The organism is Cellulomonas sp. URHE0023 (genome assembly GCF_000688475.1).
In the GTDB taxonomy this organism is placed as follows: domain Bacteria; phylum Actinomycetota; class Actinomycetes; order Actinomycetales; family Cellulomonadaceae; genus Cellulomonas.
Map to the genome: position 1 here is coordinate 1 of NZ_JIAN01000008.1, position 57,185 is coordinate 57,185.

53 protein-coding genes, 1 tRNA gene and 1 riboswitch (1 of these 55 running past the window's edge) are annotated in these 57,185 nt (G+C 70.0%); of the genes, 36 read left to right on the forward strand and 18 right to left on the reverse strand.

Going from position 1 to position 57,185, the window contains the following annotated elements; all coding sequences use genetic code 11:
* The 9 genes from N553_RS0115185 to N553_RS0115225 form a co-directional block, all read left to right on the forward strand.
* On the forward strand, positions 1-450 hold a 450-nt coding region (locus N553_RS0115185), incomplete at its 5' end, for a methyl-accepting chemotaxis protein (protein WP_028047241.1).
* Between the two features lie 141 nt (positions 451-591).
* Positions 592-1,764, forward strand: coding sequence for a methyl-accepting chemotaxis protein (locus N553_RS0115190; protein ID WP_156043861.1), 1,173 nt, complete (start codon positions 592-594; stop codon positions 1,762-1,764).
* A 109-nt stretch (positions 1,765-1,873) separates the two neighbouring features.
* The gene (locus tag N553_RS0115195) at positions 1,874-3,001 is read left to right on the forward strand and encodes a chemotaxis response regulator protein-glutamate methylesterase (RefSeq protein ID WP_028047243.1); all 1,128 of its coding nucleotides are present in this window, start codon (positions 1,874-1,876) and stop codon (positions 2,999-3,001) included.
* The gene (locus N553_RS22975) at positions 3,001-3,903 is read left to right on the forward strand and encodes a protein-glutamate O-methyltransferase CheR (protein ID WP_081844671.1); all 903 of its coding nucleotides are present in this window, start codon (positions 3,001-3,003) and stop codon (positions 3,901-3,903) included. Before N553_RS0115195 ends, N553_RS22975 begins: the two co-directional genes overlap by 1 nt.
* The gene (locus N553_RS0115205; protein WP_028047244.1) at positions 3,900-4,283 is read left to right on the forward strand and encodes a response regulator; all 384 of its coding nucleotides are present in this window, start codon (positions 3,900-3,902) and stop codon (positions 4,281-4,283) included. Before N553_RS22975 ends, N553_RS0115205 begins: the two co-directional genes overlap by 4 nt.
* Positions 4,280-4,759 carry a chemotaxis protein CheX gene (locus N553_RS0115210; protein ID WP_028047245.1) on the forward strand — a complete coding sequence of 160 codons (480 nt, stop codon included), beginning with the start codon at positions 4,280-4,282 and terminating at the stop codon, positions 4,757-4,759. The genes N553_RS0115205 and N553_RS0115210 overlap by 4 nt, the downstream gene beginning before the upstream one ends.
* Positions 4,756-5,118: a response regulator gene (locus tag N553_RS0115215; protein WP_197030102.1), complete on the forward strand. Its 363-nt coding sequence runs from the start codon at positions 4,756-4,758 to the stop codon at positions 5,116-5,118. Before N553_RS0115210 ends, N553_RS0115215 begins: the two co-directional genes overlap by 4 nt.
* Entirely contained in the window at positions 5,115-5,603 is a 489-nt protein-coding gene (locus tag N553_RS0115220) for a hypothetical protein (protein ID WP_028047247.1), read from the forward strand. Before N553_RS0115215 ends, N553_RS0115220 begins: the two co-directional genes overlap by 4 nt.
* A gap of 64 nt (positions 5,604-5,667) precedes the next feature.
* Positions 5,668-7,134 carry an NCS2 family permease gene (locus tag N553_RS0115225; RefSeq protein WP_028047248.1) on the forward strand — a complete coding sequence of 489 codons (1,467 nt, stop codon included), beginning with the start codon at positions 5,668-5,670 and terminating at the stop codon, positions 7,132-7,134.
* Between the two features lie 30 nt (positions 7,135-7,164).
* On the opposite strand, the gene N553_RS0115230 is transcribed toward N553_RS0115225, so the two are convergent.
* Together N553_RS0115230 and N553_RS0115235 are read right to left on the reverse strand one after the other, a co-directional pair.
* Positions 7,165-7,782: a protein-tyrosine-phosphatase gene (locus N553_RS0115230; RefSeq protein ID WP_028047249.1), complete on the reverse strand. Its 618-nt coding sequence runs from the start codon at positions 7,780-7,782 to the stop codon at positions 7,165-7,167.
* 62 nt (positions 7,783-7,844) lie between these two features.
* The gene (locus tag N553_RS0115235; protein WP_028047250.1) at positions 7,845-8,288 is read right to left on the reverse strand and encodes a VanZ family protein; all 444 of its coding nucleotides are present in this window, start codon (positions 8,286-8,288) and stop codon (positions 7,845-7,847) included.
* A gap of 116 nt (positions 8,289-8,404) precedes the next feature.
* On the opposite strand from N553_RS0115235, the gene N553_RS0115240 reads away from it, so the two are divergent.
* The 5 genes from N553_RS0115240 (at position 8,405) to N553_RS0115260 (ending at position 14,399) form a co-directional block, all read left to right on the forward strand.
* Positions 8,405-9,730 carry a UDP-glucose/GDP-mannose dehydrogenase family protein gene (locus N553_RS0115240; RefSeq protein WP_028047251.1) on the forward strand — a complete coding sequence of 442 codons (1,326 nt, stop codon included), beginning with the start codon at positions 8,405-8,407 and terminating at the stop codon, positions 9,728-9,730.
* A 141-nt stretch (positions 9,731-9,871) separates the two neighbouring features.
* On the forward strand, positions 9,872-10,294 hold the full coding sequence (locus tag N553_RS0115245; RefSeq protein WP_028047252.1) for a MarR family winged helix-turn-helix transcriptional regulator: 423 nt from the start codon (positions 9,872-9,874) through the stop codon (positions 10,292-10,294).
* Positions 10,291-11,616: an MFS transporter gene (locus tag N553_RS0115250; protein WP_028047253.1), complete on the forward strand. Its 1,326-nt coding sequence runs from the start codon at positions 10,291-10,293 to the stop codon at positions 11,614-11,616. The genes N553_RS0115245 and N553_RS0115250 overlap by 4 nt, the downstream gene beginning before the upstream one ends.
* Before the next feature lie 102 nt (positions 11,617-11,718).
* Positions 11,719-13,545 (forward strand): DUF4012 domain-containing protein, encoded by a 1,827-nt coding sequence (locus tag N553_RS22980; RefSeq protein WP_051640233.1) that lies wholly within the window; start codon positions 11,719-11,721, stop codon positions 13,543-13,545.
* Positions 13,546-13,748: 203 nt separating this feature from the next.
* Positions 13,749-14,399 carry a hypothetical protein gene (locus N553_RS0115260; protein ID WP_028047254.1) on the forward strand — a complete coding sequence of 217 codons (651 nt, stop codon included), beginning with the start codon at positions 13,749-13,751 and terminating at the stop codon, positions 14,397-14,399.
* Positions 14,400-14,468: 69 nt separating this feature from the next.
* Here the strand turns inward: N553_RS0115260 and serC are convergent, their stop codons facing one another.
* Entirely contained in the window at positions 14,469-15,617 is a 1,149-nt protein-coding gene (gene serC, locus N553_RS0115265) for a phosphoserine transaminase (RefSeq protein ID WP_231505297.1), read from the reverse strand.
* Between the two features lie 93 nt (positions 15,618-15,710).
* Between serC and N553_RS0115270 the strand changes: the two genes are divergently transcribed.
* The 4 genes from N553_RS0115270 to N553_RS0115285 all read left to right on the forward strand — a co-directional run bounded on the left by N553_RS0115270 (position 15,711) and on the right by N553_RS0115285 (position 19,491).
* Positions 15,711-16,415, forward strand: coding sequence for a metal-dependent transcriptional regulator (locus N553_RS0115270; protein WP_028047256.1), 705 nt, complete (start codon positions 15,711-15,713; stop codon positions 16,413-16,415).
* 320 nt (positions 16,416-16,735) lie between these two features.
* A riboswitch (cyclic di-AMP (ydaO/yuaA leader) is annotated at positions 16,736-16,901 on the forward strand.
* Between the two features lie 2 nt (positions 16,902-16,903).
* The gene (locus tag N553_RS0115275) at positions 16,904-17,674 is read left to right on the forward strand and encodes a C40 family peptidase (RefSeq protein ID WP_028047257.1); all 771 of its coding nucleotides are present in this window, start codon (positions 16,904-16,906) and stop codon (positions 17,672-17,674) included.
* Positions 17,675-17,991: 317 nt separating this feature from the next.
* Complete coding sequence (locus tag N553_RS0115280; protein WP_051640277.1) at positions 17,992-18,525, forward strand: HNH endonuclease; 534 nt, start codon at positions 17,992-17,994, stop codon at positions 18,523-18,525.
* 27 nt (positions 18,526-18,552) lie between these two features.
* Entirely contained in the window at positions 18,553-19,491 is a 939-nt protein-coding gene (locus N553_RS0115285) for a universal stress protein (protein WP_028047259.1), read from the forward strand.
* A gap of 16 nt (positions 19,492-19,507) precedes the next feature.
* Here the strand turns inward: N553_RS0115285 and N553_RS0115290 are convergent, their stop codons facing one another.
* Positions 19,508-19,981 carry an Lrp/AsnC family transcriptional regulator gene (locus N553_RS0115290; RefSeq protein ID WP_028047260.1) on the reverse strand — a complete coding sequence of 158 codons (474 nt, stop codon included), beginning with the start codon at positions 19,979-19,981 and terminating at the stop codon, positions 19,508-19,510.
* Between the two features lie 153 nt (positions 19,982-20,134).
* Between N553_RS0115290 and N553_RS0115295 the strand changes: the two genes are divergently transcribed.
* Positions 20,135-21,415, forward strand: coding sequence for a CAP domain-containing protein (locus N553_RS0115295; RefSeq protein ID WP_028047261.1), 1,281 nt, complete (start codon positions 20,135-20,137; stop codon positions 21,413-21,415).
* A 118-nt stretch (positions 21,416-21,533) separates the two neighbouring features.
* Here N553_RS0115295 and rocD read toward each other — a convergent pair whose 3' ends face one another.
* The 3 genes from rocD to N553_RS0115310 form a co-directional block, all read right to left on the reverse strand.
* Positions 21,534-22,817: an ornithine--oxo-acid transaminase gene (gene rocD, locus N553_RS0115300; RefSeq protein ID WP_028047262.1), complete on the reverse strand. Its 1,284-nt coding sequence runs from the start codon at positions 22,815-22,817 to the stop codon at positions 21,534-21,536.
* Positions 22,814-23,647 (reverse strand): dimethylargininase, encoded by an 834-nt coding sequence (gene ddaH / locus N553_RS0115305; protein ID WP_028047263.1) that lies wholly within the window; start codon positions 23,645-23,647, stop codon positions 22,814-22,816. Before ddaH ends, rocD begins: the two co-directional genes overlap by 4 nt.
* A gap of 110 nt (positions 23,648-23,757) precedes the next feature.
* Positions 23,758-24,231, reverse strand: coding sequence for an SRPBCC family protein (locus N553_RS0115310; RefSeq protein WP_028047264.1), 474 nt, complete (start codon positions 24,229-24,231; stop codon positions 23,758-23,760).
* 33 nt (positions 24,232-24,264) lie between these two features.
* Between N553_RS0115310 and N553_RS0115315 the strand changes: the two genes are divergently transcribed.
* Positions 24,265-25,251, forward strand: coding sequence for an aldo/keto reductase (locus N553_RS0115315; protein ID WP_028047265.1), 987 nt, complete (start codon positions 24,265-24,267; stop codon positions 25,249-25,251).
* A gap of 1 nt (position 25,252) precedes the next feature.
* Here the strand turns inward: N553_RS0115315 and N553_RS22985 are convergent, their stop codons facing one another.
* From N553_RS22985 to N553_RS24395, 3 genes are all read right to left on the reverse strand, one after another.
* Positions 25,253-26,035 (reverse strand): hypothetical protein, encoded by a 783-nt coding sequence (locus N553_RS22985; protein WP_034622839.1) that lies wholly within the window; start codon positions 26,033-26,035, stop codon positions 25,253-25,255.
* A 4-nt stretch (positions 26,036-26,039) separates the two neighbouring features.
* Positions 26,040-26,507 carry an OsmC family protein gene (locus N553_RS0115325; protein WP_028047266.1) on the reverse strand — a complete coding sequence of 156 codons (468 nt, stop codon included), beginning with the start codon at positions 26,505-26,507 and terminating at the stop codon, positions 26,040-26,042.
* 135 nt (positions 26,508-26,642) lie between these two features.
* Positions 26,643-27,173: a hypothetical protein gene (locus N553_RS24395; protein ID WP_028047267.1), complete on the reverse strand. Its 531-nt coding sequence runs from the start codon at positions 27,171-27,173 to the stop codon at positions 26,643-26,645.
* Positions 27,174-27,356: 183 nt separating this feature from the next.
* Between N553_RS24395 and N553_RS0115335 the strand changes: the two genes are divergently transcribed.
* Both N553_RS0115335 and N553_RS0115340 read left to right on the forward strand, forming a co-directional pair.
* On the forward strand, positions 27,357-27,713 hold the full coding sequence (locus N553_RS0115335) for a DUF2200 domain-containing protein (RefSeq protein WP_028047268.1): 357 nt from the start codon (positions 27,357-27,359) through the stop codon (positions 27,711-27,713).
* A gap of 67 nt (positions 27,714-27,780) precedes the next feature.
* Positions 27,781-27,853 (forward strand) — tRNA-Arg (locus N553_RS0115340).
* Between the two features lie 1,027 nt (positions 27,854-28,880).
* Here the strand turns inward: N553_RS0115340 and N553_RS0115350 are convergent.
* From N553_RS0115350 to mobF, 3 genes are read right to left on the reverse strand one after another with little or no spacing between them, the layout of a single operon-like run.
* Positions 28,881-30,005 carry a site-specific integrase gene (locus N553_RS0115350; protein WP_028047269.1) on the reverse strand — a complete coding sequence of 375 codons (1,125 nt, stop codon included), beginning with the start codon at positions 30,003-30,005 and terminating at the stop codon, positions 28,881-28,883.
* Complete coding sequence (locus N553_RS0115355; RefSeq protein ID WP_028047270.1) at positions 30,005-30,223, reverse strand: helix-turn-helix domain-containing protein; 219 nt, start codon at positions 30,221-30,223, stop codon at positions 30,005-30,007. Before N553_RS0115355 ends, N553_RS0115350 begins: the two co-directional genes overlap by 1 nt.
* Before the next feature lie 35 nt (positions 30,224-30,258).
* Positions 30,259-33,138, reverse strand: a complete 2,880-nt coding sequence (gene mobF / locus N553_RS0115360; protein ID WP_034622986.1) for a MobF family relaxase — start codon at positions 33,136-33,138, stop codon at positions 30,259-30,261.
* Positions 33,139-33,317: 179 nt separating this feature from the next.
* On the opposite strand from mobF, the gene N553_RS0115365 reads away from it, so the two are divergent.
* The 6 genes from N553_RS0115365 to N553_RS24400 all read left to right on the forward strand — a co-directional run bounded on the left by N553_RS0115365 (position 33,318) and on the right by N553_RS24400 (position 40,711).
* On the forward strand, positions 33,318-33,614 hold the full coding sequence (locus N553_RS0115365; RefSeq protein WP_156043862.1) for a hypothetical protein: 297 nt from the start codon (positions 33,318-33,320) through the stop codon (positions 33,612-33,614).
* 317 nt (positions 33,615-33,931) lie between these two features.
* Positions 33,932-34,327 carry a hypothetical protein gene (locus N553_RS0115375; protein ID WP_028047273.1) on the forward strand — a complete coding sequence of 132 codons (396 nt, stop codon included), beginning with the start codon at positions 33,932-33,934 and terminating at the stop codon, positions 34,325-34,327.
* Positions 34,328-34,607: 280 nt separating this feature from the next.
* Positions 34,608-35,984 (forward strand): AAA family ATPase, encoded by a 1,377-nt coding sequence (locus N553_RS0115380; RefSeq protein WP_156043863.1) that lies wholly within the window; start codon positions 34,608-34,610, stop codon positions 35,982-35,984.
* Positions 35,984-36,706: an HNH endonuclease gene (locus tag N553_RS25930; RefSeq protein WP_081844675.1), complete on the forward strand. Its 723-nt coding sequence runs from the start codon at positions 35,984-35,986 to the stop codon at positions 36,704-36,706. Before N553_RS0115380 ends, N553_RS25930 begins: the two co-directional genes overlap by 1 nt.
* 241 nt (positions 36,707-36,947) lie before the next feature.
* On the forward strand, positions 36,948-39,371 hold the full coding sequence (locus N553_RS25135; protein ID WP_156043864.1) for a serine/threonine-protein kinase: 2,424 nt from the start codon (positions 36,948-36,950) through the stop codon (positions 39,369-39,371).
* 497 nt (positions 39,372-39,868) lie between these two features.
* On the forward strand, positions 39,869-40,711 hold the full coding sequence (locus N553_RS24400) for a protein NO VEIN domain-containing protein (RefSeq protein WP_028047277.1): 843 nt from the start codon (positions 39,869-39,871) through the stop codon (positions 40,709-40,711).
* A 153-nt stretch (positions 40,712-40,864) separates the two neighbouring features.
* Here the strand turns inward: N553_RS24400 and N553_RS24405 are convergent, their stop codons facing one another.
* Positions 40,865-41,323 carry a matrixin family metalloprotease gene (locus N553_RS24405; RefSeq protein WP_051640235.1) on the reverse strand — a complete coding sequence of 153 codons (459 nt, stop codon included), beginning with the start codon at positions 41,321-41,323 and terminating at the stop codon, positions 40,865-40,867.
* A 20-nt stretch (positions 41,324-41,343) separates the two neighbouring features.
* Positions 41,344-41,574: a hypothetical protein gene (locus N553_RS24410; protein WP_156043865.1), complete on the reverse strand. Its 231-nt coding sequence runs from the start codon at positions 41,572-41,574 to the stop codon at positions 41,344-41,346.
* 875 nt (positions 41,575-42,449) lie between these two features.
* On the opposite strand from N553_RS24410, the gene N553_RS0115405 reads away from it, so the two are divergent.
* From N553_RS0115405 to N553_RS23010, 3 genes are all read left to right on the forward strand, one after another.
* Positions 42,450-43,625 carry a VOC family protein gene (locus tag N553_RS0115405; RefSeq protein ID WP_028047278.1) on the forward strand — a complete coding sequence of 392 codons (1,176 nt, stop codon included), beginning with the start codon at positions 42,450-42,452 and terminating at the stop codon, positions 43,623-43,625.
* Between the two features lie 366 nt (positions 43,626-43,991).
* Positions 43,992-46,139, forward strand: coding sequence for a DEAD/DEAH box helicase (locus N553_RS0115410; protein ID WP_028047279.1), 2,148 nt, complete (start codon positions 43,992-43,994; stop codon positions 46,137-46,139).
* A 124-nt stretch (positions 46,140-46,263) separates the two neighbouring features.
* Entirely contained in the window at positions 46,264-46,878 is a 615-nt protein-coding gene (locus tag N553_RS23010; RefSeq protein WP_034622844.1) for a YgjV family protein, read from the forward strand.
* A gap of 61 nt (positions 46,879-46,939) precedes the next feature.
* On the opposite strand, the gene N553_RS0115420 is transcribed toward N553_RS23010, so the two are convergent.
* From N553_RS0115420 to N553_RS23015, 3 genes are all read right to left on the reverse strand, one after another.
* Positions 46,940-48,040 (reverse strand): substrate-binding domain-containing protein, encoded by a 1,101-nt coding sequence (locus N553_RS0115420; RefSeq protein WP_051640237.1) that lies wholly within the window; start codon positions 48,038-48,040, stop codon positions 46,940-46,942.
* Positions 48,041-48,153: 113 nt separating this feature from the next.
* On the reverse strand, positions 48,154-49,275 hold the full coding sequence (locus N553_RS0115425; RefSeq protein WP_028047281.1) for a substrate-binding domain-containing protein: 1,122 nt from the start codon (positions 49,273-49,275) through the stop codon (positions 48,154-48,156).
* A complete protein-coding gene (locus tag N553_RS23015) occupies positions 49,272-51,176 on the reverse strand; it encodes a heparinase II/III family protein (protein ID WP_051640238.1) in 1,905 nt (634 codons plus the stop codon). Before N553_RS23015 ends, N553_RS0115425 begins: the two co-directional genes overlap by 4 nt.
* Before the next feature lie 184 nt (positions 51,177-51,360).
* Between N553_RS23015 and N553_RS0115435 the strand changes: the two genes are divergently transcribed.
* The 5 genes from N553_RS0115435 to N553_RS23020 all read left to right on the forward strand — a co-directional run.
* Complete coding sequence (locus tag N553_RS0115435; RefSeq protein ID WP_081844677.1) at positions 51,361-53,271, forward strand: DUF2264 domain-containing protein; 1,911 nt, start codon at positions 51,361-51,363, stop codon at positions 53,269-53,271.
* A gap of 48 nt (positions 53,272-53,319) precedes the next feature.
* On the forward strand, positions 53,320-54,654 hold the full coding sequence (locus N553_RS0115440; protein WP_028047283.1) for an ABC transporter substrate-binding protein: 1,335 nt from the start codon (positions 53,320-53,322) through the stop codon (positions 54,652-54,654).
* A 115-nt stretch (positions 54,655-54,769) separates the two neighbouring features.
* The gene (locus N553_RS0115445; RefSeq protein WP_028047284.1) at positions 54,770-55,693 is read left to right on the forward strand and encodes a carbohydrate ABC transporter permease; all 924 of its coding nucleotides are present in this window, start codon (positions 54,770-54,772) and stop codon (positions 55,691-55,693) included.
* Positions 55,693-56,589: a carbohydrate ABC transporter permease gene (locus tag N553_RS0115450; protein WP_081844678.1), complete on the forward strand. Its 897-nt coding sequence runs from the start codon at positions 55,693-55,695 to the stop codon at positions 56,587-56,589. Before N553_RS0115445 ends, N553_RS0115450 begins: the two co-directional genes overlap by 1 nt.
* Before the next feature lie 5 nt (positions 56,590-56,594).
* Positions 56,595-57,185, forward strand: the 5' portion of a protein-coding gene (locus tag N553_RS23020) for a hypothetical protein (RefSeq protein WP_051640239.1). It continues 81 nt past the right edge of the window; the window shows 591 of its 672 coding nt (coding positions 1-591); its start codon is at positions 56,595-56,597; the stop codon falls past the right edge of the window.

A 57,185-nucleotide genomic window follows, 5' to 3' on the forward strand; every position in this document is an offset into this window, starting at 1 on the left:
AACCTGCTGGCGCTGAACGCGACGATCGAGGCTGCGCGTGCCGGTGAGGCCGGCAAGGGCTTCGCGGTCGTGGCCGGTGAGGTCAAGGAGCTCGCGTCGGAGACCGCCCGTGCCACCGAGGACATCACGCGGCGGGTCGAGGCCATCCAGGCCGACACCACCGGTGCGGTCGCGGCGATCGGGCAGATCGCCACGATCATCGCCTCCGTCAGCGACTACCAGCTCACGATCGCCTCGGCGGTCGAGGAGCAGACCGCGACGACGAACGAGATGTCCCGTGGCGTGGCTGAGGCCGCGACCGGCTCCGGCGAGATCGCCGTGAACATCTCCGGGGTGGCCAACTCGGCCGCGTCCTCGTCGCAGACCCTGGGGCAGATGGGCGACGCGGTCAACGAGCTCGCGCGCATGTCGACCGACCTGCGCACGCGCGTGTCGGCCTTCACCTTCTAGGTCGGACCAGCAGTACGACGCGGACGCCCCACCGGGCCTGTTTCCGGTGGGGCGTCCGCGTGTCCGCATCCCTCATCTTCCGAGGGAAGCGGTCGATCAGTAGACCGAGCACGAACCACACACATCCCGGAGGACCGAGGCATGAGCGCGACGACGTCGAGCACCCAGTACGAGACCGAGCAGCGCGCGGCGGCATGGTTCAGGAACCTGTCCGTGCGGACCAAGATCCTCACCGCGATGATCCTTCTCGCCGTCGTCTCCGCCGCCTTCGGCGCCAGCGCTGCCGGAGGTGCCGCGTCGATCATCACGATCGCCCTCGTGCTCGTCCTGATCGCAGCCCTCGCCCTCGGGGTCGCGGTGGCCAAGAACGTCCGCTCCGCCGTCGAGCGCGTGCAGGAGGTGCTGGACGGCATGGCGGCCGGTAACCTCACCCGCCGTGCCCGCGTGGTCTCGGACGACGAGATCGGCCAGCTGGCACGTCGCCTGAACGAGGCGCAGGACGCCGTGGGCGCGACCCTGTCGGGTGTGCTCGAGACGTCGCAGACCGTGACCGCCGCCGCTGAGGGCCTCTCGGCTTCCTCGGCCCGGGTGACCGCGGGCTCGGACGAGACCAGCGCGCAGGCCGGTGTCATGGCTGTTGCCGCCGAGCAGGTCTCCCGCAACGTCCAGGCCGTTGCCGCGGGTGCCGAGCAGATGGGTGCCTCGATCCGCGAGATCGCGCAGAACGCCAACCTTGCCGCGAAGGTCGCCGACCAGGCGACCTCGGCGGCGGAGTCCGCGAACGACCAGGTCGCACGTCTGGGCGAGTCGTCCCAGCAGATCGGCAACGTGGTCAAGACGATCACGAGCATCGCCGAGCAGACCAACCTGCTGGCGCTGAACGCGACGATCGAGGCTGCGCGTGCCGGTGAGGCCGGCAAGGGCTTCGCGGTCGTGGCCGGTGAGGTCAAGGAGCTCGCCTCGGAGACCGCCCGTGCCACCGAGGACATCACCCGGCGGGTCGAGGCCATCCAGGCCGACACCACCGGTGCGGTCGCCGCGATCGGTCAGATCGCCACGATCATCGCCTCCATCAACGACTACCAGCTCACGATCGCCTCGGCGGTCGAGGAGCAGACCGCGACCACCAACGAGATGTCCCGTGGCGTGGCCGAGGCCGCGACCGGCTCCGGTGAGATCGCCGTGAACATCAGCGGCCTGGCCTCGTCGGCCGCGTCCTCCTCGCAGACCCTGGGGCAGATGGGCGACGCGGTCAGCGAGCTCGCGCGCCTGTCCTCGGAGCTGCGCACGCGCGTCGCGGCCTTCAGCTTCTGACGCTCTGCCGGACCGGACGGTCGGGGGCACCGCTGCCCCGACCGTTCGTCCGACCCCCAGCCCGCAGCCCGCAAGATCGGGATACCCCGGTGAATCAGAAGGAGGACCAGTGACACCGATCCGCGTGCTTGTCGTAGACGACTCCGTCGTCGTGCGACGACTCGTCACGGACGCGCTGTCCAGGGACCCTGCCATCGAGGTGGTCGGCTTCGCTGCGAACGGTCGGCTGGCGGTCGGCAAGGTCGCCCAGCTCGCGCCGGACGTGGTGACGATGGACATCGAGATGCCGGAGATGAACGGCATCGAGTCGGTGCGCGCCATCCGGCGCGCCGGCCACAAGATGCCGATCATCATGTTCTCGACGCTCACCGAGCGGGGTGCCGCGGCGACGCTGGACGCGCTCGTCGCGGGCGCCCAGGACTACGTCACCAAGCCGGCGAACGTGGGCAGCGTCCAGGAGTCGATGGCTCAGGTCGCCGACAACCTCGTGCCCAAGATCAAGGCGCTCGTGGGGCGCTCGGCACCGCACGCGGCACCGCACACGGCGGTCCGTACGACCTCGGCGGTGGCCCCGTCCGCACCGAGTGCGCCGCGGCCCGTCGTCAAGCGCCTCGAGCCCGCGCCGCACCCGATCCGCGCGCTCGTGCTCGGTTCGTCGACGGGTGGCCCCGAGGCACTGTCCAAGCTGGTCGCCTCGCTCACCCGCCCCCCGAGCATCCCGATCCTCGTGGTCCAGCACATGCCGCCGGTGTTCACGCGCCAGCTGGCCGCGCGCCTCGACCGGCTCGGTCCGGCCCGCGTGGTCGAGGCCGAGGCCGGCATGGAGCTGACGCCCGGCACCATCTACATCGCACCCGGCGACAAGCACCTCGAGCTCCACCGTCAGGGCGCCGGCGTGCGCACCGTCCTCACGGACGGTCCGCCGGTGAACTTCTGCCGCCCGTCGGTCGACGTGCTGTTCGGTTCTGCCGTGCGTGCGTTCGGCAACGAGCTGGTCGGCGTCGTGCTCACGGGCATGGGGTCCGACGGCCGTACCGGCTGTCAGCAGCTGGTCGAGGCCGGTGGGACCGTCGTGGTCCAGGACGAGCCGACGAGCGTCGTGTGGGGCATGCCCGGTGCAGTGGCGACCGCGGGCCTGGCGCACCGCATCGTCCCGCTCGGCGAGATCGCCCCGACGATCGAACGTCTGGTTGCTTCCGGGACCGGTCCGGTCCTCGTCCGAGGCGGGGTGGCCTGATGGCTGTCAGTGCGGAGTCGTTCGCGTTCGTCGCGGACCTCGTGCGCCGCCGAAGCGCGATCCAGCTGGCCCCCGGCAAGGAGTACCTGGTCGAGAGCCGACTGCTCTCGCTCGCTCGCGAGGACGGAGCAGCCGACGTCGACGCGTTCGTCCGGACGGTGCGCTCCAGTGCCAAGGAGTCGGACTTCGCTCGCATCGTCGAGGCGCTCACCACCAACGAGACGTCGTGGTTCCGTGACTCGGCGCCGTTCGCGGCGCTCCAGTCCTACGTGGTGCCCGAGCTCATCGCGGCACGCGGCACGTCGGCTCGTCTGAAGGTGTGGTCGGCTGCCTGCTCGACCGGCCAGGAGCCGTACTCGATCGCGATGACGCTCGCCGACTGCCTGCCGGCGTCCGCCTCCGCGGACATCCTGGCGACGGACCTGTCGGAGCAGGTGCTGGCCAAGGCGCGCGAGGGCCGGTACAGCCAGCTCGAGGTCAACCGTGGCCTGCCTGCGACCATGCTCGTCCGGCACCTGAGCAGGGTCGGCGCCGAGTGGCAGATCTCGCAGGCGCTGCGCAACCTCGTGACGTTCCGGCAGCACAACCTCCTGGACCTTCCGCCGATCGGCGGACCGTTCGACGTGGTGTACCTGCGCAACGTGCTCATCTACTTCGACATCGCGACCAAGCGCGCGATCCTCGAACGGCTGCGCCGCGTGATGAAGCCCGACGGCATCCTCATGCTCGGTGCCGCCGAGACCACCATCGGCGTCGACGACGCCTGGATCCGCGTCCCGGTCGGGACCGGATCGGTCTACCGGCCGAACAGGCCGCTGGCCGCGAGCGTTCCCATCTCCACCGTTCCACAACCCCGAACCGCACCCTATTCATCTGTTCTGACCCGAGGAGCACACTCATGAGAGCGCTCGTGATCGACGACTCACGCACAATGCGGCGCATCGTCGCGGGCACCCTGCAGGACCTGGGCTTCGAGACGGAGCAGGCCGAGCACGGGCGCGCGGCGCTCGACCTCCTCGAATCCGGGGTCGACGTCCAGCTGTGCTGCATCGACTGGAACATGCCCGTCATGGACGGCCTCACGTTCGTCAGTGAGGTCCGCGCCAACCCGGCGTGGCGACACATCACCCTGATGATGGTGACCACCGAGAGCGAGCAGGGACAGATCGTCCGCGCGCTGGCCGCCGGTGCCCACGAGTATCTGATCAAGCCGTTCACGCCTGACGCGATCCGCGGCAAGCTGGACCTGTTGGGGCTCGTCCCCGTCGAGGAGATGGCATGAGCCCCATCGTTGAGCACGCCCAGATCTTCATGATCGCGCAGGAGGTCTTCGCGGCCATGGTCGACGGGGACGCCGGTCTCCTTCAGCCGTGGGACGGCGACCTGCCCGCACTCGACCAGGCCGTCAGCTCCTGGGTCGACATCCACGGCGACTGGCTCGGTCGTGCTGTACTGACCACCGAGAAGTCCACCGCTGACGACCTCGCTCGCGCCCTGCTCGACATGGGTGCGGACGAGGAGGTCACGGAGCCTGACCTCGTCGACGCGTTCGGCGAGATCGCCAACGTCATCGGTGGCAACGTGAAGTCGTTGCTGCCGACCCAGGGCAGCCTGGGGCTGCCCACCGTCGCTTCCGTCGCCCCGCTCCTCGGCGGTGCGGTGGTCATCCAGGAGCTTCGACTGGCCTGGCGGGGCCGCCCGTTGCTCGTCGCCGTGTGGGAGATCGAGAACACCGTTCAGGAGGGGAACCATTCATGATCCGCGTACTCGTCACTGACGACAGCCGCGTGATGCGCCAGATCGTGATTCGCACGCTGCGCCAGGCCGGCTATGACTGGGACGTCCGTGAGGCGTCCGACGGCGCCGAGGCGCTCGAGGCCATCCGTGCCGACGAGCCCGACGTCGTCCTGTCGGACTGGAACATGCCGAACATGACGGGCATCGACCTGTTGCGCCGCCTGCGCGCGGAGGGCTTCCAGACGCCGTTCGGGTTCGTCACGTCGGAGGGCTCGCCCGAGATGCGTGCCGCCGCCGAGTCGGCCGGTGCGTTGTTCCTCATCGCGAAGCCGTTCACCGCGGACGCCTTCCGCGAGGTCATCGACCCGGTGCTCGCATGAGCAACGACACCCCGCTGCCGTCCGCGAAGGACGTCCGTGAGCTGATAGAGGGCCTCGTCGGCCGCGACATCGCGGTCACCACCGGTGGCCCGATGATCGACCACAGGGCCGAGGGTGGCGCCCTCATGGGCGTCTACGTCGACAACCGCCTCAAGCTGACCGCGCTGGTGCTCCTGGACCTGCCGCTCGCCGCGCACCTCGGCGCCTCGCTCGGGCTCGTGCCCGTACGCGTCGCGAACGAGGCCATCGAGGAGAGCATGCTGCCCCCAGCGCTGCTCGAGAACGCCGGCGAGATCCTGAACGTCCTGGCGTCCCTCTTCAACGCGGAGGGTGCCCCGCACGTCAAGCTCGACAGGCTCTACGAGCCTGGGTTCCCGGTTCCGGCCGATGTCGCGACGTGGGTGCTCGCCTACGTTCGACGTACCGACCTGGAGATGGACGTGGCCGGGTACGGCCCAGGGTGCTTCTCGCTGCTCGTGATCTGAGGCACGTCCGTCCGCGGGCGGCGCGCGTCCGTTCGCGGTGCTGACGCTCTGGCACACTGCGCGCATGACGACGACGACCGACCGGGCCTCGGGCAGCGCGATCGACCGGTTCTTCAAGATCTCGCAACGCGGCTCGACCCTCGGCACCGAGGTGCGCGGTGGCCTGGTCACGTTCTTCACGATGAGCTACATCATCGTGCTGAACCCGCTGATCATCGGCACCGTGAAGTCCGGCGACGGGCAGTTCCTCGGCGGCGGCGACACCCCGAACCTGGCCATGGTCGCGGCGACGACCGCCTTGGTCGCCGGCCTGATGTCCATCCTCATGGGGGTGGTGGCCAACTTCCCGCTCGCGCTGGCCACCGGACTGGGCCTCAACGCGGTCGTCGCCTACTCGATCGCCGCGCTGCCCGGCATGTCCTGGCAGGACGCGATGGGGATCGTGGTCCTCGAGGGGCTGATCATCCTGCTCCTCGTGACCACCGGCCTGCGTCAGGCGGTGTTCCGCGCGGTGCCGCGCGAGCTCAAGACCGCGATCAGCGTCGGCATCGGCCTGTTCATCGCGTTCATCGGCCTCGTGGACGCCGGCTTCGTGCGGATCCCGGCGAGCCTGGCCACGCCGGTCGAGCTCGGCATCGGCGGGTCGCTCGGCAGCTGGCCGCTGCTCGTCTTCGTGGTCGGACTGTTCGTGGCGGTGATCCTCATGGTCCGCAAGGTCCGCGGCGCGATCCTGATCGCGATCGTCTCCGCGACGGTCCTGGCGTTCCTGATCGAGCTCGTCGGCGACCTGGGCGCCAAGTCCGCCGAGAACCCCGCAGGCTGGTCGCTCGCGGTGCCGCACTGGCCGTCCGGCGGCATCGTCGCCGCGCCCGACTTCTCGCTCGTCGGGCAGTTCTCGCTGTTCGGCTCCGTGAAGTCCATCGGGGTCGTCGCGGTGATCCTGCTGGTCTTCTCGCTCCTGCTCGCCGACTTCTTCGACACGATGGGGACCATGGTCGCCGTGGGCGGCGAGGCCGGCCTGCTCGACAAGGACGGCAACCCGCCGAACACCACCCGCATCCTCGTCGTCGACTCGATCGCCGCGGCGGCCGGTGGCGCCGGCAGCGTCTCGTCGAACACGTCGTACATCGAGTCGGCGTCCGGCGTCGGCGACGGCGCGCGGACCGGCCTGGCCTCCGTGGTCACCGGTCTGGCGTTCCTGCTCGCCACGTTCCTCGCACCCCTGGTCCAGCTGGTGCCGTTCGAGGCGGCGACCCCTGCCCTGGTCGTCGTCGGCTTCCTGATGGTCACGCAGATCACCGGGATCGACTGGCGCAACTACGAGGTCGCCATCCCGGCGTTCCTCACCATCATCCTGATGCCGTTCACCTACTCGATCACCGTGGGCATCGGCGCCGGCATCATCATGTTCGTCGTCCTGAAGGTCGCCGTGGGCAAGGTCCGTGAGGTCCACCCGTTCATGTGGGTCACGTCGGCGCTCTTCGTCGTCTACTTCCTGATCGGTCCCATCAAGGCCTGGCTCGGCATCTAGCACCGGTCGGAGCCCTGACGGCCCACCCGCCTACCTGCGGACCAGGGCCGTCAGGGTCTCGACCGCCGGCAGCAGCTGGTGGAACGACCGCTCGTAGAGCGCGGTGTCGCCGCGGTAGGGGTCGACGACGTCGTCGTCGGTCGGGCGGTAGGACACCATCCCCCGACGAAGGCCGGCCACGGGGACCAGCGCGCGCAGGCGGTCGGCGGTGGTCGCGTTGGCGCCGGGGAGCGCGGCCGGGTCGACGTCCGCCGCGAGGCGGGCCAGCTCACGCAGCGTGAACGTACGCCGGACCGCCGCGGGCACGAGCTCGACGACTGCGGAGCGGTGCTTGCGGGTCAGGCCGATCACGAGGTCGGCGGACCGGATCATCGACTCGTCGAGCTGACGGCTGGTGAAGCCTGCCGGGTCGGCGCCGTGCGCCTGGACCAGCTGCGCCATCGCGCGGGTCATCGAGCGTCCGACCAGTGCGCCCGTACCGGCGGAGCCGATCTCGATCGCGGGCATCAGGGCACCGGCCGCGGGGCGACCCTGGACCGCTGCACCGAGCCGTGCGGAGAGCAGGCGCTCGACCGCCGGCGACCGGCAGATGTTGCCCGTGCACACGACGAGGACGCGCAGGGGCGCGGCCACGTCGGAGGGAGTCACAGCCCCATGATCCCTGGCCAGCGGCGCGCAGCCGGACAAACGCACCCGATTGCCGCACAAGTTCAGCCGGAGGTGGCGGGCCGCCTCGCGACTCGTCGACGGGCCTTCACCGACCTCACGGCCTGCAGGCCCAGCACGCCGAGCGCCGCTCCGAGGGTGTTCAGCACGACGTCCTGCACGGTGGGGACCCTCGTCGGGAGCAGGAGGAGCTGCGTCAGCTCGATCGCTGCGGACAGGCAGAGCCCGAGCACCACGACGAGCCAGCCGCGCCGCACCAGAAGGCCCACCAGAACCCCGAACGGCACGAACATGACGACGTTCGCGGCCGCCTCGAGGCCGGCGTACGTGATCGGGACGCCGACCCGGGCCAGCCAGGCGAGGACCTCGCGGACGAGGTCGAAGCTGCTGGAGGGTGCGGGAGCGGGCCACAGCGTCAGCCGTGCCACGAGCGCGAGGTACACCGTCAGGGCGACGACGACGCGGCGTCGGGCGGTGGGCTGGAGCACGTCACGGACGGTAACAGGGCCGTTCACCCGTCTGGCGGTGGCGGTGGAGGATCACCCGCCGGGCACCGCGAGCGTCCCGGTACTCTCGTCGGGAATCCACCACAAAGGGGCAATCCGTGCGACTTTCCGTCATCGGGTGCGGCTATCTCGGGGCCGTGCACGCCGCGAGCATGGCTCAGCTGGGCCACGACGTCATCGGCATCGATGTCGATCAGGCCAAGATCGACGCGCTGCGGGAGGGTCGCGCCCCGTTCTACGAGCCGGGTCTGCCCGAGCTGCTCACGCAGGCCGGCGCGACAGGTCGGCTGTCGTTCAGCACGGACATCTCCGAGGCTGCAGGCGCGGACGTGCACTTCATCTGCGTGGGGACACCTCAGGTGCACGGCGAGTTCCGTGCCGACCTCACGTACGTGAACTCGGCCGTCGAGGCGCTCCTGCCGCACCTGCGGGCCGGGGACGTCGTGGCGGGCAAGTCCACGGTGCCGGTCGGGACCGCGGAGGCGATCGCGGAGGTGCTCTCCGGGACGGGGGCCGTGCTCGTCTGGAACCCCGAGTTCCTGCGCGAGGGCTTCGCGGTGCAGGACACGCTGCACCCGGACCGGCTGGTCTACGGGTTGCCGACGGACGGCGACGGCGAGCCGACGCTCGAGGGCGCCAAGGCGCAGGCCGTGCTCGACGAGGTGTACGCGACGCCGCTCTCGGAGAACACCCCGCTCGTCGTGACGGACTACGCCACGGCGCAGCTGGTCAAGGTGGCGGCCAACTCGTTCCTGGCCACGAAGATCTCGTTCATCAACGCCATGGCAGAGCTGTGCGAGTCGACGGGCGCCGACGTCACGCGCCTGGCTGACGCCATCGGCTACGACGACCGGATCGGGCGGCGGTTCCTCAACGCGGGCCTGGGCTTCGGTGGTGGCTGCCTGCCCAAGGACATCCGTGCCTTCATGGCGCGGGCCGGTGAGCTGGGCGTCAGCGACGCGCTCGGGTTCCTGCGCGAGGTGGACTCGATCAACATGCGTCGGCGGGTCCGGGTGGTCGACCTGGCGCGCGAGGTCTGCCACGGGTCGATCGTCGGGCGTCGCGTCGCGGTGCTCGGTGCCGCGTTCAAGCCCGACTCCGACGACGTGCGCGACTCACCGGCGCTGTCGGTGGCTGCTCAGATGCAGCTGCAGGGCGCGCACGTCACCGTGACCGACCCGCAGGCGATCGCGAACGCGCGGGCCAAGTGGCCGGACCTGCACTTCGCAGACACGGCGCTCGAGGCTGCGGCCGACGCGGACGTGGTCCTGCTCGCCACCGAGTGGGCGGAGTACCGCGCGCTCGACCCCGAGGAGCTCGGTGAGGTGGTGGCGCACCGGCGGATGCTCGACGGGCGCAACGTGCTCGAACCTGCGCAGTGGCGGGCCGCAGGGTGGACGTACCGCGCCCTCGGCCGGCCCTGACCGCCCAGGACAGCGTGCTCGACGGCCGTCGCCCAGCTGGGGCGGCGGCCGTCGTCGCGTTCTGAGCCCGTCCGGTTCGGGCACGGTGGGAATACGGTTCGCCCGGATTCGTTACGCAAGGTAATGACGTATGCTAACGATATGGCTCCCACACCCGACCCGACCGGCGACCTGCGCATCGCCATCGGACGTGCGGCGCGGCGGATCCGGGCCGAGCGCGGTGGCGCCGGCCTGGCGGACCCGCAGTACACGGTGCTCCTCTGGCTGAACAAGGAGGGGCCGCTGACCCCGGGGCAGCTGGCTGACCTCGAGCGCGTCCAGCCGCCGTCGATGACGCGCACCGTGACCTGCCTCGCGGACCTCGGGCTCGTGGCCAAGAGCCCGCACGCGACCGATGGTCGGCAGGTCGTCGTCAGCCTGACCCAGGCAGGCGAGGCGGAGGTCGAGGAGACGCGCAGGCGACGCAACATCTGGTTGGCCGCGCAGCTCGACGCCATGACGCCCGACGAGCGACAGGTCCTGACCGACGCCGCCGAGCTGCTCCGCAGGATCGCAGACGCATGAGCCCGACGTTCTCCTCGCTCCAGTTCCGCAACTACCGCCTCTGGTTCGCCGGCGCGCTGGTCGCGAACATCGGGACGTGGATGCAGCGCGTCGCGCAGGACTGGCTCGTCCTCACGCAGCTGTCCGACGAGTCCGGTGTCGCCGTCGGCATCACGACCGCCCTCCAGTTCGCCCCTGTCCTCCTGCTGTCACCGTGGGCGGGGCTGCTGGCGGACCGTGTCGACCGCCGCAAGCTCCTCATCGCGACGCAGGTGGGCCAGGGCGTGCTCGCCGGCGGACTGGGGCTCCTGGTGCTGTCCGGGAACGCGCAGCTGTGGCACGTCTACCTGTTCGCCCTCGCGCTCGGCTGCGTCACCGCGATCGACGGGCCGGTCCGGCAGACGTTCGTCGCAGAGCTGGTCCCTGCCGCCAAGCTGTCCAACGCGGTCGGCCTGAACAGCGCCTCGTTCAACGCCGCCCGGCTGATCGGCCCGGGCGTCGCCGGTCTGCTCATCGCCGCGGTGGGCACCGGGTGGGTGTTCCTCATCAACGCGGCCACGTTCGCCGCCACGATCGTCGCGCTGACGCAGATGCGCATGTCGGAGATGCGACCCATGCCCACGGTCGTGCGGGCCAAGGGGCAGCTGCGCGAGGGCATCGCCTACGTCCGTGGCCGCAGCGACATCCTCGTGATCATGGTCGTCGTCGGGGCCGTGTCCACGTTCGGCCTGAACTTCCAGCTCACGAGCGCCATGATGGCGCGCAGCGAGTTCGGCCGCGGTGCGGGGGAGTACGGCATCCTCGGCTCGGTGCTCGCGATCGGGTCGCTCACGGGCGCACTGCTCGCCGCCCGACGCGAGCGACCCCGGGTCCGCCTGGTGATCGGCTCGGCGTTCGCGTTCGGGATCGCCACCGGCGTCATGGCCCTCATGCCCACCTACCCGGCGTTCATGGTGGCCTGCATCCCCGTCGGGCTCGCGTCGCTCACCATGATGACCGCTGCCAACTCGACCATCCAGATGACGACCGACCCGGCCGTACGCGGACGCGTGATGGCCCTGTACATGATGGTGTTCCTGGGCGCGACGCCCATCGGGTCGCCCATCGTCGGCTGGATCGGCCAGACGTACGGCCCGCGGTGGGCCATCGGCATCGGGTCGATCACCGCGCTGGTCGTCGCCACGGGTGCCGCGCTCTGGGCTCGGTGGAGGTGGGACGTGCGCGTCCGGTACCGGGTGCGGACCCGCCCGCACCTGGAGATCGTCACCCCACGCCGGCTGCGCGCCGAGACGGCCGTGGAGCTCGGTGCCCGCGAGGCGGCCGACCACCAGACCGCAGCCTGACCAGCGCGCACCTCGCGCAGGTCGGCGTGCGTGACGGCCTGGTCGGGTGAACAGTGCCGTCCGACGTGTCCGCCGCCATGTCCGGCATGTGACGATCTGTCCGTGAGCACAACGATCAAGGGACCCCCGGGACCGGGCGAGTTCTTCGGTGTGTTCCCTGCCGACCAGGCTCGCCACTCGCGTGGCTCGCGCCGTTCGCGCGCGACCCGCACGACCGTCTGGGCGGTCCTCGGAGCCTTCGTCGTCCTCGTCGGGCTCGGTGCATGGCTGGCCTACCGGGCCTCCCAGGCGTCCCAAGCCCTGTACGCGGCGCAGGACGGGTTCTCGGCGATGCAGAAGAACCTGGACGGGGCCGGCACCGGCACGATCGAGCAGCAGATGCCGGCGGTCCAGGCGAACCTCGCGACGGCGGTCGCCGCGACCCGTGACCCGGTCTGGCGGCTGGCGGAGCACGTGCCGGTCCTCGGCGCCAACCTCGAGGCGGTGCGCATCGTCTCGTCGTCGCTGAGCGACCTGACCGCCGACGCACTGCCCGCCGTGAGCTCGCTCAACGCCGTCCTGAACATCGAGGGTGCGCGAGGGCTGGACGGTCGGGTGGACCTCGCACCGCTCGTGGAGGCTGGCCCCAAGATCATCGACGCGGCAGCGAGCGCGCACACGGCGCAGGACGCGGTCGCCCAGATCGACACCGGCGCGCTCGTGTCACAGCTCGCGGGTCCCGTCGACAAGCTGAGCTCGACCCTGGACACCGTCACCGGCGCGCTCGACGCGGGCGCTCAGGTGGCCACCTTGCTGCCACCGATGCTCGGCGCCGACGGACCCCGCACCTACCTCATGGTGTCGCTGAACTCCTCGGAGCTGCGCAGCGCCGGTGGCATCGTCGGTGCGTTCGCGGTGCTGCATGCGGAGGACGGCGCGGTGACGCTGGTCGACCAGCGCTCCACCATCGACCTGCCCGGTATCGACCAGCCGATCCTCCCGCTCACCGAGGAGGAGCTGAACCTCGACACGGACCGCCTGGGCCGCTGGGTGCAGGACTCGGTCATGACGCCGGACTTCCCCCGGTCCGCGGAGCTCATCGCGGCCCGGTGGGAACGGGACATCGGCCAGCACGTCGACGGTGTCGTCGCGGCTGACCCCGTCGGGGCGCGCTACCTGCTTCAGGCCACCGGACCCGTGACAGCCGAGAACGGCACGACCGTGAACGCCTCGGACGTGCTGCGGGTGCTGCTGCACGACGCCTACCAGAACATCTCCGACCCCGCGTCGACCGACGCGTTCTACGCCGACGTCGCCGCCGCGATCTTCGGCGCCGTCGGATCGGGTCAGGGCGACACGGACGGACTGGTCACGGCGCTGACCAAGGCGGGTTCCGAAGGTCGGATCCGCATCTGGTCCGCCGACCCCGTGGAGGAGAAGACGCTCGCGGGCACGACGATCGGCGGCGCCTTCCTCTCCGGCGACCACGCGGACGCGACCGGCGTCTTCCTGAACGACGGGACGGGCGGCAAGCTCGACTACTACCTGACCACCAAGGTGGCGATCGAGGACCTCCAGTGCTCGGGCAAGAACCCGACCGCCACGGTGCGCCTCGACCTCGACTACGCCCCGCCCGCGAACGTCACGGAGCTCCCCGGCTACGTGACCGGCCCGGGCTTCGGAGGGCTGCCCGTCGGGAGTCTCGCGACGAACGTCAGCGTCTACTCGGCGGTCGGCGAGAAGCTGGGCCCTCTCGGTCTGAACGAGGGCATCATCGCCGGCACGACGGGCACCGCAGCAGGACGTGACGTCCAGGTCGTGACGTCGATCCTCGAGCCCGGTCGGCACGAGACCTACTCGACGACGGTCCCGGTCAAGAACGGCACCGTCAGCGTCTGGACGACTCCGACCCTGACCGATGCCGGCTTCGTCTCGGCCACCTGCCCGTGAGCCTCTGACCTGGCCGTTCGGCACGGGGCAGGCGTCAGAAGCTGGACGCGCGTTCACCCCATGGGGTGAAGTTTGGGCGATTCGCACCCATTTCCACCGCTTCACCCGATCCGCCCTGCCATATCGGTCGCGGAGGGCGCGATGATGGGCGTCTGAAATGTCCGATTCGACGAACCCTTGAGGCGAAGACCATGGTCAGAACTATGCGCGGCGCGATCGTCGTGCTGGCGGTTGCCCTGCTGGGCTTCGTGACCGCACCCGCTTCCATCGCCGCTGCCGGCCCCAGCCCCGCGCCCAGCGGCACCGGTGCGACGGAGTACCCCGCTCCCTCCCTCTTCTCCGCCCAGGTCACGCCGACGTGCGTCGAGGACGCCCCCGCGGTGTCGTACGCCGTCAAGGGCCTGCCCACCGAGGTGACGACCGTCAACGTCACGTTCCAGAACTCGAGCGGCGACACCGTCAAGCTCACGGACGTGCCGCTCACGGGCAAGTTCAAGGCGCTGCTCAAGGCCGGCCTCAAGGTCCAGTTCGCGGTCGGTACCCAGGTCGTCGCGGTTGACGCGCCGGTCGTGACGGTCAACTGCGGCCCTCAGGTGCTCGTCGAGACGCCGACCCCGACGCCCACCCCGACCGGGACGCCGTCCACCCAGGTGCTGGTCGACCCGTCGAGCCCCCCGACGCCCGTGAGCCAGGTGCTCGCCGAGGGTGACCCGGCGCCCGCCAGCAACGCCGCCGTCCTGTCCGCCACCGGCAGCAACGGAGCGCCGCTGCTCGTGGCCGCGATCGCGTTCGTCGTCGTCGGTGCTGCAGTCCTCGCGCTCGTGACGATCTCGCGTCGCCGCCGGAACGCCTGACCCGGTAGCCGCACCACACGGACGACGCCCGCCCCCTACCTGACCGGGGGGCGGGCGTCGTCGTCTGTGTCAGAGCAGCTGGTCGACCACGTGGTCGATGCACGCCGTGAGCGCGAGGACGTCCTCGGGGTCGACGGCCGGGTACATCGCGACCCGCAGCTGGTTGCGGCCCAGCTTGCGATAGGGCTCGACGTCGACGACGCCGTGGGCACGAAGCACCTTGGCGACGGTCGCGGCCTCGACCTCGGGGGACAGGTCGACCGTTCCGACGACGTTCGAGCGGATCGCAGGGTCGGACACGAAGGGGGTGGCCCAGTCGCGGGCGTCGGCCCATCCGTAGAGATGGCCGGCCGAGGTCGCCGTCCGTTGCGCGGCCCACGGCAGCCCGCCGTTGCCCAGGATCCAGTCGAGCTGCTCCGCCAGGAGGACGAGCGTCGCGATCGCTGGCGTGTTGAGGGTCTGGTCCAGGCGCGAGTTGGTGACAGCCGCCGTGAACGACAGGAACTCGGGCACCCAGCGACCGCCGGACTCGATCCGCGCGGCCCGCTCGATCGCGGCGGGGGACGCTGCGGCGAGCCAGAGCCCGCCGTCCGAGGCGAACGACTTCTGCGGCGCGAAGTAGTAGACGTCGGTCTGGCTCACGTCCACGGCCAGACCGCCCGCGCCGGACGTCCCGTCGACCAGCACGAGCGCACCCTGGGTCCGCGAGCCGGTGACCCGGCGGACGGGCGCGACGACGCCCGTCGAGGTCTCGTTGTGCGGCCAGGCGTAGGCGTCCGCGCCGTCCACGAACGTCGGCACCGAGACCTCGCCGGGCGCCACGGCGTTGATCACCGGCGACCCGAGGAACGGTGCGCGGCGAGCGGCGGCCGCGAACTTGGCGCCGAACTCACCGAACGTCCCGAACGCCGCGACGTCGTCGACGAGGCACAGCGTCGCGACGTCCCAGAACGCCGACGAGCCGCCGTTGCCGAGCACGATCTCGTAGCCGTCCGGCAGGTCGAGCAGCGTGGACAGGCCTGCGCGCACGCGTGCGACGAGCGCGCGGACGGGTGCCTGCCGGTGAGAGGTGCCGAGCAGAGCCGCAGCCGGACCGGCGAGCGCCTGGACCTGCGCCGCGCGGACCTTCGAGGGCCCGGAGCCGAAGCGGCCGTCGGCGGGCAGCAGGTGGGTCGGGATGGTGGGCAGGGCGGCACCAGTGGTGTGAGCGTCGGGCACGTGCCCGAGAATAGGCGGTCGGCGCCCCGGGATGTCTTCGCGACCAACTAGCCTGTGCTGCAGCACGGTGACACGACGTTGGAGGCTGCAGCAGTGAGCGACCTGATCGACACGACGGAGATGTACCTCAAGACGATCTACGAGCTCACCGAGGAAGGCATCACCCCCCTGCGCGCCCGGATCGCGGAGCGCCTGGGACACTCCGGTCCGACGGTCTCCCAGACGGTCGCACGCATGGAGCGGGACGGACTGGTGGTCGTCAGCGGCGACCGGCACCTCGAGCTGACCGGCGTGGGCGAGGCCAAGGCCACGCGCGTCATGCGCAAGCACCGCCTCGCGGAGCGGCTCCTGACGGACGTGATCGGCCTGGAGTGGCCGTACGTGCACGAGGAGGCCTGCCGCTGGGAGCACGTGATGAGCGAACGCGTCGAGATCCGGCTCGCCGAGCTCCTCGACCACCCGCACTTCGACCCGTACGGCAACCCCATCCCGGGACTCGGGGAGATCGGCGAGGAGACCACGCGCGAGGGGTTCCTCGACGGCGTCACGTCGCTCGTCACCTTCCGCGGTGCGGCCGGCGCTGACGGGGTCGAGCGGGCGGTCGTCGCCCGTATCGCGGAACCGTTGCAGGTGGACGTCGAGCTGCTGACGCGGCTGGCCGATGCCGGCATCCAGCCGCAGCGGGAGATCTCGATCGAGCGCACCGACGGTGTGGTGACCGTGTCCACCGTCGGTTCGGACATTCTGCTCGACCTGCCCGAGGACATCGCCCGGCACATCTTCGTCGGATCGCGCTGACGCCGGTCCCGGACCGCCCTGCCTTGGGCGCCGGCTGGCGCGCGATCCTAGCGGTCCTCGAGGCGCCTGTCTGATAGGTCCGTGATCTTCTTTTGCTCCGTTTCGGGGCGTCCAGAGGGCGTGGTCCTAGGCCGCTGACCTGCGGTTTCGCCCGTCGCCCCAGAGGCCCTCAGGGGCCGTGCAGGACGTCTGTCCAGCATCAGGGAAGTTTCTCGTGATCGGAACGTGACAATCGCCGGGACCGTCATGTACGTTCGTCCTGCTTCTTCAGAACCCTCCTCCGAAGAAGCCCTCGAGCGGAACGCCTAACCCTGCCGCTGTTTCGAGGTTCGCTCTAACCGCCGGCAGGGGCGGGGGACCCAATTGCGGGCACCGGAAGTTCGGTGTCCTTGGGGTGAAGTCGCTGAACCGGCCAGCCGGGGACGCGGCCGGGTGTTCTCCCATCCGAACCCGACAGCTGACCTCGTAGGCCTCAGGAGAGGCACAGCGTGACCGTAAGCACCACTAGCGCCCGCCATCGCGCGGCGCGGCGTCCCTCGACGCCACTGACCGAGCTTGCCCTGGCAGCCACCGGTCAGATCGGCACCGTTGGTCGTCGGACCGCCGTCGTGGCCGCGTCGTCGGGCCTCGTCGTCTCGATGCTCGGCTCGCCCGCATCGGCAACCGCCGGTGACGCAGGTGCGCTTCCGGCCGTCGACACCGCTGCACTGACGGCCTCGGCCCGCGCGCTGCTCGACACCGCGCCGGTCGTCACGTCGCCTGCTGACGCAGCGTGGACGGTCGACATCCCCGTGGTCACGGCCGAGACGCCGCCGCCCCCTCCGCCCGTCAAGGCTGCCAAGGCCGCCTCGCGCAGCGCGGCACGCGCCGCAGCAGCGGCCGCCGTCGAGGCCGCTCCGGCGTCCGCAGCCGTCCCGCAGTCGGTTGCCGGCAACGCGGTCCTGGAGATCGCAGCCCAGTACGTCGGAACGCCGTACGTGTCCGGTGGCAGCGCGCCCGGTGGGTTCGACTGCTCGGGCTTCGTCTCCTACGTCTACGGGCAGCTCGGCGTGAGCCTGCCGCGGACCTCCGGAGGCATCAAGGCCGCCGGGACGATCATCTCGCGTGACGAGGCACAGCCCGGCGACATCATCTGGAGCCCCGGTCACGTGTCGCTGTACGCCGGTGGCGACTCGCAGATCGACTCGCCCCGCCCGGGCAAGACGGTCCAGTTCCGCGCCATCTGGCAGAGCGCGCCCGTGTTCATCCGGATCGGCTGACCTCAGCCGCCCGCACGACGAAGCCCTGACGACATCGCGGTCGTCAGGGCTTCGCCATGTCCGCTGCCGGATCATGCGCGGCACCGCGACCGGACGTCGGTCCGTGCGCCTGGCTCGCCCAGCGCGTCGGGTCGGTGCTCGGCGGGCCCGAGCGCCCTGCCGCGGCTCGCCGTCACACCCCGACGACTGGGTACCGGCGCGTAGTCTGGCCGTGCACCACGCTGTTGCTTCGCTTCGCCGGGCCGGCAGCCAGCCGGTCTGACCCCCGAGGTCGGGAGAACGCCGTGCTCGTGAACGCCCTCACGTCGACCGCCGAGATGCCTGGCGGAGCGGATGCCACCGCCCCCCTGGCCGGATCGGCCGCTCGCACCCTCCTGCTGAACGCGAGCATGGAACCGCTGTGCATCGTGAACCTGCGTCGAGCCGTGATGCTCGTCATGACAGGCAAGGCCACGGTCCTCGAGTCGGACGGGCGGCTCCTGCACTCCGAGCACGTCGTGGTGCCACTCCCGGTCGTCCTGTGCCTGACCCGCTACGTGCACGTGCCGGTGCGTCGGCCCGTGCCGCCCACGCGCCGCACGGTGCTGCAGCGCGACAACCACAGGTGTGCGTACTGCGGCGGGGGAGCGGACACCGTCGACCACGTGCACCCGCGGTCCCGCGGCGGCCGTCACGAGTGGACCAACGTCGTCGCGGCGTGCGTCCGCTGCAACCACCGCAAGGCCGACCGGCTCCTGCACGAGATCGGCTGGGAGCTCGCGTTCGTGCCTCGGGCGCCCCGCTGGTCGGTAGCCTTCGGCACCACGTCGGTGCGCACCGAGCCGTTGTGGTCGCAGTACGTCGTGGCGTGAGGGCCTGAAGGCCGTGGGAGGCTGCTCATGACGAGGGACGACGTGGTCCTCGTAGGGGTCGACGGGTCGTCGGCGAGCCTGCACGCACTGGACTGGGCTGCCGCGCAGGCGGTCAAGCACGGCTGGGCCCTGCGGGTGGTGTGCAGCTACTCGTTGCCCTCGTTCACGGCGGCCTCGCTGGACGGTGGCTACGCCGCGCTCGACGACTCGACGATCCAGCAGGGCGCCCGGGCGGTGCTCGACGAGGCGGCTGCGCGGGTCTCCACGCACGGTGTTCCCGTCACGTCGAGCGTGGTGACCGGCGATGCCGCGGGCGTCCTGGTCGAGATGTCGCACACGGTCCGTTCCGTGGTCGTCGGGACGCGCGGCGGCGGAGGCTTCGCGGACCGGCTCCTCGGCACCGTCTCGTCGGCCCTGCCGGCGCACGCCTACTGCCCTACGGTCGTCGTCCCGCTCCGGCATGGGGGCAAGCCTCTGCCCGACGACGTCGCGATGCCGACGGTCAGGCCGGTGCGCCGGATCGTCGTGGGCGTCGATGGCTCGCCGGCCGCGGAGTACGCGCTGCACTACGCGATGACGGAGGCGGAGGTGTGGGGCGCTGACCTGACCGCCGTCGCGGGCGTGCCGGTCGGCGCGATGACCGGCGTGCTCTCCTGGCTGCCCTCTGCCGTGGACCGCGAGCAGGTGCTGCGGGACGTGACCGAAGGGCTCCACGTCGTGGTCGACCGTGCCCTGGCCGACCACCCGGGGCTGACGGTCCGGCGGCACGCCCTGGACGGGACGGGAGCGGAGCTGCTCACCGAGTTCTCGGCCGCGACCGACCTGATCGTCGTCGGGTCGCGGGGCCGCGGCGGGTTCGCGGGGCTGCTGCTCGGGTCCACCAGCCAGGCGGTGCTGCACCACGCGGACTGTCCGGTCATGGTCGTCACCGACCGCTGCGCCACCGACACGGCCGCAGCGAGCTAGACCCGCCGCACGCGCCTCACAGGTCTGGCCCCGGGGGGACGTCGGGCCGTCGTACCAACGCCGACAGCACGACGGTGGAACGCGTACGGGACACGAACGGCTCGGCGGCGAGGCGCTCCACGACGCGTTCGAGGTGCCGCATGTCGCGTGCCCGCACCTGGACCATGAGGTCGACGTCGCCCGTCACGGTGCTCGCCGCGACGACCTCGGGGTAGCTCTCCACGGCGGCGCGCATGGTCGCGGGACTGGTCGAGCCATGGCAGAACAGCTCGACGAACGCCTCCGTCTGCCATCCCATGGCGGCCGGATCGAGCCGAACCGTGAACCCACGGATCACGCCGCGCTCGCGCAGCCTGTCCACTCGACGCTTCACGGCCGGGGCTGACAGCGAGACCAGCTCTCCCACCTGCGCAAACGTCGCCCTGGCGTCCTGTCCGAGTGCGCGAAGGATCGCGTTGTCGAGGGAGTCGAGCCCGGTGTCGTCGCTCATCGGCCCATCATGACCGAGCCCGCGGGCTTGTGAAGGTGTGCCGTTTCGGCGTGCATCAATCCCCCAACCGTGCTCAAGTCGGACACTACGCATGCCGAGAGCACTGAAGGACGCCCTGCCGGGGGCGCCCTGCTGGTCCGTGATGGAGGCGACGTGAGCAAAGACACGAAGAAGCGCATCGACACCGTACCGACGCCGCGCGTGTCCGACGGGGACGTCGCGGTCTCCGCGCCCGTCGGCGAGTCGGACGAAGCCACGGCAGCTGCCGCGGGTGCGTCCGCCCGACCTGCGACCAAGGTCCGGCGTGGACCGGCGGCCCGTGGGCTCTCCGCCCCGACGGCCCCGTTGCTCGACGTCCCCCGACAGCCGTCGGCGTCGTCACCGCTCGTCGTCAGTGCACCCGCCGTGACGCCGGCAGCTGCTGCGCGCCAGCGCCGGGTCCGCACTGCCGTCTGGTTCGGGGCCGCCGCCACGGTCGTTCTGGCCCTCAGCACCGGCAGTGCGGTGTACGCGTCCAACGCGCGGGAGCAGGAAGCCCAGGATGCGGCGCTCGCCGCGAGCTCACGCGTGGACAAGTCGGTCGCCGCGAGCGCCCGTGACGCCGTCCTGGACAGGGGAGCCGACCAGGCGGTCGCGGCGACTGCGCTGGCGGCCAACCGTGCCCGCACCGCGGCACAGGCGCAGGCCGCCGTCGACCAGGCGAACTCCGTCCTCGCCGCGACGCCCAACGCGGGCGACGCCCCGCGCGCGGCGCTCGGTGCCGCCTCGACCGCGGTCGCCGCGGCGATGGCTGCGCCCACGACGAGTGCCGCGTCGCTGCGCAAGGTCGCCGGTGGCGTCGCAGCTCCGCTGCAGGGTGCCGTCGACGCCCAGGCCGCGTGGCAGGCCGCCGAGAACGCACGCATCGCGGCAGAGCAGGCGGCTGCCGCCGCGGCTCAGGCGCAGGCCGCCGCGGCGGCGGCCGCTCGGTCGAGGCAGACGAGCACGCCGCGAGCATCACGTTCCACCGCCTCCGCGCCCCGTGCTACGGCGTCGGGTGGTGCCGCGGCGCCGGCCCCAGCGGCTGCGGGGGTCCCGTCGGGTGGCAAGGTCTGCACGTCGGCAGGGGGCGGCGCCGGCGAGTCCAGCGTCGGTGCGATCGGTGCGGCGATCAACGCCTACCGGGCGGGCCTCGGCCTGCCGGAGCTCTCGGTGTCGCGCAGCGGCGGCCTGGTGTCGCACGCGGTCGACATGGCGAATGCGGGCGGCATCTGGCACTCGGGCAGCGACAACATCGTGGCGTGCGTGAGCAGCGGGTCGGCGTCGGCGATGGTCTCGGCCTGGTCGCAGTCACCGGGTCACGACGCGCAGATGCGGCGCACGGACGTCTCCAGCATGGGCGTCGGCGGCGCCAGCCTCGACGGTTGGCTCTACGGCGCCGTGAAGTTCAGCTGACCTTCGCCGTGACGGCGTCCCCGCGGGTGTGACACCCGACCCGCGCGGACGCCCTGCCACAAAGGTCCGCGCCCGCGCGGGTCAGGGGCCACGCGGGCGCGGACGGCCGCGGTAGCCGTCAGCGCAGGGCGTGCTCCAGGCGATCGGTTGCCAGGTCGAGGTCGCTCTCGGTGATCGTCAGCGGCGGCGCGAGCCGGATCGTCGACCCGTGAGTGTCCTTGGCGAGCACGCCCAGGGCCAGCAGGCGTTCGCAGAGGTCGCGGCCGTCGACGGGTCCCGACGTGGAGCGCGCCGTGGTCGGGCTGCCCGGGTCCGAGGACGCTCGGGGGACGTCGAGCCCCGCCCAGAGGCCCGCGCGACGAACCGAGGCCAGCAGGCCCTCGTCCACCAGCGCGTCGAGCCGTGCACCCCAGTGCGCGCCCAGAGCTGTCGCCGACGCCTGCAGCGACCCGTCGGACAGCAGGTCGACGACCGCGAGCCCGACGGCGCACGCGAGCGGGTTGCCGCCGAACGTCGACCCGTGGGTGCCCGCCGTCAGGACGCCCAGCACGTCTGACCTGCCGACCACGGCGGACACGGGCAGCACGCCGCCGCCGAGCGCCTTGCCCAGGGTCACCAGGTCCGGCTGGACACCCCACAGCTCGGACGCGAGCGTGGTGCCCGTGCGGCCCAGCCCCGACTGGATCTCGTCGCAGATCAGGAGGACGTCGGCGGCGGTGCACGCGGCGCGCACCGCCGGCAGGTAGGACTCCGACGGGAGGACGACCCCCTGCTCGCCCTGGATCGGCTCGATCAGCACCGCGACCGTCGTCTCGTCGATCGCGGACGCGAGCGCCAGCGCGTCGCCGTACGGGACGATGCGGAAGCCCGGCGTGTACGGGCCGAACCCGCGACGCGCGTCGGGGTCGGTGGAGAACGACACGATGGTCGTCGTCCGGCCGTGGAAGTTGCCGTCGGCCACGATGATCGTCGCCTGGCCGTCGGGTACGCCCTTGACCTCGTGGCCCCACTTGCGCGCGGCCTTGATCGCGGTCTCGACCGCCTCGGCGCCCGTGTTCATCGGCAGCACCATCGGCGGTCCGGCGACGAGCGGGCCGACGAGGCCGGCCAGCGCCTCCGCGAACGGGACGAGCAGGTCGTGGTCGAACGCGCGCGACGTGAGCGTGAGCCGGTCGATCTGGGCGTGCGCCGCGGCCGTCAGTGCGGGGTGACGGTGCCCGAAGTTGAGCGCCGAGTAGCCGGAGAGCAGGTCGAGGTAGCGGCGTCCGTCGACGTCGGTCACCCAGGACCCGAGCCCGTCGACCAGCGTCACGGGCAACGGGTGGTAGTTGTGCGCGAGGACGGCCGACGACTCCGACGACGAGGTCGACGCCGGCGCAGCGGCTACCGGGGTGAGCGTCATCGGCCTGCGCGGATCTCGAGCGTGCAGCACTTGGCGCCGCCGCCGCCCTTGAGCAGCTCGCTGGTGTCCACGGGGATCGGGTTGTACCCGCGCTCGGTGAGAGCCGCCGCAAGGTCGACAGCGCCGGGTGCGACGACGACGTTGTAGCCGTCGGACACGGCGTTCAGGCCGAGCGCACGGGCGTCGTCGGACGTCGCGTGGATCGCGTCCGGGAAGAGCTGCTCGAGGACCGCGCGAGACCCGGAGGAGAAGGCAGGCGGGTAGTAGGCGATCTGAGGGTCCTGCGACGTGCTCGACAGCACCGCGAGCGCCGTGTCCAGGTGGTAGTAGTGCGGCGACACGAGCTCGAGGGACACGACCGGGCGGCCGAACAGCTCCTGGGCCTCGGCGTGCGCCATCCGGTCGGTGCGGAACCCGGTGCCGGCCAGGATCAGGTCGCCGACGACGAGCAGGTCGCCCTCGCCCTCGTTGGTCTCGGCTGCTGTGTGGGTGACGTAGCCGCGGTCCGCGAACCACTTCTGGTACGCGGGGCCCTCAGCGGCGCGCTCGGCGTACCGGAAGCGGGCGGAGTAGACGACACCGTCGACGACCGTTGCGCCGTTGGCCGCGTAGACCATGTCCGGCAGGCCTTCGAGCGGCTCGATCGTCTCGACCGTGTGGCCGAGGTCGAGGTAGGTGTCACGCAGGCGTCGCCACTGCTGGACCGCAAGACCGGCGTCGGTGTGCTTGGTCTTGTCCATCCACGGGTTGATCTCGTAGGACACCGTGTAGTGCACGGGTTCGCACATCAGGTAGTGGCGGTCGGTACGTCCGGGGGCGATGGGGGGCATGGGGTGGCTCCTCGTGGCGTGTCGTTCCCACGAGGGTACGAGCCGGTACGGGCGAACGGTCGGACCTCGTAGTGCGCACCAGGGCGCGATCCATTGCGTTGAGGAAGTGGTCAGTGGTGATTCATTGCGCGGGCCTCGCTGCTGGCTCGCATCAGCGCGTACCGCACCATGCCCCCGAGGAACGGACGCATCGCGAGCGCGGTGAGCCGTCGAGGCAGTGGCCCCGCCAGCCAGACGTGCTCCGACCACAGCACGCGGCACGACGTGCGACCCGCCGGCACCACGACGATGCTCGCCGTCCCCTTCAGCACGTGACCGATCTTGGTGAACTCCGCAACGCCGGTGCGCGTCTCCGTCGGCGGGTCGAACCGGTCGACCCGCATGACGTCGGCGAGCCCGGGCGCACCGCGGCGCGCGAGCGGTCCCGACACCGCGGTGATCACCGAACCCACCTCCGGGGCGGCCGTGTCCAGGCCGACGCGCGTCAGGGGTATCCAGCGCCCGTGGTTGCGTGCGTCGGCCACGAGCGCCCACGCGGTCGACGCGTCGACGGGGAACGCGCGCACCACGGCGTCTGTTGTCATGCCCCCATCGTGGACCCCGGTAGCGTCGGCGGCATGGAGAGCAGGCAGCTGGGACGTACGGGTCGGAGTGTCGGTGTGGTGGGGCTCGGCTGCTGGCAGCTGGGCGCGGACTGGGGGTCCGTCGACGACGACGTCGCCCTGTCGGTCCTGGCAGCCGCGGTGGACGCGGGCGTGACGTTCCTGGACACGGCCGACGTGTACGGCGACGGGCGCTCCGAGCGTCTGATCGGACGGTTCCTCGCCGAGGGCGAGCACGGCGAGCTGACCGTCGCGACGAAGATGGGTCGCCGGGCCGACCCGCACACGACCGCCGCCTACACGCTGGACGCGTTCCGTGCGTGGACCGACCGCTCCCGCGAGAACCTCGGTGTGGACACGCTCGACCTGGTCCAGCTGCACTGCCCGCCGAGCGAGGTCTACCGCCGAGAGTCGACGTACGACGCGCTGGACACGCTCGTGCAGGAGCGCAGGGTCGCCGCGTACGGCGTCTCGGTGGAGACGGTCGACGAGGCGCTGGAGGCGATCATCCGGCCCCACGTCGCGACCGTGCAGATCATCCTGAACGTGTTCCGCCGCAAGCCGCTCGACGAGGTGCTCCCCGTCGCGCAGGAGCGCGGTGTCGGGATCATCGCGCGTGTGCCCCTGGCCAGCGGGCTGCTGTCGGGCACGTACGACGAGCACACCCAGTTCGCCGCAGACGACCACCGTTCCTACAACCGGCACGGAGACGCGTTCGACGTGGGGGAGACCTTTGCCGGGGTGCCGTTCGAGGTCGGCGTCGCCGCCGCACGTCAGGTAGCGACCCTGACACCGGCCGGGGCGTCGACCGCACAGCTGGCCCTGCGCTGGATCGTCGACCAGCCCGGGGTCTCTGTCGTGATCCCCGGAGCGCGGACGCCGGAGCAGGCACGCGCGAACGCGGCGGCCGCGGCGCTCGCACCGATCGACGAGGAGACGCTCGACGGCCTGAGGGGGATCTACGACGGCGCCATCCGGACGCACGTGCACGACCGCTGGTGACCTAGAGGTCCTCTGCGGACGGCGCCGTCGGCTGGTCGGGCACCGACGTGAGGGCACGCCGGGCCTTGCGGCCGCGGGGCAGCCGGCGCGAGGGAGCGGGCAGGATCGCAGGCGAGCTGCCGGCGCCTGCGATCTCGTAGACGCGGGCGAACGCGGCGGGTGGAGGACCGAAGGCCTTGCGGGCACCGTCGATCACGGTGCGCCCCAGCCCGCGGGCACCCGCGACGCCGATGACGACACCGATGCCGAACGGGATGACTCGGCCGATCGCGAGCCCGGTCTGCTTGCCCAGCTGCGTGCGCACGAACCGGCGCGTCATCGTCGTGTTCACCTTGCGCACGGTGGCCATCGGCATCCGCGTGAGCAAGGCGCGCGCGACGCTGACCGAGGTCAGCTCGGCGCCGTCCGTGATCACGATGCCCTTGTTCTCGCCGAGGATCGTGGTGAGCAGCAGAGCCGTGCGACGGTCCGCGTCCTCCACCTCGATGCCGTGCACCGACGCGACGGCGAGCGCGAACGCGGCGGACGCCCCGAAGAACGTGGCGATGTCGCTCGCGGTCAGGGCCAGAGCGACCCCGGTACCGACCGCGGGGGCCGCAGCGACGGCCCCGACGGCCCCGCCGGTGGCCTGCACGACGCGCAGGTACTCCTTCTCGAGGAGTCGGATGATCTCTTCGGGGCTCGCCTCGGGGTTGTGCCGTCGCAGAGAGTCCACGTGGGCGTGGATGGTCGACGACGGGATGGTCACCGCCTTCGCGAGCGCAGCGTCGACGACGCCTGCCACGGGCTCAGCGCTCCCCGGTGACCGTCAGCTGCACGGTCGCACCGGCTTCGAGGGTGCGACCGACGGTGCAGTGCTGCTCGATCGATCGGTGGACCACGGTCAGCAGTCGGTCCCGCGCCGCAGCGTCCAGCGCGCTGAGGTCGACCACCAGCTCCTCGAGGAGCGCGGGATAGCGGTCCTGCTCGTCGTCCGCCATGCCCGACACATGGATGGTCACGTCCACGTCGTCGCCGAGGCGGTGCCGCAGAGCCGAGTCGGACGCGAGCCCGCTGCAGCCCGCGAGTGCGATCTTCAGCAGCTCTCCCGGGCTGAACGACGCCTCGTCGCCGACGCTGCCGATGAGCACCTCCGCACCGCGGGAGTTGCGCCCCGTGTAGCGGCGCACACCGGTGCGCTCGACCCACAGCTGCGTGTTGTCGGCGTTGGTGGTCACGTCAGGCGCCCCCTGCGGCGCCGCCTGCTCCGTCGTCATCCGGCGATCCTGCCACGCCAAGCGCGATCGGGCTCAAGATGCGCGGCCACCGTGGAGGGCGCCGGTGCGGTCTTCCCGCTGCGCCTCTCGGCCCGGCCTCGTCGGGCGGGCGGGTGCCCGCCCGACGAGCGAGCGTCACAGCCTGGACGCGGACCGTGCCCGGAAGTACGCGGAGGACGCGGGGAGCCAGAGCAGCACCAAGATGGCGACGGCGAGCACCAGCGACAGCAGGTTGAGCGCGATCGAGGTGCCCGTCGCGCTCCTGAGGCTGAACAGCGTACTGACCACGCCCAGACCGCCGAGCACCGTCGCGACGATGCGTGCCCACGACTTGCCGGCACCGTTCGCCGCAGCCATCCACAGCCAGAGGCCGACGGCGATCAGACCGACGACCGTCGCGGACACCAGAGCAATGGTCACCGCGGTGTCCACGTCAGCCGGTGTCAAGCTCGGGCTCGACTCCGCGAGCGTGTCGCGCAGCTGGTTCTTCGTGGCCCACGCGACCACGATGCCGATGAGGCTCAGCGCAGCACCGGCGTACATCAGCTGCACCGCACGTGTGACGGACGACGGACGCTCCACGGGAGCGACGTTGCTGGGCTGCACCTGGTACTGCGGTGCAACAGGCATCGATCGCTCGGCACCGCTCGGGTTGGGCTCGCTCATGCTTGTCTCCTTGTGAGGTGTCTGTGGATGGCTGCCCCCGGACGCTACCGGTCCACACGGGGGCAATGCAGGTCCATTCGGACTCTGGTGGGCGCCGCGTCGTGTCGTCCGCCTCAGGCTGCTCTGCTGCGCCCGAGTAGGCTCTTCCCGCTGTCGGTGTACACCTTCGGAAGGGCGCAGACAATGGCTGGGCACCGGATCTTCGCGATGAGCTTCGCGAGCATCTACCCGCTCTACCTGGCCAAGGTGGAGCGCAAGGGCCACACGAAGGACGAGGTCGACGAGGTCATCACCTGGCTCACCGGGTACGACGAGGTCAGCATGGAGAAGGCGATCGCCAACGAGGTGACGCTCGAAGACTTCTTCGCCGAGGCACCTGGTCTCAACCCGAACACGCCGCTGATCACCGGTCTGATCTGCGGGATCCGCGTCGAGGAGATCGAGGACCCGCTCATGCAGCAGATCCGCTACATGGACAAGCTCGTCGACGAGGTCGCCCGCGGGAAGAAGATGTCGTCGATCCTGCGGGGCACCACGTAGGGCTCGTCGCACCTGACCGATGCTCCGGTAGGCTTCCTGCGTTTCGTGGGCCTCCTCGAGGGTGCTCGCGCCTGTAGCTCAGGGGATAGAGCACCGCTCTCCTAAAGCGGGTGTCGGCAGTTCGAATCTGCCCAGGCGCACAAGTGTTTTTCCAGGTCAGCGCGATCTGAGGTGCGACTGGTGTGGTGGTTGCGACCGCAATGTCCGGTTCGTGGTCAGCATGTGGTCAGCAGTCCTTTCGTGGGCAGCCCTGCCGGTGGCACGAGTGCTGGAAACTGAGGCGATGCGAACCTGCGACAAGGCGTTCCACGCGGACCAAGCAGCAGCCCGCCTTGCCCTGGCCAGCATCCGCGAGAAGGCCAAGCAGAAGGGCGAGCCGGCCCGGCTGCCGGTGCGTGTGTATCCGTGCGACGTGTGCGACGGCTGGCACCTCACGGGAAAGCCGGTCCACGGCCGGAAGCCACCGTGGGACAGCGACCCTGACTGGGTTCGCCCCAAAGGCACGGCACACCTCCAGCAGCGATCCGCTGCAGTCGTCAAAGGCTCACGTCGGCAGCGAGCCCGCGCACGCGTCGGCGTGTGAGGACCGAATCGCACAAGTCCTTCAAACCACCCGAGGGCGCTTCGCGCGGGAGGCATTTTCTTCGTACGGCGGGGGGGTCACCAAGTACCGTTCTCGTCCGTGACGGAGCACTTCATTGCACCGGACGGGAAGCCGTCCCCATGTGACTACTGCGGCGCGCCCGTCCCTCGGAAGTGGTTCGGACTCGAGGTGCAGCAGCCGCGTCCGCGCGTTCCGGGTAGTCACGTAGACGACTGGCAATGGCACGACGTCATCTTCTGCAGTCAGGATCACGCAGCTCGGTGGCTCGCAGTGCCATTACCGACGCCGGAGCCGAGGGTCGCGCCTCCCGAAGTTGTCGCGACGAACTGGGGCGAGCGCATCGAGTGGGCTCTCATGGTCGGCGCTGTGCTCGTGGTGCTCGGGCTCGCAGTTATCGGAGGCTTTGCGGTCGTTCGATACATCCTGTCCATGGATTGAGGCGGCCGCGCGCTCGCGCCGAAGAGCCGTTCGGCGCCTTCGTATGGGCCGCCACGAGCGTTTTCGATGAGGAGAAGATCAAGGCGGCACGACGCGACACGGCTGTTGCGGCTGTCTCATCGCCATCAGCCGACCGGGGGGTCGGAGGCATCGGCACCTCCTTGCGGGTCCGGAAACGTCGGCATCCGTTCCATTGCCACCCATGGCGCCTCCGAGAAGAGGTGACCGTAGAGATCCATCGTCATCGTCGCGGTGGCGTGGCCGAGGATCATCTGGACCGCCTTCACATCGGCGCCGGCAGCGATGAGCAGCGAGGCGGCGGTGTGACGGAGGTCGTGGATCGTCGTGCCGGCCAGACCGACCGACTGGGTCGCCTCCGTCCAGCGCGACCGGACCCGGAAGTTGGTGTTGGTCCAGATCGCTCCCGTCGGGCTCGGGAACAGGTACGAGCCGGACGGGGCGCTCTCGATCCGATCGCGGACGTAGGGCTCGAGCGTGGGCGGGACCGGCACGGTGCGGGTCTGGTGCGTCTTCGTCGGCCCGAAGATGGCGCCGCTGGTCCTCTTCGACTGCGGGGCTGCGCGATGGACCCGCACCCCGAGGCCGTGTGGCGTCTGGACGACGTCGTCGACGCGCAGGGCGCACATTTCGGAGAACCGGCAGCCGGCCAGGCCGAGGAAGAGCACGACCGGCCGACAGTTCGGCGGCATGGCGTCGGCGAGCTTGCCCAGCTGCTCCGCGCGCAGCCAGTGCGGCTCGCGCTTCGTTGTGCCCTTGGGCAGCGGGATCGACCGGGCGACGTTGACGGAGATCCGTCGGTCGCGCACGGCGTAGTCGAGCACCAGCCGGATGACGGATAGGACGCGCCGCCGGGTGGCCGTCGCCAGCCCGCGGACCGTCATCGCCGTGAGCACACGCTCGACGTCCGTCGCGGAGATGACGGCGATCGGGAAGCGTCCGAGCAGGGGGATGACGTAGGAGTCGAGCAGGAACCGCGTCGTCTCCTGGCTCCGGACCGCGAGGTGCTGCCTCGAGCCCTGCCACTCCTCGGCGAGCGACTCGAACGAGACCCGGCCGCGAGTCGGGTCGATCCAGGTGCCGCTCTGGAGCTTGACCAGCTGGTCGGCCTCCCAGCGCCTGGCGTCGGTCTTGCGCTGGAACGACTTCTCGGCGATGACCCGGTGCTCGAAGAAGACCTTCGCGCGCCAGGTCACCGTTCCCGAGGGGAGCGTCCGCCGGGTGACGGACATCAGCGTCGGCGCGGCTGCGCGGGCTCCCGATCGACCCACGAGGCCGGGATGAGGATGACGGTGCCGAGCCGCCGGCAGGGGATCTGCTCGGTCTCGGCCAGGTGGTAGAGCGTCCGTACCGGCACCCCGAGGACGGCGGCCGCGTCCTTGACGCGGTAGTACTGCCGACGGGCGGTGATCGCGGGTGCGGTCGTCTCGGACTGCGTCGTTGTCGTCATGGTCGGTCTCCTTGCGTGGGTTGACGGACTTGCGGTCACCACCGCTCCAGCACAGGTCCATCGGGACTCGGGCTGGTCGGGGGCGTCAACGGGCTGCGCGTGATCTGTGGACGCAGCGGCGGGATGACGGGCTGTGGACGGGTGATGGGCAACGGCGGTTCTGGGCTCTCCGGGTGATGGGCCGCCCAGGTCTCGGTGGCCGACGTTTCGCCGTGCGTCGTGGCGAGGACGCGGTCGAGCAGCTCTCGAGGCCCGTCGAGTTCGCCGCTCGGAAGGCACTCTGGGTCGGGTCGGTCCGTGGCGACGTAGAGCCGGTTGAGGTGTCGGCCGCGGGTGACGGCGACGTAGAGGTCCTCGCGACCCATGCCAGCGGTGATGACCGTGTGGGTCTCGTCGACGGTCATACCTTGGCTTCGGGCGGTGGTGGTGGCGTAGCCGAGCTCAACGCTCTCGGCGACGTACGCCGAAGGCAGGCGCAGCGACTCGGCGGCTGCGTCGCCGGCGGCCCGGACTCGCACGCCGCCGTCGGGCAGGACGGCGGTGATCTGCCAGAGGTCGCCGTTGCGGACGAACCCGCCGCTGGTGCGCAGCCGCCTGTTGTTGCGACGGGTCACGATGCGATCCCCGACGCCGCCGGTCAGTCCGTCGCTCAGTGTGATGCCGGTGGTGCGAACGTCGCCGGTGCGGACGCGTTCGGCGCGGGTGCGGGCGTTGAGCTCGTTGACGGTGCGCCGGTCCGCGGCCGCGAGGAGGACGACTCGGCCGTTCGCCTCGGCGTCTTGAGCTGCGGTGAGGGCGTCGTCGAGCATGTCGTCGTGGGTGCCGTGGCTGATCCGGCCGTGCCGGATGTAGGCGTCCAGGGCGGCCGGGTCGCCGTGGCGCAGCTCGAGGGTGGCGCGCGCTTCCCAGGGCTGGCTGAACCGCCACAGGGTGCGCAGCTCGGCGGTGGGTCCGCGGCGGGCGAGCATCCCGAAACCACCGCCGGCGTCGACGGCTCCGCGTTGCAGGTGGTCCCCGACCAACAGCACCTTCGCCTCCGCGGCGCTGGCTTGGTCGATCAGGGCGGCAAGGGTCCGGGTGTCGGCCATCGAGGCCTCGTCCACGATGACTAGGTCCCCGCGTCGGAACCTCCACTGCTCTTGGTCGACGGCCAGCGCGTTGCGGCGCTCGTTCGCGGCAACGCGATCCGAGTACGTCACCGTCGGGCCGTCGACTACGGCCGTGCGTGCGGCGTACCGCAACGCCCGCTGCAACGCCGCGTCGCCGACGGACTCGAACATCCACTTGGCGGTGGTCTCGCACCGCGCACCGAGAGCGTCCGAGAGGGTCGCGGCCGCGCTGGCCGACGGGGCCAGGCCGATGACCGTTCCGCGGGTCCGCCGCCATTCGTCGGCCAGGGCAGCCAACGTCGTGGTCTTTCCGGTGCCAGCCGGCCCGACGAGGACGGCGAGCTGCCGCGGTGAGAGCAGAACGGCCTTGGCGGCCTCGCGCTGGTCGACGGACAGGTGTGCCATGCGCTGGTCCGCGAGTCGGCCGGCCAGCTGATGGATTCCGAGCGGCACGGTGGCTTCTGCGGCATCGAGCAGGGTGCGCTCGGCCCGCAGGAGCTCGAGCGAAGTGAATGTCTCCTCCCCGACGCGACGGCGGGCCGGTTCGGTGTCGTCGTCGAGCCGCACGCACGCCTTGCCGGCCTCGGTGACGATCGTGTTGGTCAGCCGCACCCGGTCTTCTGGCGATGCCATCCGAAACACCAGGGACGAGCGCAGGGCGGCGGCGCCGAGGTTCCAGGTCGACCACACCGATCGGCGGGTCGAGACGTCCTCGAGGACCTGGGCGACGATCGCGGCGCGAACCTCCGGCCCGACATCGCCCGCCCGCAGCGGACGGCTGTATCGGCCTGCCAAGGCGCGGGCGGCCAGATCGACGGGTTCGACCCCGGTCAGGGCGCGGGCACGGTTCGCCCAGTCGGCCAGCAGCTCCTGCAGCGCGCGGACGACCTTCGGCGGCCGAGTCTCGCGAGTCAGATGCTGGCGCGCCCTCGTCGTCTCCACGCGCGAAGGTGCCCGTCCTCGCTGCTCAGCGAACTCTTCGGCCCACCGCTGCTCGGCGCAATGGATCTGCTCCGACCGTCCGGAGAACTCGGCCAGCAGGTCCTCACCGACGCCGTCGACCTCGAAGGCGGGATTGCGACGCTCCCCGCGGGCACGCAACGACCATGTCGCGCCCAGCCGCCGTGACACCTCGTCGGCAAGCAACGCGTCGTACAGCTCAGAAACAGTCACGACCGCGCCATGCAACGTCCGGCCGTCCACGGACCGCCACGCACCGTCGGGCCCCTGGACCTTGTTCGCGACGACGACATGCGTGTGCAGGTTAGGGTCGCCGGCGCGGGAGTCCCAGTGATCGAACGCGGCCGCGACCATGCCGCGCGTCCGGACCTGCCGGCAGCCAGCCGCACCGACCCTCGTCCGGATCACCGAGTGCTCGACGAACTTCAGGGCCGAGGTCAAGGCGGCGCGGTGCGCGTCGTAGAGAGCGGTCCGCGTCCGGTCGTCAGCCAGCCCCCACAGGACCGAGTCCGACTTCGGCGCCGTGAAGGTCAGGTCATACCCGGCGACGGTGTGCCGGCCCTCGCCGGGCACGATCTGCTTGTAGGGCGTACCCAACGGCTCGAGGGTGACAGGGTTGCGCCCGTCGCGGAAGACCGCAGTCATCGCGGCCTCGGACACGGCCGCGCCCGACCTAAGCCGCCCGTCGCCGAGGGCGTCCAGCCCGCCGCCGATCCACCGTCCCGACGGGTTGCCCGTCTGCTCGTAGTACGCGGTGAGCGAGTCGTCGGCGGACAACCCCGCGTCGCCGGCCGCGACGTGCCGCGTCAGGTACGCGTACCCGTCGCCAACGGTCAGCTTGTGCATCGACAGCACGCCAGCACCTCCTGAGGAGCAACTCGGGCGAGTGCTCCTACAGATAGGTGCGCCGAAATGTGTGTAAGACGCGACGTAGATTTCGAGAGAGCGCGCGGGGTGCGAGGAGCGCCAGTACTGCACGGTTGGGGAGGGAGCTCGGCTTCCCGTCGGGGACTACCGTCGCGATCATGCCTGTAGACGACCTCGGGGTGCTCCCCGCTGATCTGCAAACCCGTGCCCGGGCCGAGGAGAACGGCGAGGTTTCCTGGCACGTCGACGATGCCGCTTCGGTCCTCGGTGAACTGGCCAACGCCGGGCGCGTGGTGCTCGGTCTCGATGTGCGCGAGTACGACGAGGACGGGTCGTTCCTGGAGGTGGCGTGGAGCGTCTACGCGGGAGTGGACCCGATCGAAGCCCGAGATGCTGCGCTCGGAGCCTTGTCGCGCGGGGGTCTACCGGGCGACTGGATCCTAGTCACCTGGTGACGAGGCCAGCGCGCTCTCATGCGGCGTTCCGCGTCTCGTTCGGCGATATGGGGTGCAGCGAGTCAGCGCAGGCTCGCGGCTCCGGGGTGGATCGCTACGTCCGCGGACCGCCCGATGACGCCGCTCACGCCGACAGCAGAGGGGGCCTCGTTGTCCGGCTGTGTGTACCGAAATCTTGCCTGGGCGACGTCGTCCGCGTCGCCGGAAAAAGCCAGGGCCGAGTACATGAGCTGGACCCTCGTCCGCCTCCGTCAGCTGGTCAACGGCTTCGTGGTGGGGTTGGGCATGTCAGGGCTGCGGCGCCGTAGCGTGTGCGGATGCCGAATGAAGAGCTCCGTGACGCGTGGGACAAGGCGCTTGATCGGTATGCCGACCTCGACGCGGCAGCGGCTCGCTTCAACGTCACTCTCTTGGAGATGCTCCGGCCCCGTTGGGAGTCTTCTGTCCGGCCCGACACGTCGATGTTCATGCTTCTCTTCACGCGACCGGAAGTAACCGGGTACCACTTCGACGAACGCGTCGAGGTCATCGTCGAGGCAGCTGATCGCGTGCGGCTGGCTTTCGTCCGCAACGCTCCGAGACGCGGCGAGGTCCTGCCGGCCGGGCCCGTCACGGTCACAGGCGACTACACACGCCCGGCGAATGCTATGCAGGCAGTGGAGGCGCTGTTGTTCCAGCTCGCGTCACCAGAACAGCCGCAGTTGCCTCGATGACTCTATGAGTCTGGGTCGACCTGAGCCTGGGTCGGCGCACTCCGTTCGATCGTCCTGGATGAGCGCTCCTCGTCGCCCAACCCGACCCGATCGACTGGGTGGCGCCCTGACGATCGATCACGTGGCCGACTCTTCTTGCATCACCGGATCTCGATGACGTGACTGGCGCCGGCCACCGCCAGTGGGCCTACCCCGCGACGCCCCCAGCTGCCCTGGGCCCCGCCGGAGCTAAGCCAGCGCCCCTGTGAAGGTGATGGTGGCTCTGGTACAAAGGGGCCTCATGACCGAAGACGGGGAGGATAGCCCGACTCTCGCTGGCATCACGCTGACGGGCTGGCGGCAGTTCAGCACTATCGATCTCGACCTCTCGAGTCGGCTGACCGTGCTTACGGGCGCGAACGGCACGGGTAAGAGCACGGTGCTCGGCATTCTTGCCAAACACTTCAGTTGGAAAACGGTCTTTGCGGCCGTGCCTCGACGGGATCGAGCCGGAAGAGAACACTTCTTCAGTGACTGGCGCGCCGAACTGCCCGAGGCATCGCGCGATGGCGGAACATTTTCTGACGACTACGAGCTCGACATTCTGCACCCGCGCGAGCAACTGCCCACCGTAGCTCAGCCGAGCCGGCCCAGCGACGAACTGACGAGCATCGGTACCGTCAGGTACTCGGATGGCTCCGATCTCACCATCGGCATTCCCAAACTCGAGTCCGCTACCTATGACGTGGTGCCTGCGTCGACGCGCCAGTGGCCGACCCTCGCGGGACTCTACCTCTCTGCGTTTCGAACACCCACGGTCTATACGCAACTCAAGACGATACCCGCGCAGTTTGACGCAACGGAACGTATGCTCGACACATACGTGGAGCAGTACCGGACTCGCTACTACAACGAGTACCTGCCACCGGACCAGAGTGCGTTCAAGACAATGAAGGAGTCCCTGGTTGCCGCGGCCGTCTACGGTCCGGGAAACTCGTCCGTCCAGCCAAATGCTGCGGCACGGGATATCTGGGACGGTTATCAGGCGGCGCTCCATAGGTTGCTTCCCCCTGAACTCGCTTTCTCGCATCTCGTGGTTCGCGCGCCGGACGTCATTGTTCGGACGACGATGGGCGATGAATACCCTATCGACAGCGTTTCGGGCGGAGTTGGCGCAGTCATGGAGCTCACATGGCAGATCCTCCTGAGATCCTGGGGGAGCCCTAGGTTCACGGTGCTGATCGATGAGCCGGAGAACCACCTCCACCCCAGTCTGCAGAGGTCGCTGCTTCAGAACCTCCTTGATGCGTTCCCCGGCGCAAACTTTGTGGTGGCGAGTCACAGCCCGTTCATAGTGAGCTCTGTAGCGGAGAGCAACGTGTACGCGCTGAAGTTCAACGATGAGGGCCTCGTCCAGGCTGTCCTGCTTGATCGCTCCGACAAGGCCGGCTCCGCAGACGACGTTCTCCGCGACGTCCTGGGCCTGGAGAGCACAAGGCCGGAGTGGGTCCTAAGCCAGTATGAAGCTATCCTCGCCGGCCATCTAGAGAATGCTCCGGATTCTGCGAATCTGATGTCTCTTCGGCGAGAATTGGAGGAAGCCGGACTCAGCTCGGAGCTCCCTCGTGCCGTTACGCGGCTAACAGACACCTACATCGAAGAGCGCGGGCGCGATTGATGCGCAGTCTATCTAAGGCGGACGTCCCCGCTACTATTCGCGATAAGAAGGCTGAGCTCACGAGCAGCTACATCGCTTCGGAAGGGCGCACTGTTCCGTGGAAGGCACGAGACATCGTCGCCTCGCTGGCCGTGGAGACGAGTGACAAGTGCGCATACTGTGAGAGTCGCGTTGGGGCTGTTGCGTGGACGCATGTGGAGCACATCAAGCCAAAGTCGCTCTTTCCGGAACTTGTGGTCGACTGGGCCAACCTTACGCTGGCTTGCCCGCGGTGCAACCAGTACAAAGGCGACTACCACTCCGACGAGCATCCGCTAATGAACCCGTATACGGATTCGCCGGAGGCCCATCTCCTCTACTTCTTCGGAATGGTCCGGGCTCGCCCTGGCGACCAGCTCGCGTCCGATACAATTCGCATTCTTCGTTTGCATAGGCTAGAGCTCCAAGACCGGAGAGTTGCCGCGGTGGAGCGTGTGGACTCCCTTGTCCACGACTGGGCGCGTGCGGACGGACCGCTAAAGGAGGCGATCGAGGAACTCATCGCTGAGCATTTGGAGGATGGTGCGGAGTACGCCGCTTCGATTCGAGCCTATCTAGATTCCGTCGGATTCGAGCCGAGCGCCCGCGTGGCGCCGCCCGCGTTCACGTCGGCTGCTTCTGGGCAGGTGGCGGGGGATGCGCCAGCTCATCACGGGCCGCAGCCCGCGACGGGGGAGCGCTGAGGGACACGCTGCTAGCGCTCTTCCCCCGCAGCTTCCAGGTTCGATCAACGCCGCGAGACCGGGCGGGCACAGTGCCGTACGGCGCTTCACGCCGTTGCCGTATGGCACATCACGCCGCAATCGCATCGGGCTCGGGCCCCTACAGGCGAGCTTGTCCTCGCATCGAGGCCCGGACAGCAGTCGAGCGCGGCTCACCCGAACGGGTACGGGGTCGTCGTGGTCCCCTCGCTAAGATCAACTCGTGACGATTGACGCCCGCGATCTCCGCCGTTTCGTCCTTCAGGATGATCCCGAGCATGGAAAAGGGCGGCGCGGCGAGGTCGTCGAAGCGATAAGTCGCTCCTCATTCAGCATCGAGTACGTCCACGTCCCATTCCCGTATGCCACGCCTGCGGAATTGCGGATCGGTGACACTTTCGGCCTCTTCCTGAAACCGAACCAGTCGGCCAAGCGACTTTTCGGTCTCGATCGAGAGGTTCTCCTCTGGTGCTCTACATACGGGCGGTTCCAGGCGAAAGACATCGACGTGCTATTCAAGGTGATGGAGGAAAACGGGACTCGCCTGAGTCGACAATTTGCCATCCTGGTCACTCGCTATGAGCGGGACGAGAGGAATGTACTCGAGTCAGAGGCGGATCTGGACTCTAGTCTCGTGCACATCTCACTTCAGGAGCTGCGGGCGAACGGCCTTGACGCGCTGCTAACGCGCCACCTTTATTCGAGAGACCTCTTCGATGTTTCGGGTGCCGCAGTCCTGGCCGCCGACTTCTTTGGGCGCCGGGATCTCATTGACCGGCTCGTAAGCGAAGTGGAGGTCGGAACGAATCAGATTGGTGTCTTCGGACTTCGAAAGGTCGGAAAGACCAGCCTTCTCAATCGTTTGGGCGAACGACTGCGCAACTCCGGAAAGGTTGCCGTCGCCCGGCTGGACCTGCAGTGGTCCACCTCGATCAACGGACGGCCCGAATACACCCTCTGGGCGATGGGTGAAAGCATATACGCTTCCCATCGTGCAATACGGTCGATGGGTGACTTTCGATTGTTTGGAAAGTTTGACACGTTCTCGGACATTCCCAGTCCGGACTCGACCTGGGAATGGTTCGCCCACGACGTGATGGTGATCCTTAGCAAGTCGAGAAGGCGCGTTTGCATCTTGATCGACGAGATCGAACGCATGTTTGAGGCGGCAGAAGAACGCGGATTTATTCGCTTCTGGCGCCTACTCCGGGGCCTCGACCAACAGCAACCCGGACGTCTACGGTTTGTTCTAGGCGGTACGAGTCCCCAGTGTGCCGAGCTCGGGTTGATCAACAACGAAGACAACCCCCTGTTCAACTATCTTCAACTGGAGTATCTAGGGCCCCTACAGAACGAGGACACAGGCAGACTCCTGCGAACGCTGGGTTCGTCTATGGGTCTAGACTTTGACAACTCAAGTTTGATTTGGGCGCGAAGCCAATGCGGTGGCCACCCGGCGCTCCTCAGGGCCCTTGGATCGACAGTCCACGACGCGTACGCCGGACGCGTTGCGCCCGTGCTATTGAACGATGCATCGCTAGCTAGACTTGAGCCGACGCTTGCACGGCGAACCGCTCCGATTCTTGATCAAATGGTCGCAGCGCTCGAAGATCAGTACCGAACCGAGTTCGATCTCCTTGAGTTGGTCGCCTCTGGCCAACTGTTTCAATATCGTGAATACGTTGAGATATTTCCGGGTGAGTCGGAGAGGCTGCGCCATTATGGCTTGATCGGCGCAGGCGATACGCCGGTGATAGCGATTCAACAGCTTCATGCTCACCTAATTCGACGGAAAGAATTGCAGTCAATTCGGATAGCGCCGAGCCGACTCCTATCCTCGGGCTCAGAACTCGGCCCGTGGCGGGTAGAATCATGCCTCGCGTCCGGGGGGTATGCCGACGTGTACAAGGTCAGGGCGGGCGACTCCGTCGCTGCGGCGAAAGTTTTGCGTGGCGGTCACTTGTCGGCTCTCCAGCGAGAGGTTGACGCTCTTTCGGCGCTCTCCCATTCCGGCATTGTGCGATTCATGGATTCGTTGCGAGCATCGGACGGCGAACCCTGCCTGATAATGGAGTTCCTAGAAGGAAAGGATGCCTCCAAGTACTGCATGCCTGCCTCCGCGCCGTCGACTCGTGACTGGTTCCGGTGGATAGCGGAGGTGCTGTCGGCGCTCGAGTCCATGCACCCTCGAATCGACTACGCTCGTAAGCTCGAGTCGCGGGAGTCGATGAGTAGCACAGAGTTCGAAGAGTGGGGTCGGGCGCGCCACGGCCAGATTCATCGAGACATTAAGCCCGAGAACATCATGATCGTGCCGGGGCGCGGTCCCGTGCTCATCGACTTCAACATTGCGGTTCTTGCTGGCGCCCCCGTCTTGACTTCGTCGTCAACGGCGGGCTACTTGCCGTCGCTGCCGGTGGAGTGGTCGCCCGCATGCGATCTGTACGCCCTCGGAGTGACGTCGCTTGAACTGGCGGCGGGCACCCGACTCTCGACCTGCTCGTTAGACGAGTTGGTCGAGATCGCTAGGGCGCGGCATGGCGACGCGGTCGGCGATGCAGCCGGTCTCCTTCTCGCCTCGCCCGGAAGTGGTGCCGGCGCCGCGGCGATTCGTAGAGAGTTCCTGCGGCTACAGCCTGGTCGCTAGCCGGCGTCGGCCATCGGAGCTCCGGCGCCACTGCGATCTCGAAGCGAACCAGCTAGAGGGCCGCGTCGGTCGGGCAACAGTGCGGGGCACTCCGACTGAGTCGGCAGATTCACCTAGGCCCATGTGTGGGGCGCGATCATCGGGCTTGTCGGGCGGCGACGACCACGTTCGGAGGAATCCGCCGAACGAGCGTGGTCAGCAAATGGTCAGCACGCGTATTGGATTCCATGCACTCTGGGAATTACTCGCGTGTGTTTCCGCAGGCCAGCGCGGTGCAGACCCGTCCAAGCCGAACTCCTAAAGCGGGTGTCGGCAGTTCGAATCTGCCCAGGCGCACAGTGTGTTGGTCTGAGCCAAGCCTGCTCTTCGCCGTGGCATTTGCCCTTTTTAGGCGTCGCGCATATGAGGTAGACGCCGGTTCGGGCTGGCTCTCCTGATATCCCAGGCCGTTCATTCTCGCGTCGGCCCCGCAGGCCCTCGGCCGGTACGGTGAGCCCGTGGCCACGTACTTTGACTCGCGCCAGGATGCTGAGGCTGGCGTCCCCGCCCAGGCCGGCCTGAGCCCAGCCGCCGCCGTGGTCGCTGCGACGATCAGTGCGGTCTTTGGGCGCGACGTCGCAGCGACTCTGAGCCCGGTCAATCAGCCACTCACGACGGTTCCCCCTCGCACGGCGATGTACGCCGTCATCGGCGGGTTGCGCTGCTCGCTGTATGCCGACTCGAAGGCCGTCAACGTGCTGACACCCCGTTCGAACGCTGACAGGCATCTACGGGCTCACGCTCGACACGGCGAGGCCATCGTTCCCAGCCCCCAGGGGGACCCTTTTTATGCAGGCGTCCGCTACGCATATGCCGAGGCGGCCGACCGTGCGCCGGAGCTCGCCGACGCGGAGGTCTTAGCGGACGAGGCTGCTGGTCGTGTGCCTCGTCGGGGGCTCTTGACCTCGGCCGCGGAACGAAAGGCCATCGAAGGGCGAGCCGTACGTGTCACCCAGGAGCATTTGGAAGCGCTCGGTTATCACGTCGAAGACGTCGGTGCGTACGAATCCTTCGACCTCGATGTTCGGCGCGGCGAGGAGCGTCTGTTTGTCGAGGTGAAGGGGACGACGACGTCGGGTGACGCGGTCGTTCTCACGAAGAACGAGGTCGACCTGCATCGCATGCACTACCCCAACAACGCACTCGCGGTCGTCCGCCGGATTGAACTGGACCGTTCCACGGCGCCGCCGGTCGCCAACGGTGGCGAACTGGTGCTCATCCAGCCTTGGCAGATTGAGGACGAGCGTCTGACGGCCTTGAGCTACCAGTACGTGACCGGAATCAGTGGATCGCAGCCATAGATCGGGCGGCATAGCGGCAGCGCCGCGGGCACTCGACCTGGGGCCACCTCAGCGCGATCGCCTACGACGACGCCCCCGCGCAGCACTGGCGTTTCTGGTGCGCCGCTCGTTGCTGGCCGGTCGCGCGGCGTGCTCTTCGCTTGTAGAGCCTGATCAGAACCGTGGGTCGCAGGTCCCCTGGCCGAGCAGGGCCAGACCGGTCAGGTCTCCCGCCTGGAACGTGTTCACGCCGGGCATCGCGGAAGGGCTCATGATCTGGGTGGGGTCGGCGACGTGGTCCAGACCGACCAGGTGCGCGAGCTCGTGCATGACGATCGTGACGCCCTGCCCGTCGAAAGCCTGGGCGTCCATGACCTGCTCCACGTCGAGCTCGATAACGCCCGTGACGTTGACCAGTAGCTGCCCGTCTACGGACACCGGTGTCGGTCCGCCAACGCCGACGACGTTGCCGGCAAGCCGCATGTTCTGCGCCTCGGTGTCCCACTCGATCAGGACCGGGGCCCACCGGTCGCCGTACAGGGCTGGCTGGGACAGCGGCCGGATGGTGCGCAGCGGAACGCTCTCATTGGTGGCGCCGTCATTGACGAATACCAGCCCGCTCGCTGCTGACACTGCCGAGGCCGCGGCCTCGATCAGGTCGTTGCCGCCAGGTGGTGGCCGGCGGTCCGTGTCACGTAGTGAATCGGGCGGCACGGGTCCCACGAGACCGGGGTGATGCCGTCGGCTTGGACGTGCAGGAACTTGTACGAGCTCGACATCGAAGCGACGAGCGGCGGGTGCCCGAGCGGAACGGTGCCCGCCTCGAATCCGGGCGTGGGGAACCCCATCGCTCTGAGGACGTTCTCGGGGATGGTTGTGCCCACCGGCGTCGGACCTGGCGCGGGGGGCGCAGGAACGCTGATGCCACCCAGGTCGACGCGCCTATCGAAAACCGGGCTGTGCGTGGTGAACCAAGCCGCTGCACAGAGCACACCCACGACGAACAGGACGAGCGTGTTCTGGTACCCGACGGACTGCCGGATGCCACCAGCCGGACGGCGTGCCCCACTCGGTGTCTGCGCGGGCGCCGGAGGCCCAGACACCGTGGGGTCCTGCCGCCTGAGTGCGGGGACGATCTCTGTGCCAGTGCGGGCTTCGTCCGCGACGCGCTCGGGAACAGGACCAGACGGTGAACGGGGCGCGCCGTCGTGCGGAATCTCGTTCACAGGCTGGCTCTGCTGCCCTTCAGGTTGGCGTTCGCACTGGTCATCGGCGGACCTGGTTCGGAACTGAAGGCGAATCGCAGCCCAGGGGTCCGCTTGCAGGTCTGCGACAACCTGCGCGCCGCGACGGTCGGGCTAAGGCGCCCAGCCGGCGTCAGTACGTCGTCGCTCACCGCCAGCCCTGTCGGAACCCCCTCGCGGCAACCGCTGCGGTTGGCCGTCGCTCATGACGGACTGGCAAGCCGTAGGCGACCTGGGCGTCGGCGCAATGCCGGCGCGCGACCGAGGCGGACCGCTTGGGCCCCGTCATGCGAGGTCTTCGAACGAGTCGTCGCTTGCGCACCGGCACATCCACCGCCCATCGGCGAAGCCGCGGAGGAGCGCGATCCCCGGCCCCGGCGAGCTGGTCGAACGTGGGGGAAGGATGACCGTTCCGGACGGGAAACCGATCCGTAGCCCGCCGCCTTTCCCCTGGGGATCGACGACCCGGTCATTGTCCGGAGGCGACCGCTCAGAGCGAGTTCTACAGTGCCCGCATGGCCGTGATCGGGACGGACTGGCGGGTGCTCGATGGCGTGGTGACGGCGTGGTTCGACGCGCCGTCGCTCACCGAGGGGGCGGCGGTGGCCGCGCGCGTCGCGGAGCTGTCGGACGCGGCCGTGGTCGACGTACGCGCGACGGGCGTGCGGGTGCGCCTGGACGGAGGCGAAGGCGCCGCGGCGGTGTCAGCGGCCGTGCGGGACCGTGGACTGGTGGCGAACCCCGCTGCCCTGCAGCACCTGAGCGTGGTGCTCGAGTCCGCGAACCCGACGGCGGTGCGGTCGTTCTGGCAGCGGGCGTTCGACTACGTGCCTGGGCGGGGCGACGATCTGAGGGATCCCTTGCGGCGCGACCCTGCGATCCGGATCCGGCAGTCCACCGAGACTCGGCCGCTGCGGAACCGGATCCACCTCGACGTGGTGCGGCCGGCCGCAGCGGTGGAGCAGGCGGATCTTGGTGAGGCGTTCGGACCGTACGGGGTCTGTCACACCGACCCGGACGGCAACGAGGTCGACCTGGTGCCGGGCGACGCGCTCAGCGAGCAGACGGGGACAGCCGACTGGCAGGCTGTGTTCAGCGCGATGGCGTGCTACCGCACCACGTCGCGGGAGCAGCAGCGCGACCTGGCCCGCGCGGCCGCGACGCTGGCGAGCGACGCCGGCTTCCCGTTGCTCATCGACCTGCGCCCTGGGCTCGTGATCCTCGACAGCGGGAAGGACCAGTGGGAGGACGACGTCCACGGCCTGACGCTCGACTTCACCGACCTCGCGCAGGATCTTCAGACCGCTGCCCGCGAGGTCGGCGCTGTCGCGGATCCGCGGCTGCCACGCTTCGCGCAGCTCTTCCTCGACGCTGCCGACGTCACCGCGGTCCGCGCGTTCTGGCTCGCCGCACTCGGGTACATCCCGGACGGGCGAGCCGCGGTGAGCGACATCGACGACCCACGGCGGGTGAACCCGGTGCTGGTCTTCCAGGAGATCGACGCGTCGGAGACCGAGCGCCGCCGTCAGCGCAACCGCATCCATGTCGAGCTCGCGGTGCCGTCGGACCTCGCGCAGACACGTCTCGCCACGGCCGTCGCAGCGGGTGGCCGCGTCCTTGACGCAGCGGAGGGTCGGTGGCGGGTGGCCGACCCCGAGGGCAACGAGCTGCTGATCGTCAGTGGGGCATGAGGTCGAGGTGGCTCGAAGTCCCTGGGGGTTCGGCAGGTCGGGTCCACCCGTGTGCGCGGTGTGTCGGCCCGCGCCAGTCGGTCTACGGGGCGCCCAGCGGTAGGCTCCACCTAGGTCGGGACCACGTGTGGCCGCATCCGCGTTCCGCGGCGGTTCTCACGGGCACCCGGCGGTGTGTCGCCAACGGCGTGAGCACGGCGCCGCGGCGGCGTACGCGGCGATGCCGCACGCGACCGCGCACCCTGGCCGAGCGCGCCGGGCGGGCCGGCGGTTCGGGACCGGTGACGAGCCCGAGCGTTCGGGTGTGCGCTGGTCGCACGGTGCGCTCTGCCGCGATCGCGGTGCGGATGCTCTGAAGGAGGAGATGTGGCACGACCGAGCCAGCGCCGGTCCGGTGGTGCGCGCACGGACCAGGGCGCCCAGCGCCGTCCGGCCTCACGTCCCACCGAGCAGGGGATCATCCCGGTGCTCGCCGAGGTCGCTCGCGACGTGGACCGCGCGGTGCAGCGACCACCGACCCGTCCTGCCGTCCGCACGAAGTTCCAGGTCGTCGCTCTGCTGGTGCGCGAGGAGCGGGCCCGCGTGATGGCGGACGCCACGATGGGCACGTCGCGCCGCACCGAGCAGCTCAAGCGGCTCGACGGCGTGGCGACGATGCTGGCCAGGACCGCCGCCCGGGACACGTCGCTGCTGGAGCTGCTCGGCGAGGAGGCGCGAGTCTCGGACGCGGCGCGCGCCTACAAGGCGACGCTGATGCGCGCCGGTGGGCTCGAGCCTCCGGACGAGCCCGAGCCCGTCGTGGCCGCCGCGCCGGTCACCGAGACCGCGCCGCGCGTGGTTCCCCGGTCGGTGATCTCCCGCCAGCTGGCGAACCCGTTCCTGGCTCCGGACTACGAGGCCGCGGCCGCGCGGACGGCGGCCAAGGCGCGCCGTCTCGCCGGTTGGGAGCTGCTCGATCCGCTGTTCAACTCGTTCGAGCGGGCCGCGACGGGCGCCCCTGCCTGCATGCGGCTGCCGGAGCCTCGCTCGCTGTCCGTGTCTCCCGGTCGCGAGCTCATGCCGCACCAGGCCCAGGTCGTCGCGGCCACGGCCGGCGGCCATCGCACGTTCCTGCTCGCCGACGAGCCCGGGCTCGGCAAGACCGCTCAGGCGCTGCTCGCCGCGCAGGCGGCCGACGCCTACCCGCTGCTCGTCGTCGTGCCCAACGTGGTCAAGACCAACTGGGCGCACGAGGTCGGACTGTGGACGCCGTTCCGTCGGTCCACCGTGGTCCACGGCGACGGTGACCGGGTCGACGGGTTCGCGGACGTCGTGATCGTGAACTACGAGCTCCTCGACCGGCACGTCGGGTGGCTCGGTGACCTGGGCTTCCGGGGGATGGTCGTTGACGAGGCGCACTTTATCAAGAACAAGACCTCGCAGCGCTCGCAGCACGTCCTGACGCTGTCCGAGCGGATCCGGGCCCGCACCGCCCGGCCGCTGCTGATGGCTCTCACCGGCACCCCGCTGATCAACGACATCGAGGACTTCCGGGCGATCTGGCAGTTCCTCGGGTGGATCGACGACGAGAAGCCGTTGGGCCCTCTCATGACCGCGCTCGAGGAGACCGGGCTCACCCCCGCCGACCCCGGTTTCTACACCGCGGCGCGGGCCAGCGTGATCGACATGGGCATCGTGCGTCGTCGCAAGGTCGACGTGGTCGCTGACATCCCCGCCCGGCGGGTGGCGGACCTGCCCGTCGAGCTCGACGGGGCGGTGGGCCGCTCGATCCGCGCAGCGGAGGCCGCGCTCGCAGGCCGGATGGTCGGGCGCTACCGCTCAGCCGTGGAGTTTCGCGGCGGCGACTCCGCCGCGGGCGAGGTCGACCTCGAGCTCGTGCGTCAGGTCGCGGCGGCCGAGCTCAAGGACTCGAGCTCGAAGGCCGGTGGCGAGAACGTCTTCACGATGGTGCGTCGGATCGGCCAGGCCAAGGCGGGGCTCGCTGCCGACTACGCAGCGCAGCTCGCCCGGAACGTGGGCAAGGTCGTGTTCTTCGCCAAGCACGTCGACGTGATGGACCAGGCCGAGCAGACCTTCGCTGACCGGGGCATCAAGTACGCCTCGATCCGCGGCGAGCAGACGACCAGGACGCGCAACAAGAACATCGCGGCGTTCGTGGACGATCCCGAGGTGCAGATCGCGGTCTGCTCGCTGATGGCCGCGGGCGTGGGCCTCAACCTCCAGGTCGCGTCCAACCTGGTGCTGGCCGAGCTGTCCTGGACCGACGCGGAGCAGACCCAGGCGATCGACCGCATCCACCGGATCGGCCAGGACCAGCCGGTGACCGCGTGGCGGATCATCGCCGCGCAGACCATCGACTCGAAGATCGCCGAGCTGATCGACAGCAAGGCGGGCCTGGCCGCCCGGGCCCTCGACGGCGCGGACCTCGAGGACGGTGCCGGATCGACAGACGTCCAGCTCGAGGCCCTCGTGGGGCTGCTCACCGACGCGCTCGCCGCCGAGGGCGTGGCCTGAGCGGACTTCTCGGCCGACGGTCGCCGCGAGCGCACCCGCCGGCGGGGGCCAGGAGACCTGAGATGGTGGGTCCGGCCCGTCGCGTCCAGCACGGCGCACAGCGGCGACATCGATAACCTCAAGCATGAACTGGCTCGAGGTCGTCGGATGGGTCGGATCGGCCCTGGTCATCGTGTCCCTCATGCAGGCGCGCGTTCTGCGCTTCCGCGTGCTGAACCTGGTCGGCGCGTTCCTGGCGACCGTCTACAACGCGATCATCGGGGTCTGGCCGTTCGCTGCCATGAACGCCGTGATCGTCGTGATCGACGTGTACTGGCTGGTCAAGCTGCTGCGGGAGCGGCACGACGAGACGGTCTACTCGGTGGTCGAGGTCGACGGCGACGACGCGTACCTGCGGCACGTGCTGAAGGTGCACCACGAGGACATCGCCAAGTTCCAGCCGTCGTTCGCGGCTGACGGCGGAGGTACGGCGTTCCTGGTGCAGCGTGGGGACGAGACCGTCGGCGTCGTCATCGTGCGGGATGCGGGCGACGGGGTCGGTCGGGTCGAGCTGGACTACGTGACCCCGCGGTTCCGCGACTTCACGCCCGGGGAGTTCGTGTACCGGCACAGCGGTGTGTTCGCGGCGCACGGACTGCGCTCGCTCGTCGTCGACGCCCTGCCGCAGAACCGCGAGTACTTCGAGCGTGTCGGCTTCCGCCCCGGGTCTGCAGGCTGGACCCGCGACATGGTGGCGTAGCCGGACAGCCACGGGTCCAGCCCACCGCCGACCGACCCGATGTGCACGGGGCCGCGGAGCCTCAATGCCTGCTCGGGGGCGCCGACGACTCCCTGACACGCAGGGACGGGCTGATCACCACGCGATGGGTCGGGCGCCCAGGGTCGGCCAGCCGGGCGGCGACCAGCTCCACGGCCGCCCGCCCGAGCGAGCGACGCGGGGGCCGGACGGCAGTCAGCGCAGGGCTGAACAGCGCGGCGACCTCGTCGTCGTACGCGACCACGGACAGGTCACCCGGGACGGAGATGTCGCGGTCCTCGCAGCGCTGGACGAGCGCCATGGCCTCGGCGTCGGCGTGGACCACCAGCGCCGTCGTGCCGGTGCGCAGGCACTCGTCCAGGACCGCGTCGAGGGCCGAGTCCCACTGCTCGCGCGGTTCGGGGACGACGGCGTCGACGGCACCGCCGGGATCGAAGCCGCACTCCTGGGCTGCCAGCAGCCAGCCGCGCCGGATGTGCCCGCCCGTCGGGCTGTGCTGGGGGAGGAGCAGCCCGACCCTTCGATGACCCAACGACGCGAGGTGCCGCACCGCCATGGCACCGCCGAGCGTGTGGTCGGAGACGACGGACTCCATCACCGCGTGGTGCGGCCCGACGGTCGCCGACCGCTCGACGAGCACGACCGGGACCTCGGACTCCGCGAGCCAGGCCAAGGTGTGCTCGGTGGTGGTGGCGTCCAGGCGTGGGGCGACGGCCAGGGCGCTGACCCCGATCTGCTCCACGAGCCGCACGAGGTGGGGCAGGTCGTCCTCGACGTCGTACCCGGAGCCCCGCATGACGACCGTCAGACCGTGCCGGGACGCCGCCTCCTCCGCGCCGCGCACCACCCCGGGCCAGTAGTAGTCCAGCGACGGCACCAGCATGCCGACGGCTCCGGTCACGGCGAGCGCGCCCGTCGCTGCCGCGACGTCCTCGCGGACCAGCGTCGCGCCACCGTGGACCCGACGCACGACACCCTCGTCGGCGAGCTGGGCGATGTCGCGGCGGATGGTCACCGCCGCGGCGCCCAACGACTCCGTCAGGTCGGACACGCGCACGGTCCCGTCGCGGTGCAGCGCGTCGAGGAGCTGACGTCGCCGCGTCACCTGCAGCGGGCCACGTCCGTGCTCGGGGGTCGTCGTCACGGGCGTCGGCGCTCCGGACGCGGCGGCGTCGTCGCGGAAGGGTTCGTCACACGCCGAGCATAGGAGTCGTCCGGGTCCCGACCAGGCGACTCGGCGAGGACAGGACGTGCTGGTCAGCGTGCGGGTGGGGGCGCCGACGAGTCGCGGACGTGCAGGGCCGGGCTGATGAGCACCCGGTGCGCCGGCCGGCCAGGGTCCGCCATCCGGGCGACCAACAGCTCGACCGCGGCGTGCCCGACGGAGCTGCGGGGCGGCCGCACCGCAGTCAGAGCTGGGCTGAACAGCCCGGCGACGGTGTCGTCGTACGCGACGACGGACAGGTCACCCGGGACCGACAGGTGATGGCGCTCGCAGCGCTGCACCAGGGCGATGGCCTCGGCGTCGGCGTGCACCAGGAGCGCGGTGGTGCCCGTGCGCCGGCACTGGGCGATGACGTCGTCGACCACCGTGTCCCAGGTGGGGTGGCTGGGGTTGGGAACCTCAGCGTCGACCGTCGAGGCGATCGAGAAGCCGGCCTCCAACGCCGCCTCGAACCACCCCCGGCGCACGTGCGGGCTGGTCGGGCTCGGGGTGTTCGTCACCAGGCCGACCTTCGTGTGGCCGAGGGCGACCAGGTGCCGGACCGCCATCGCGGCGCCGAGCGCGTGGTCGGTCATCACCGACTCCATCGGCGCGTGGTGGTCACCGACCGTGGCCTGGCGCTCCACGAGGACGGTTGGCAACCCGGTCGACGCCAGCCACTCGAGGGTCGTCGCCGCCCTCGGTGACTCAAGGCGTGGTGCGACGAGCAGGCCGGCGATGGACCCCCGGGCGACGAACCGTTCGAGCTGGGGCCGGTCGTCGACGGACTCGTACGAGGAGCCACGCAGCCGGATCCGCAGCCCGTTCTCCCGGGCGACCTCCTCGGCGCCGCGCACGACGTCGGGCCAGTAGTAGTCGAGCGACGGCACGAGCATGCCGAGGTCCCGGGCATGGGGGCGGCGCCGCTCGCCGTCCGCCGGCGCCGCGGGCGCCTCGTCGGCGACCGCCGGGCCGACGAGCGTCGCTCCTCCGTGCACCCGCTGCACGAGTCCTTCGTCCGCGAGCTGGGCGATGTCGCGCCGCACGGTCACCGCGGTGACCCCGAGCTCGCGGGTCAGGTCCGACACGCGCACACTGCCGTCGCGACGCAGCGCTTCGAGCACCTGTGCGCGTCGGGTCGCCTGGAGCGGCCCGCGCTGGTCCAGGTCGCTCACGACGCCTCCCTGACCGTGACGACGAGGCGCCCGTGGTCGCCGTGGGCGGGCAGGGACAGGAGCGTCAGCCGCGAGCCCCAGACGGACGAGAGCATCGGGTCGTCGAGGTCGCGGGTGGTGAGGTCCGGTCGGACCGGCGGCTCCCAGGTCAGCTCGACCGTCCCTACGCCGTCCAGGACCTCGACCAGAGCGCGGCCGGGGACCGCGCTCACCTCACCGGCCACCAGGAGCTGTACGCAGGACGACGGTCCGGCCGGGTCGGGGAGGAGGTCCCACTCGTCGGTGAGGACGACGGAGGCGTCGGCGCGGTCCAGGCTAGCGGTCCGCCACCAGTGCCGCACGCCGTCGAGCGGGTACGCCTCCGCGAGGTCCAGCCGCATCGTCGTCGCCGCGTCGTCGGTCTGGACCGACACGTCGCGTGCCCGGTAGCGGCGCCCGACGCCCTGGCCGGATCCGCGGACGGTCACGGTGCTGTGCCAGGCGCTCTGCATCGTCCAGATCTCGTAGCGCGCGGGACCGAACGTCTGCGCGGTGTAGGTGGGCCGTCCCGCGTCCACGACGAACGGGACCCCGTGCAGCGCGAGGACGACCGAACCGACGTCGCAGTGGTTGTGGTGCTCCTCGTTGTGGCCGCCCTTGACCGCCAGGGTCAGGCCCTCTCTCGAGTCGGTGCGGGGCCGGGCGAGCAGGACCTGCGTGGAGGGGAGCCAGACGTCCGCGTCGAGGGGTTCCCTCTCCGGCGGCTGCACCTGTGCCCACGTCGGGTCGGTGAGGGCGCGCAGCAGGCGGCCGAGACCCTCGCCCTCGTCCCCGACCCCGGACCTGGGACGACGGTAGGACGCGGCGTGAGCGGCCGACCGGGTGTCGCCGACCTGCACCGCGGCACGGTGCAGGGCCGCCCACGGCTGGCCCGGTGACGGCCGGGCCGGACCGTCGGCGACGTTCAGGTACCAGTCACCGCCCAGGTGCATGCGCATGGGGAACGCGACCGTCGCGCGCAGGGCGGGAACCGAGCCTGCGTCCAGCGCGCCTCCGGTGGCGTGCCGGAGCAGGTCGAGCGCGTCGAGCGCACGGCCGGCGCCGTTCCACCAGTACGCGTACCCCTCGTCGATCGCGCCGTCCGGCGGGACCGACGCCACGTAGCGGTCGAGTCCTTCGATCACGAGCGCGACGAGCTGCGCCCGCGAGGGCGACGGCGACGCGGGACCGTCCACGAGCTGCAGGGCCGCGACGAGGACGTTGCCGTGGATCCAGGGGCTCCAGTTGTGCACGTCACCGTCCAGGCCCAGCCAATGCCAGTCGCGACGGCGGACGAAGGGTTCCAGAACCCGGCGAGCTGCCTCGGTGCGGATGCGTGCGCGCAGGCCGGGCCAGCGCTCCTCGAGTGCGGAACCGAGCAGGTGGTCCACCCATGCCAGCTGTCCGACGACCTCGCCGGCGCCGAGGTCGAGGAACGGCTCGTCGGCCGTGGGCAGGATCGCGCCGTGCCGGGTCCGGGTGTCGTCGTGGGCCGGCCAGCACCACGACGACTGCTCGCAGAGCAGGACCACGCCGTCGGCGACCTCGTCCAGCCAGCGGTCGTCGGCGGTGACCGCGGCCATGACCGCTGCGCGTGAGAGACGTCGCTGGCGTGCGAAGACGACCTGCTCGTACTCGTCCCGGTCGCCGTCGCGGTGGACGCGGGCGTACTGGTGCGCCAGGGGGATCGGCCAGGGCCGGCCGAGGTCGGCCTGCGCCCGTGCCGCCAGCTCGTCGACGGTGGTGCGGTCCACCACCGCCCACGCGGCCCGGTCCTGGCTCGTCGGCACGGGGAGGGCGACCGCGGTGAGCAGGTCGGCGAGGCGGGACGCGTCCAGTCCGGGCCAGGCGCGGGCGAGGGGACCCGCGAACGGCGTCGTCATGGCTACCCTCCCGCGTTGTCGTCACTCACCGTGACCACTTTGTGATCGAACGTGATCGTATCAGAGCAGTTAAGTCTTGACATGATCGGTTTTGAGTCTTTATCTTCGATCCTGTCCGAACCGATCGTTCCAGATCATCTCGGTCGCACCGTCCACACTTCGACGAAGAAGCAGGGCTCTCGACATGGTCTCGACGCAGCGCACGGCGACCGCCGATGCCGGCGTGCCCCAGGGCGCGTCCGCGCTGACGCACTGGCGTCGCGACGACTGGACCAGGCTGGCCGACCAGATGCTCGCGGCCGTCCGGCCGTTCGCCTCCCCGCGGCACGCGCTGATCACGCTGCCCGGCGCCCCGGGCGGCTACGGCACGGCGGTGGACGGGCTCGAGGGCTTCGCCCGCACGTTCCTGCTCGCCGGCTTCCGCCTCGCGGGCGAGCACGGGGACGACCCGCAGGGCCTTGCCGAGTACTACGCCGCCGGCATCGCCGCCGGGGTGGACCCCGGCTCGCCCGAGCGCTGGGTGCGCCTGGACCAGCACCCGCAGGCGAAGGTCGAGGCTGCGTCGGTGGCCCTGATCCTCGACCTCACACGACCGTGGATCTGGGACCGGCTGTCCGCGCGTACCCAGGCGCAGGTCGTCGACTACCTGGCCCCCGCCGTCGGGGACGCGACCTACCCGCGCATCAACTGGGTGTGGTTCCGGCTCGTGGTGCAGACGTTCCTGCGCTCGGTCGGCGGACCCTGGTCGTCGTCGGACGTCGCTGAGGACCTTGCGACCCACGACAGCTTCGCGCGCGCCGACGGCTGGATGGCCGACGGCCCGGAGCGGTCCTACGACCACTACGTGGGGTGGGCGCTGCACCTGTACCCGACCCTGTGGTCGCGGATGAGCGGCGCCGCCGAGCTCGCGCAGGACCGCCGTGCGCGGGACGTCGCCGCGCTCGACCGGTTCCTGCTGGACGCCGTACGGCTCGTCGGCTCAGACGGCTCGCCGCTGATCCAGGGCCGCAGCCTCGCGTACCGCTTCGCCGCCGCCGCGCCGTTCTGGGTCGGCGCCCTCGCCGGCGTGCCCTCGGTCGGTCCTGGGCTGCTGCGCCGGGCGGCCTCGGGGATCGTGTCCCACTTCGGCGACCACGCGGTGCCCGACGAGAACGGGCTGCTCACGCTCGGCTGGCACGACGCCTGGCCGCGGATCGCGCAGTCGTACTCCGGACCGAGCTCCCCGTACTGGGCGAGCAAGGGGATGCTCGGCATCGCACTGCCCTCCGACCACCCGGTGTGGCTGGCCGACGAGGAGCCGCTGCCCGTCGAGCGGGCGGACTTCACCTGCGCGGTCACCGCGCCCGGCTGGGCCGTGTCCGGCACCCGGGCAGACGGGATCGTGCGGGTGGCCAACCACGGCACCGACCACGCGCTGCCCGGGTCGAGCGACGCCGAGTCGCCCCTGTACGCCCGGATCGGCTACTCCACAGCGACGAGCCCGTTGCTGGACGAGGACGCCTGGACCGACCCGCTGGAGCAGTCCGTCGCCCTGATCGACGAGCACGGGCGAGCCAGCCACCGCACCGGGATGACCCTGCTGCGGTGCGAGGTCTCGGACGGCGTGGCAGTCGCGGCCTCGCGCGCGCACGCCCACTGGGTGCGGCCGTCGGCGGCGCAGGAGCAGCACGGGTCCGGGTGGACCGGAACGGCTGAGCCGGCCGGCGCGATCGTGGTCACGTCGCTGCTGCGCGGGCCGTGGGAGGTCCGCCTGGTGCAGGTGGAGAGCCTCGCGCCCGGTGTGGTCGAGCTGCGCGTCGGGGGCTGGCCGGTCACGGACGGCCGGCTCGTCTCCCTCCTCGAACCGGTGCTCGGCACCGCCCGCAGTGCAGCTGTGGTGCGTCGGCACGCCAGCCCGCTCGGCGACGACGCACACGTACCAGTCCTCACGTTCCCCGTCCGAGCCGGAGACCTCGTGGCGGTCACCGTCACCTTGGGACACCCCCCGACGTCGACCGGCAAGGCCCTCGCGCCGGTCGCACTGCACCGACTGCCCGACGACCAGGTCGACGTGACCTGGCCTGACGGCAGCCGGACCCGGCACCGCACCGCCTGACCCCTATCGGGTACCTCGACGAGGTGCCCTGACCCTGAAGGAGCACGCATGAAGCGCTCGATGGCGACCGCTCTCGGCCTGGCCGCGGCAGCGTCACTGGTTCTCGCCGGCTGCGGCAGCAGCAGCGGCGACGGTGACGACGACGCGACGTCCCCGGCCACGGCTGCGGCCACGGAAGCCCAGGACCCGGTCACCCTGTCCCTGGCGGGGTGGAGCCTGGCGACGACCCCGGAGTTCCAGGAGCTCGCGGACGCGTTCCACGCTGAGAACCCGAACATCACGGTGGAGCTCAAGGAGTACGACGCCGCGAACTACGACACGCAGATGATCGCGGACCTCGCCGCCGGTAGCGCGCCCGACGTCTACGTGCTGAAGAACCTGAAGAACTTCTACACGTACCAGAGCGGCGGGCAGCTGGTGGACGTCTCGGACGTCTCGGAGGGGCTCGGCGACGAGGTGAGCGGGCTGAAGGCGTACGAGGTCGACGGTGCGACCTTCGGCGTCCCGTACCGCCAGGACTCCTGGTACCTCTACTACAACAAGGACCTCTTCGACGCCGCGGGCGTCGAGTACCCCGACGGGTCCTGGACCTGGGACGACTACGCGGACGCGGCCGAGAAGCTGACGCCGGCGCTCGCGGCCACCGGCGCCAAGGGCACGTACCAGCACAGCTGGCAGTCGACGGTGCAGGGCTTCGCCCTCGCCCAGACCAAGGGTGCATCGCTCCTCGAGGACGACTTCGGCTACCTCGAGCCGTACTACGACCGGGCCCTGAAGCTGCAGACCGACGGCGCGCAGGAGTCGCTGGGCACCGTCACGACCAACAAGCTGACCTACCAGGCGCAGTTCGGTACCCAGAAGGCGGCCATGATGCCGATGGGCAGCTGGTACGTCGCGACGCTCATCGCCCAGCAGGCCTCCGGCGACGCGCAGAAGTTCGCCTGGGGCATCGCCCCGGCACCGCAGTTCGACTCCTCGACCACCGGCACCTCCAAGACGCCCATCACGTTCGGTGACCCCACCGGCCTGGGCATCAACCCGGCGGCCGACGACGACACGATCGCCGCGGCGAAGAAGTTCCTGGCGTTCGCAGCCAGCGAGGACGGCGCCAAGGGCCTCGCCGGTATCGGGATCACCCCGGCCTACGTCTCCGACGCCGTCTCGGAGGCCTACTTCGGCGTCGCCGGAGTGCCCACGGACGACCTGTCGAAGTTCGCCTTCTCGACGCACGACACCAAGCCGGAGAACCCGGTGAACAAGAACACCGCGGCCATCCAGAACATCCTCAACGAGACGCACACCGGGATCCTGTCGGGATCGACCGACGTCGCGGGCGGCATCTCGTCGGCGGAGTCGCGCGTGAAGTCCGAGGTCGCCCCGTGACGCTGCGGACGGCGCCGCGACGCTGACGGCGCGACCCGGTCCTGGTGCCGCCGCACCCGTCGGCGGCGGCACCGGGACCGGACCTCCAGGTCAGGAACCTCCCAGGAGAGACACGATGGTCACCACCACACCGATCGCCCCGGCGGCGCCGCCCGTCGTGCGCCGCGGACGGCTCAAGCTCCGGAACACCCTCCTGGGCTGGACCTTCCTGCTGCCGAACTTCGTCGGCTTCGCCGTGCTCACGCTCGTTCCCGTGGTCGCGCTGTTCTACCTCGCGTTCACCGGCTGGAACGTCTTCGGCAAGGCCCCGTGGGTTGGGCTCGACAACTTCCAGCGGATGCTGCACGACCCGACGTTCTGGGTGTCGCTGAGGAACACGCTCTACTACACGGCCTTCCACATCCCGCTGACTCTCGTCACGTCGCTCGGCCTGGCGCTGCTGCTCAACCGCAAGCTGCGCGGTGTCGCGTTCTTCCGCACCGCGGCCTTCTTCCCTTACATCACGTCGATCGTGGCGATCGCCGTGGTCTGGAACATGCTGTTCAGCCCCGAGTACGGGCCGATCAACCAGTTCCTCCTGCGCCTCGGCGTCGACAACCCGCCCGGGTGGACGTCCTCGGCCACCTGGGCGATGCCGGCCGTCATCATCGTCGGGACCTGGCGCGAGATGGGCTACTACATGCTCCTGTTCCTCGCCGGGCTGCAGACGATCCCCCCGGAGCTCTACGAGGCCGCCCGCGTCGACGGAGCCAACGCCTGGCAGCGCTTCTGGAGCGTGACGCTGCCGAGCCTGCGCCCCACGACGTTCTTCGTGACCGTGATGCTCACGATCGGCAGCTTCAAGGTCTTCGACCTCATCCTCGTGATGACCAACGGCGGGCCGGGTCAGTCCACCCTCGTGCTCTCCCAGCTGGTCTACCGCAAGGGCTTCGAGGAGAACCAGTTCGGGTACGCGTCGGCGATCGCGGTGGTCCTGTTCCTTATCTGCGTGGGCGTCACTGTCGTGCAGTTCGTCGTGAACAAGCGGAGGGACCGCTGATGGCCGTCACCATGTCGACCCCGCCCCCGCTGGCGCTCGCCGACCGCCCGACGCTGCGCAGGCCACCTGCTCGCCCGCTCTCCACCGTGGGGAAGATCTTCGGGTACGTCACGCTCGTCGTGGCCGCGGTCGCCATCCTCGTCCCGTTCTACTGGATGGCGATGTCCTCGCTGAAGACCAACAACGAGGTCTTCACGGTGCCGATCAAGTGGCTGCCGACGCAGGCCCAGTGGCACAACTACGTCGACATCTTCACCAAGGCCAACATGGCGACCTGGCTGAGGAACACCCTCCTGCTGTCGGTCGCCGTCACCTTCTTGCAGGTGCTCACGGGCAGCTTCGCCGCCTACGGCTTCTCGAAGGTGCGCTTCCCCGGCCGCGACCTGCTGTTCCTCGTCTACATCGGGACGATCGCGGTGCCGTGGCAGGCGTACATGATCCCGCAGTTCATCCTCTTCTCGAAGCTGCACCTGTCGAACACCCTGTGGTCGATCATCGCGCTGCAGGCCTTCGGGGCGTTCGGCGTGTTCCTGATGAAGCAGTTCTACGACACGGTCCCCGAGGAGCTGTCCGAGGCCGCCCGCATCGACGGGCTGTCCGAGTACGGGATCTGGCGGCGGATCATGCTGCCGCTGTCCGTGCCCGCGCTGGCCTCGCTCACGCTGCTCACGTTCGTGACGACGTGGAACGACTACCTCGGACCGCTGATCTACCTGCGCAACCCGGACCTGTTCACGGTCCAGCTCGGGCTGAGCACGTTCATCTCGCAGTACAACGCCGAGTTCGCCCTCATCATGACGGGCTCGGTGATCTCGGTCCTGCCGATCGCGATCATCTTCCTGCTCGGTCAGCGCTACTTCATCGAGGGCATCGCGACCTCCGGGCTGAAGGGCTGACGACCATGCGCCTTCGGATCTCGCACGCCGCCGTGGTCACCGTGCTCGGCGCGGCCTACACGGGGCTCGTCGTGAACGCGCTGCTCGTCGTCGCGTGCCTGCCGTTCCTCGTCGTCCTGGCGGCCACGGATGCCGCCCGGTCCTGGCCGCTGCTCGCCGTCCTGGCGCCCACGACCTTCCCCGCGTTCGTGGCGACCGCCCGGGTCTTCGCCGACGAGACCGACGGGGTCGTGCGCACCTTCACCGGCACCTGGCGCTCCCTCTGGCGTCGTTCGGCCACCCTCGGCGCCATCGCGAGCGCGGTCGTGACCGTGCTGGCGGTCGACATCAGGGCGCTGTTCGGGCGCGAGCAGGGCGCCGTGCTCATCCCCGTCCTGGCCGTCCTGCTCGCGCTCGCGGTCGTCGTGACGGTGCACGCGGTCGTCGTGCTCTCCCAGGTCCCGGATGCCCGCCTGCGCGACGTGATCGTCTGGTCCGCCCTGCTCGGGGTGCGGCACTGGTACCTCTCGCTCGCGTCGCTGCTCGTGCTGGCGGTGCAGCTCACGTTCCTGAACGCGGAGCCGGTGCTCGCCCTCGGGCTCACCACCGCGCCCCTG

Coding starts and splice junctions, on each gene's coding strand:
- N553_RS22975 (WP_081844671.1), top strand. CDS start 3,001: ATGGCTGTCAGTGCGGAGTCGTTCGCGTTCGTCGCGGACCTCGTGCGC.
- N553_RS0115210 (WP_028047245.1), top strand. CDS start 4,280: ATGAGCCCCATCGTTGAGCACGCCCAGATCTTCATGATCGCGCAGGAG.
- N553_RS0115450 (WP_081844678.1), top strand. CDS start 55,693: ATGGCCGTCACCATGTCGACCCCGCCCCCGCTGGCGCTCGCCGACCGC.
- N553_RS0115260 (WP_028047254.1), top strand. CDS start 13,749: ATGCGCGGCGCGATCGTCGTGCTGGCGGTTGCCCTGCTGGGCTTCGTG.
- N553_RS23010 (WP_034622844.1), top strand. CDS start 46,264: ATGAACTGGCTCGAGGTCGTCGGATGGGTCGGATCGGCCCTGGTCATC.
- N553_RS0115220 (WP_028047247.1), top strand. CDS start 5,115: ATGAGCAACGACACCCCGCTGCCGTCCGCGAAGGACGTCCGTGAGCTG.
- N553_RS0115215 (WP_197030102.1), top strand. CDS start 4,756: ATGATCCGCGTACTCGTCACTGACGACAGCCGCGTGATGCGCCAGATC.
- N553_RS0115190 (WP_156043861.1), top strand. CDS start 592: ATGAGCGCGACGACGTCGAGCACCCAGTACGAGACCGAGCAGCGCGCG.
- N553_RS0115285 (WP_028047259.1), top strand. CDS start 18,553: ATGACGAGGGACGACGTGGTCCTCGTAGGGGTCGACGGGTCGTCGGCG.
- mobF (WP_034622986.1), bottom strand. CDS start 33,138: ATGCACAAGCTGACCGTTGGCGACGGGTACGCGTACCTGACGCGGCAC.
- N553_RS0115280 (WP_051640277.1), top strand. CDS start 17,992: ATGCCTGGCGGAGCGGATGCCACCGCCCCCCTGGCCGGATCGGCCGCT.
- N553_RS0115310 (WP_028047264.1), bottom strand. CDS start 24,231: ATGACAACAGACGCCGTGGTGCGCGCGTTCCCCGTCGACGCGTCGACC.
- N553_RS23015 (WP_051640238.1), bottom strand. CDS start 51,176: ATGACGACGCCGTTCGCGGGTCCCCTCGCCCGCGCCTGGCCCGGACTG.
- N553_RS0115315 (WP_028047265.1), top strand. CDS start 24,265: ATGGAGAGCAGGCAGCTGGGACGTACGGGTCGGAGTGTCGGTGTGGTG.
- N553_RS0115290 (WP_028047260.1), bottom strand. CDS start 19,981: ATGAGCGACGACACCGGGCTCGACTCCCTCGACAACGCGATCCTTCGC.
- N553_RS0115250 (WP_028047253.1), top strand. CDS start 10,291: ATGAGCCCGACGTTCTCCTCGCTCCAGTTCCGCAACTACCGCCTCTGG.
- N553_RS25930 (WP_081844675.1), top strand. CDS start 35,984: ATGCGCAGTCTATCTAAGGCGGACGTCCCCGCTACTATTCGCGATAAG.
- N553_RS0115350 (WP_028047269.1), bottom strand. CDS start 30,005: ATGTCCGTCACCCGGCGGACGCTCCCCTCGGGAACGGTGACCTGGCGC.
- N553_RS24395 (WP_028047267.1), bottom strand. CDS start 27,173: ATGAGCGAGCCCAACCCGAGCGGTGCCGAGCGATCGATGCCTGTTGCA.
- N553_RS0115365 (WP_156043862.1), top strand. CDS start 33,318: ATGCCTGTAGACGACCTCGGGGTGCTCCCCGCTGATCTGCAAACCCGT.
- N553_RS0115325 (WP_028047266.1), bottom strand. CDS start 26,507: ATGACGACGGAGCAGGCGGCGCCGCAGGGGGCGCCTGACGTGACCACC.
- N553_RS0115225 (WP_028047248.1), top strand. CDS start 5,668: ATGACGACGACGACCGACCGGGCCTCGGGCAGCGCGATCGACCGGTTC.
- N553_RS0115375 (WP_028047273.1), top strand. CDS start 33,932: ATGCCGAATGAAGAGCTCCGTGACGCGTGGGACAAGGCGCTTGATCGG.
- N553_RS0115445 (WP_028047284.1), top strand. CDS start 54,770: ATGGTCACCACCACACCGATCGCCCCGGCGGCGCCGCCCGTCGTGCGC.
- N553_RS0115335 (WP_028047268.1), top strand. CDS start 27,357: ATGGCTGGGCACCGGATCTTCGCGATGAGCTTCGCGAGCATCTACCCG.
- N553_RS0115435 (WP_081844677.1), top strand. CDS start 51,361: ATGGTCTCGACGCAGCGCACGGCGACCGCCGATGCCGGCGTGCCCCAG.
- N553_RS0115355 (WP_028047270.1), bottom strand. CDS start 30,223: ATGACGACAACGACGCAGTCCGAGACGACCGCACCCGCGATCACCGCC.
- N553_RS0115440 (WP_028047283.1), top strand. CDS start 53,320: ATGAAGCGCTCGATGGCGACCGCTCTCGGCCTGGCCGCGGCAGCGTCA.
- N553_RS0115405 (WP_028047278.1), top strand. CDS start 42,450: ATGGCCGTGATCGGGACGGACTGGCGGGTGCTCGATGGCGTGGTGACG.
- N553_RS0115380 (WP_156043863.1), top strand. CDS start 34,608: ATGACCGAAGACGGGGAGGATAGCCCGACTCTCGCTGGCATCACGCTG.
- N553_RS0115205 (WP_028047244.1), top strand. CDS start 3,900: ATGAGAGCGCTCGTGATCGACGACTCACGCACAATGCGGCGCATCGTC.
- N553_RS0115245 (WP_028047252.1), top strand. CDS start 9,872: ATGGCTCCCACACCCGACCCGACCGGCGACCTGCGCATCGCCATCGGA.
- rocD (WP_028047262.1), bottom strand. CDS start 22,817: ATGACGCTCACCCCGGTAGCCGCTGCGCCGGCGTCGACCTCGTCGTCG.
- ddaH (WP_028047263.1), bottom strand. CDS start 23,647: ATGCCCCCCATCGCCCCCGGACGTACCGACCGCCACTACCTGATGTGC.